Source organism: Massilia brevitalea (genome assembly GCF_030711405.1).
GTDB classification, from domain to species: domain Bacteria; phylum Pseudomonadota; class Gammaproteobacteria; order Burkholderiales; family Burkholderiaceae_D; genus Telluria; species Telluria brevitalea.
Window position 1 is genome coordinate 1 of the sequence record NZ_JAULSI010000044.1, and the last position, 40,881, is coordinate 40,881.

The window sequence follows — 40,881 nt, forward strand, 5'->3', positions numbered from 1 at the left end:
TCAGTTTAATCTCTGTTTGTTGACACTTGCGTGTCACCCGTTATTACTAACGGGGTCGCTCACTCAAAATACTGACCGTCATCTCATTGCTGAGACAACGTATTTCTTTTTTGTGAACATTTGATAATTTAAGTAATCAGCTGAACTAGTCAGCGGCACCTTCATCAAACGCCCACACTTATCGACTGTTAATTGTTAAAGAACTTATTCGGTACTGCATCTTGCTGTCAGCGACAAATCGTTTTGTTTGTCAGCAGCAGAGGAAGAAGAGTATGAAGCAATTTCTGATTCTCGTCAACTCCTTCTTTGCTTCAGCTCAGTTTCCTGAGTTTTCTGTTGCTAGATCAACTACTTGATTTCGTTGACCTTTTCATACAGCGCCGAAGCGGAGGCGAACTATAGCAAACGGCCGAGCAGTTGCGCAAGACCCTGTGGCGAACTATCTACAACAGCCAGTCGATCGGCAGGATCGACAGCACCCTGACGCCGGCGCGCTTCCAGACCGTGGTGCCCGGCTCCTGGTCGTAACGCAGGACCTTGCCATTGCTGCGCTCGATCCAGTACAGCTTGCCCTGCCCGTCGAGACGCACCTCATAAGCGGTTTCCGGAATACTCTCGTCCAGGGTCTGGCCCAGGCGTTGCGCCAAAGCCGGGCTGTCGATGACGAAGCCCATCTCCGTATTCAGGTCGATCGACCGCCGGTCCATGTTAAAGGAGCCGACAAACACGCTGCGGCCATCGACGCCGAAGGTCTTGGCATGCAAACTCGATGCCGAGCTGCCGAAGCGGCCACGCCCGGCATCCGGCAGCTCCGGCCCCCAGCGGCGGCGCAACTCATATAAAGACACGCCGGCACGCAGCAGTTCGTGGCGCCACTTTGCGTAACCCGCATGGACAGCGGCGACGTCGGTCGCCTCCAGCGAATTGGTCAGCACCCTCACCTTCACGCCGCGCCTGGCGATATCGACCAGGGCCTGCGCCGCCTTTTTACTCGGCACGAAATACGGCGACACCAGATCGACCTGCTGCTTCGGCTCGCCCAGCAGCTTGCCGAGGTCGGCCACCATGCGCGCATCCGGCGGCGGCTTGCCGAGTGCCTTGGCTGGGTCGTCGCTTACCAGCTCGGTCTTGCTCCACTCCAGCGGCAGGCGGCGCTGCGCCAGTTGCTCGACAAACGGAGAAATGCGGATCGCTTCCAGGTAGCGCTGCGCTTCCGGCCTGGTACGCAGTGCCGCCGCGCGTGCAGCCAGCGCCTCGCGCGGTTCGGCCACGCCCGCATCGACCAGCCTTGCAACCGGATAGGCCGAGGCGCTGTTCCAGTAGCGGTCGAAATCCTGCGACACCTCGTGCACCACCGGCCCCACCGCCATTACGTCGAGGTCGACGAACAGCATGTCGCCGGCCACGCCGAAGTATTCGTCGCCGATATTCCGGCCGCCGACGATCGTCGCCTGGTTATCGGCCGTGAAGGATTTGTTGTGCATGCGCCGGTTCAGCCGGCTGAAGTCGGTCAGGTAGCCCAGGCTGCGCCGGCCGCGCGAGCCGAAGGGATTGAACAGGCGCACCTCGACGTTAGCATCGCGGTCGAGCGCGGACAGCACCGGGTCGAGGCCGGCCGTATTGTTATCGTCGAGGAGAAGGCGAACCCGCACACCACGTGCCGCGGCGCTGCGCAAGGCATCGAGCATCAGGGTGCCGGTGAGATCGTCGCGCCATATATAGTACTGGACGTCGAGACTGCGCTCGGCGCCGCGCGCCAGCAGCACCCGGGCGGCAAAGGCGTCGCGCCCGTCCGATAGCGCGTGGATGCCGGAGCGGTTCGGATATTCCGCTGCCAGCGGCGCGATGGCCTGGCCGAGTCGGGTGCCGGCGGTATCAAGCAGCGCCGCGCTGGCGCTGCGCCCGCCCAGCGGCGGCAGCGATGTGCAGCCGTAGGTCGCCGCCGCAGCGGCGACCAGGACACCGGCTCCGATTCGCAGCGCCGCGCGCATGGCGGCTTACATGCCTTCGAAATTCGCCTTGCGCTTGCCGAGGAAGGCGGACATGCCTTCCTTCTGGGCCGGCGTGCCGAAGGCGGCGTGGAAAAAGCGGCGTTCATAGCGCACGCCTTCGGTCAGCGTGGTCTCGTAGGCGCGGTTCACCGAATCCTTGATCGCCATGGCCACCGACACCGGCATCTCGGCGATGGTGTTGGCCACCGCCAGCGCTTCTTCCATCAGCTTCTCGGCCGGGAAGATGCGCGACACCAGGCCGGTGCGCTCCGCTTCGGCGGCGTCGATCATGCGCGAGGTAAGCAGCATGTCCATGGCTTTCGACTTGCCGATCGCGCGCGGCAGGCGCTGGGTACCGCCGGCGCCCGGGGTCACGCCGACCTTGATTTCGGGCTGGCCGAATCTGGCGCTGTCGGCGGCGATGAGGAAGTCGCACATCATCGCCAGCTCGCAGCCGCCGCCCAGCGCATAGCCGGCGACGACGCCGATCACCGGTTTGCGCACATTCAGGATGTGCTCCCAGTTGCGGCCGATGTAGTTGCCGCCGTAGGTGTCGGCGTAGGTGTATTCGGCCATGGCCGCGATGTCGGCGCCGGCCGCGAAGACCTTTTCGCTGCCGGTGAGGACGATGACGTTCACCGCCGGGTCGGCGTCGAAGGCGTACAGCGCCTGGCCCAGCTCGTTCATCATGTTGTCGTTCAGCGCGTTCATCGCCTTGGGACGGTTGAGGCGAATGACAACCACCTTGCCGTGGTTTTCGATCAGCAGGTCTGCGTATTCCATGGACTCTCCTCCAGAATGTGACTGATGTATGTAACTTATCTATATGACTTCGCTGCCGCGATTGTAGCGCCTCCGCAGGCCAAAAAGGACGGTATCATTGCCGGCTCCGCCATGTCTTGCGCCAGTTCGTGACCCTCCACCCACGCCACATCCTCGAACGAATCGCCGGCGACGGCCTGTTGCAAAGCGCCGACTTCCGCCGCCTGTGGCTGACCAGCGCCCTGACCCAGTTCGGCGCCCAGATCACCCTGCTCGCCCTGCCGATCTGCGCGGTACTCATGCTGCATGCGACGCCGGCGCAGATGGGTACCCTTGGCGCGCTCGAATCCCTGCCCTTCCTGCTGTTCGGCCTGCCCTCGGGCGTGCTGCTGGAACGCTGCCGCCGCTTGCCGATCATGATGTGCAGCGACGCGATGGTGGCCACCGCCCTGGCCTGGTGGCTGGATGCCTTGACGATCCACTGGCTGTATGCGGTCGGCTTCGTGCTCGGCACCGGCCTCGTGATCGGCGGCAGCGCGGAACAGGTCTTCCTCACCTTCGTGGTCGGGCGCGAGCGCCTGGTCGACGCCCATGCCAGGTTCGCCGCCACCGAATCGGCCGCGCGCCTGATCGGCCCGGGCATGGCTGGCGCCATGGTGCAGCTGATGGGCGCGCCGCTGGCGATCCTGTGCAATGTGGCCGGCTTCGTGATCTCGCTGGCGAACCTGAAACGCATCCGCGCCCGCGAGCCGAAGCCGGCGCCGACGAATACACACCCGCTGCGCGACATCCGCGACGGCCTGGCCTTCGTGTGGCGCCACCACGTGCTGCGCACCCTGGCCTGGACGGCCGGCGCCTGGCACTTCCTGTTCTACGGCTACATTGCCCTGCATGTGCTGTTCGCCACCCGCGTGCTCGGCATGGCGCCGGGCGTGATGGGCACGGCGCAGATGCTGGGCGGCGCAGGCATCCTGGCCGGCTCGGTGCTGGTCAAGCCGCTGTCGCACCGCTATGGCACCGGGCGCGCGATCCTGGCCGGTCTGTGCTGCTGCGCGCTCGGGTTTGCGCTGATGCCGGCGATTCCCGCCACCCTGTTCGGCAGCACGCTCGCCAGCGCCATCGCTTACGCCATCGTCGTGTTCCTGCTCGATTGCGGCGCCACGCTGTTCTTCGTGCCCTACATCGCCCTGCGCCAGCGCGTGACGCCGGATGCGATGCTGGGGCGGATGGTGGCGACGATGCGCGCGCTGACGGTGGCGACGGCACCCTTGGGCGCACTGGCGGCCGGTGCGCTGGCGGAGCGCTTCAGCGTGCGCGCCGGGCTGATGTGCATCGCGGCGGGAGGCCTGCTGCTCGCTACCGGCGCGGTCTGCGCAACCCGGCTGGGACAGGTAAAAGACTGAGCGACCGACGCGGCCGTTACGTCGATGGCGGCAAGACGAGTCGCGTTTCCGGGCAGCCCGCCGCCTGGCAGGCATCCGGCAGGCTGCGCAGCCAGGCGATCACCGATTCGACCGTGACGACCTGGATGTGGCCTGCGCGCAGCAGGGCCGGCGGCAGGTCGTCGAACACGATCTGCGCGTTGACGAAGCGCGCGCCGAAGCGGGTCAGGATGTTGGCTTCGACCTGGGTCGGCACGTACGCGTGCGCCTTCAGCCACGCCTGGGCGCCCGGGCGGTCGGGCGCCTCGCCCTCCCCGGCATATGCAAAGGCCAGCATCTCGAGCACCCAGCCGTTCGAATTCTGGTAGCGCGTGTCGAAGGGATAGGCCACCACGTTGTAGTGCGGCTGGTGGTAGGTCCCGGCCTCCTCGCCGAGCAAAGCGGCCTTCAGGCGGCGCTGCGCCGCGGGCGCCAGGCGCCAGATGCCGGCCTGGTAGCGGTGCGGCGCATCGGCAAAAAAATTCACCAGGCCTTCGTCGTACAGTGCCGACTCGGTGCTGCCGCAGCGGTTCAGCTTGTGCACGACCGACCAGGCGCCCGCCGGATGCTCGCGCACGGCAAACCCCATGTGCGAATAGGTCAGCCCGTATTTTTCCAGGTCTTGCCCGACGCGCGCGATGAGCACGACGTCGTCGTCGATCGTGCCGAGCGCGGCGCGCGTGACGTCGCCGAGCTGCATGCTCAGGCGCGACTTCTCGGGTTCGATCTCGCGCAGTTCGCACTGCCGCCCCGCCAGCGCCATGCCTGCCGTGGAAACGAGCACCGCCGCCAGCAGCAGGCGGCGCAGGATCACGCGCGGGCCTTCGAATGCACGAGACCGGTGTCGGGACGGAGCATGACCCCTACCGTCGCGTCGGCCTTCTTGAGGGCGAAACCAGCCTGGCCGATGGTTTCAATGTCCAGGGTATCGTTCACCTGCACACCGTGGGCGCGGGCGGCAGCGCTGCTCACCATCGTATCGACGTCGGTCGTCCCATCCTGGCTGCGCAAGGTGAGCGCGGTCTTGTCGCCCTCCTGGTGCATTGCCGCGACTTGCCACTTCCTGTTCTTCTCGACGTCGCCTGAGGTTTTCTCGGACAAGCTCTTGGCGCCTTCGGAAGACATATAGAAGGGCATGATCGACAACACAAACGGGATAGCCCAGGACGGGATCACCGCATCGGCGGCCGCCGGCGCCGCGATGGAGACCGACAGCAGCAGGGCAAGGAGGGGAGCAAAGCGACGTGATGTGCGCATGGTCTATCCAATCGGATGGGCCGGCATGGAGCATGCCGCCAAATGTTGTTTAATAGTAACTACGCAACCTTAGCGGATACCGGCCATCGGTGCAACATGAACCTGCTATTTCGGCAAGAAAACCCACACTGCACCACGCGCTTTCATGCGCCCCGCATATTCCGCTGCATTTCCCCCGAAGCCGAAGAAGAAATCCGCCCGCACCGGCCCGCGGATGGCGCCGCCGGTATCCTGCGCCAGCATCAGGCGCTGCAGTGGCGCCTCGGTGGCCGGGTGCGTGGTCGCCAGGAACAGCGGCGCACCCAGCGGCACGATGGACGGATCGACCGCCACCGAGCGCTCCGCCGTAAGCGGCACGCCGAGCGCACCCTTCGGCCCCACCGACGCATCCGGAAGGCGCTCTTCCTTGAAGAAGATATAGCTGGGGTTCACGTTCAGCAGTTCCTGGCGCCGCGCCGGATTGGCGGCGATCCAGGCCTTGATGCTCTGCGCCGACACGCCATCGGCCGGCAGCTCGCCCTGCTCCACCAGCCAGCGCCCGATCACCTTGTACGGATGCCCGTTCTGGTCGGCGAAAGCGATACGCACCGTCTCGCCGGTCTCGGCGATCTGCACCCGGCCCGAGCCCTGCACTTCGAGGAAGAAGGCTTCGACCGGATCGTCGACCCAGACCAGCTCCTTGCCTTTCAAGGGTGCGCGCTCGATCTCGGCGCGGGTGGCGTAGGGCACCACGGTCTTGCCAAGCAGGCGGCCGCGCAGGCGCATGTTCTTCAGGTTCGGATACACGCTGCCCAGGTCGACCGTGACCAGGTCGTCCGGCACCCGGTACAGCGGGGTCTGGAAGGCGCCGCCGCGCTGGCGCGAGCCGCGCAGCATGGGCTCGTAGTAGCCGGTGACCAGGCCGGTGTCGGCGCCGTCCGGCGTGCGCATCTGCTGCGGCACGAAGTACGTTTCGAAGTAGCTGCGGATGGCGGCGTTGTCGCGCGCATCGACGCGCCCGGACGCGGCGCAGGCACCCTTCCACTCCGCCTTCTTCGCCAGCACGCGGCACGAGGACAGGAAGGCCGGCCAGGCCTGGCGCAGGTCGTCCTGGCGCCAGCCCGGCAATGCGTCGAAGGAGACCGGCGTCATGGCCGGCACCGGCGGCGGCTGGGTGGGCGCCGGCTCAGGTGCAGGAATCGCGACCGGCCCCACCGGCGGCGGCATCACGATGTCGGGCTGCTTCGAGGGTTCAGGCGACGACACAGGTGCGGGCGCCGGCTTCTGCGGCGCCGTGCCGCAGGCCGCCAGAAGAAGGGCGACGGCGGCGATTGAAGCAGGTACACTAAGGCGGCGTATCGATTGCATGGGATGAAAGTATGTGGATCTTGATGCTGGAAGCCGGCGTGGCCTTGTTCCTGCTGGTGTTTATCGTCTGGTGGACCATGTTCTCGGGCCGCTCCGAGGAACGCAAGCGCCCGCTGCGCGACGACAGCCAGGTGCCACCGAAGCGCGATCCCGACCAGCCGTAAGGATCAATGCAGGCTGCGCGGCAGCGACAGCACGAACTCGGGAATCGCCACCTCGAAGCGGTGGCCATCCTCGGCCACGCAGAAGTATTCGCCGCGCATCGAGCCCTGCGGCGTGGCCAGATGGGTGCCGCTGGTGTATTCGAACTGCTCGCCCGGTTTCAGCAGCGGCTGGTGTCCGACCACGCCCAGGCCAGACACTTCCTGGGTGCGGTTGCTGGCGTCGGTGATCACCCAGTGGCGCGAGATCAGCTGGGCCGGCACGCTGCCGGTATTGCGGATCGTGATCGTGTAGGAAAACGCATAGTTGTCGCGCTCTGGGCTGGATTGCTCGGGCAAGTGCTGGGTGCGGACGGTAACGGTGAAATCGTAGGCGGACATCGGCTTTCCTCTTATGGTTATTAGTTGCCTGCGCGAATGACGCGGCCCGGTGGCGGCGCGGATGTGCGCAAAACGGCAATGATACAGGGCCGGCAAAAACCCGGTTCGCGCGGTTAGATGCCGGCTCGGCGTAAAATAGCCGGATTCCCGATCACGACCAGTCACCGCAATGACCACCTACCGCATCGCTCCCAGCATCCTGTCCGCCGATTTCGCCCGCCTGGGCGAGGAAGTCCGCAACGTCGTCGAGGCCGGCGCCGACATCATCCACTTCGACGTGATGGACAACCATTACGTGCCGAACCTGACGATCGGCCCACTGGTCTGCCAGGCGATCCGCCCGCACGTGCAGGTGCCGATCGACGTGCACCTGATGGTGAAACCGGTCGACCGCATCATTCCGGACTTCGCGAAAGCCGGCGCCAACATCATCACCTTCCACCCGGAAGCCTCGGAGCACATCGACCGCACCCTGCAACTGATCCGCGACCACGGCTGCAAGGCCGGCCTGGTGTTCAACCCGGGCACGCCGATGCACTACCTGGAACACGTGATGGACAAGATCGACATGATCCTCATCATGTCGGTGAACCCGGGCTTCGGCGGCCAGTCCTTCATCCCGGAAGCGCTGAAGAAAATCGCCATCGCACGCCGCCTGATCGACGAATCCGGCCGCGACATCATGCTGGAAGTCGATGGCGGCATCAAGGCCGAGAACATCGCCGCTGCCGCCGCTGCCGGCGCCGACACCTTTGTCGCCGGCTCGGCCATCTTCGGCAAGCCCGACTACAAGGCCGTGATCGACGCCATGCGCGCCGAACTGGCAACCGTAGGCAAGTAATGCGGGCCGGCGCCGCGGCCATCAGGGCCGCCATCATCGACCTCGACGGCACCATGCTCGACACGGTGCCAGATTTCGAACTGGCCCTGAATGCCATGCGCGCCGAATTCTCGCTGGCGCCGATCGGGCAGGACACCATCAAGCCGATGGTCGGCAAGGGCTCGGAAAAGCTGATCCGCGACGTGCTCTCGCTCGACTTCGCCCCCGAGCGCGTCGAAGCCGTGTACGAGGACGCGATGGCCGCCTACCAGCGCCATTACCTCGCCATCAACGGCGAAAAGAGCGTCCTGTACGCAGGCGTGATCGAAGGCCTGCAAGCCCTGCGCGACATGGGCCTGCGCCTGGCCTGCGTGACCAACAAGCCGATCAGCTTCACCACGCCGCTGCTGGCGCAAAAGGGGCTGGCGCCGTATTTCGAGCTGGTCTACGGCGGCGATTCGCTGCCCCGGAAGAAGCCCGATCCGCTGCCGCTGCTGCAGGTCTGCAGCGACTTCGACCTGCCGCCGCAGCAGGTGGTGGCCATCGGCGATTCGTCGAACGATGCCGAAGCGGCACGCGCCGCGCGTTGCTTCGTGCTCACAGTGCCATATGGTTATAACCACGGAAGGCCTGTTCAAGAGATCGATTCCGATGGTATAGTTAATTCGCTACTCGATGCCGCGAAGCTGATTCGTGCGCACAACGGCGCTTAAATCTACTTATCTATACATGTTCTTCACCAAAAAACACACTGTCAACCAAACCGGCGCCCTTGAGGCCTGGCTGTGGCGACGCTGGCAATCCTGGGCTCACTAACCCGTATTGATTGCTGCCGGCTGCACGCGCATCCGGCAGGTTTTTTGAACTACCGCCGCCCCACCTCCCTCCAACAGGGGCGGCCCGGAGAAGAACATGACCGAACTCGAATTCCGCTCGCTAGCCAACCAGGGCTACAACCGCATTCCGCTCATCGCCGAAGCCTTTGCCGACCTGGAAACGCCGCTCTCGCTCTACCTGAAGCTGGCCCAGTCGCAGGACACCGGCAAGAACACCTTCCTGCTGGAGTCCGTCGTCGGCGGCGAGCGCTTCGGGCGCTACTCCTTCATCGGCCTGCCGGCCAAGACCCTGCTGCGCGCCACCGGCAACGTTGTCGAGATCGTGACGAACGGCGCGGTGGTCGAGACGCACGAAGGCAACCCGCTCGACTTCATCGAACAATTCCAGGCGCGCTTCAAGGTGGCGCTGCGCCCCGGCATGCCGCGCTTCTGCGGCGGCCTGGCCGGCTACTTCGGCTACGACACGGTGCGCCACATCGAGCGCAAACTCGCCGGCAGCGCACCAAAGGACGACCTTGGCCTGCCTGAGATCCAGCTCTTGGTGACGGAAGAACTGGCCGTCATCGACAACCTGTCGGGCAAGCTGTACCTGATCGTGTATGCCGACCCGTCGCAGCCGGAAGCGTTTGTGAAGGCACGCCAGCGCTTGAAAGACCTGCGCGTGATGCTGCGCCGTAGCGTCGACGTGCCCGTCACCACCGGCTCGGTGCGGACCGAAGCGGTGCGCGACTTCAGCAAGGAAGACTACCTGGCGGCGGTGGCCAAGGCCCACGAATACGTGATGGCCGGCGACCTGATGCAGGTGCAGATCGGCCAGCGCATCCGCAAGCCGTATGTGGATTCGCCGCTGTCGCTGTACCGCGCGCTGCGCTCGCTGAATCCCTCGCCCTACATGTACTACTACAACTTCGGCGACATGCAGATCGTCGGCGCCTCGCCGGAGATCCTGGTTCGCAATGAAACCTCGCCGGCCGGCGAACGCAAGGTCACGCTGCGCCCGATCGCCGGCACCCGCCCGCGCGGATCGACGCCGGAACGCGACGCCGAACTGGCGGTCGAACTGCTGGCCGACCCGAAGGAAATCGCCGAGCACGTGATGCTGATCGACCTGGCGCGCAACGACATCGGCCGCATCGCCGAAACCGGCAGCGTGAAGGTGACCGACCGCATGGTCATCGAAAAATACTCGCACGTGCAGCACATCGTCTCGAACGTCGAAGGCAGCCTGAAGGAAGGCCTGTCGAACCTGGACGTGCTGCGCGCCACCTTCCCGGCCGGCACCCTGACCGGTGCGCCGAAGGTGCGGGCAATGGAAATCATCGACGAACTCGAACCGGTGAAACGCGGCATCTACGGCGGCGCCTGCGGCTACCTGTCGTTTGGCGGCGAGATGGACGTGGCGATCGCGATCCGCACCGGCGTGATCAAGGACGGCAATCTGTACGTGCAGGCGGCGGCCGGCATCGTCGCCGACTCGGTCGCCGAGATGGAATGGCAGGAAACCGAAAACAAGGCGCGCGCCGTACTGCGCGCGGCCGAGCAGGTGCAAGACGGACTGGATGGGGAGCTCTGACATGCTGCTAATGATCGACAACTACGATTCCTTCACCTACAACATCGTGCAGTACTTCGGCGAACTGGGTGAAGACGTGCGCACCGTGCGCAACGACGAAGTCACGCTGGACGATATCGCGGCCATGGCGCCCGAGCGAATCTGCATTTCGCCGGGGCCGAAGGCGCCAGTCGACGCCGGTGTCTCGGTCGACGTGATCAAGGAATTCGGCGGCAAGCTGCCCGTGTTGGGCGTCTGCCTCGGCCACCAGGCCATCGGCGAAGCATTCGGCGGCAAGATCGTGCGCGCCAAGCAGGTCATGCACGGCAAGACCTCGCTGGTGGCGCATACCGGCGTTGGCGTGTTCAAGGGCATTCCGAGCCCGTTCACCGTGATCCGCTACCACTCGCTGGCCATCGAGCGCGCCTCGCTGCCCGACTGCCTGGAAGTGACGGCATGGACCGACGACGGCGAGATCATGGGCGTGCGCCACAAGGAACTCGACATCGAGGGCGTGCAGTTCCACCCCGAGTCGATCCTGTCCGAGCACGGCCACGCGCTGCTGAAGAACTTCCTCGCGCGCTCATAACCCTACTGGAACCTCCATGCCGATCACACCACAAGAAGCGCTGCTGCGCTGTATCGAACACCGCGAGATCTTCCACGACGAGATGCTGCACCTGTTCCGCCAGATCATGGCCGGCGAAATGTCGCCGACCATGGTCGCCGCCCTGACGATGGGCCTGCGCGTGAAAAAGGAAACCATCGGCGAGATCACCGCTGCCGCGCAAGTCATGCGCGAGTTCTCGACCAAGGTGCCGATGGCCGACACCAGCCGCCTGCTCGACATCGTCGGCACCGGCGGCGACGGCGCGAATACCTTCAATATCTCCAGCGCGTCGATGTTCGTGGCCGCCGCCGCCGGTGCGCGCGTGGCCAAGCACGGCGGGCGCAGCGTGTCGTCGTCGTCGGGCAGCGCCGACCTGATCGAAGCGCTCGGCGCGCAGATCGATTTGAAGCCGGAGCAGATCGCCCAGTCCATCGCCCAGACCGGCATTGGCTTCATGTTCGCGCCGAACCACCACGCGGCCATGAAGCACGTGGCGCCGGTGCGCCGCGAACTCGGTGTGCGCAGCATCTTCAACATCCTCGGGCCGCTGACCAATCCGGCCGGCGCACCGAACATCCTGATGGGCGTGTTCCACCCCGACCTGGTCGGCATCCAGGTGCGCGTACTGCAGCGTCTCGGCGCCCAGCATGCATTGGTGGTCTGGGGCCGCGACAACATGGACGAAGTCTCGCTCGGCGCCGGCACCGTGGTCGGTGAACTGGTGAACGGCGAAATCCGCGAGTACGAAATTCACCCCGAGGACTTCGGCCTGCAGATGGTCTCGAGCCGCAATTTAAAAGTGGCGAATACCGAGGAATCGAAGGTGCGCGTGCTGGAAGCGCTGCGCGGCGAGCCGGGCCCGGCGCACGACATCGTAGCGCTGAATGCCGGCACCGCGCTGTATGCGGCGGGCGTGTGCGCCTCGATCGAGGAAGGCCTGGCCAAGGCGCGCGAGACCATCGCCTCCGGCGCGGCGCTGGCCAAGCTGGAGCAGTTCGTGAACGTCACGCGCCAGCTGGGAGCACGCTGATCCATGTCCGACATCCTGAACAAGATCCTGGCCGTGAAGGCCGACGAAGTGGCGGCGGCGAAGAAGCACCGCGACCTGAACAGCCTGCGCCGCGAGGTCGAAGGCGATAGCGAACTGCGCGCCGGATTGCGCGGATTTGAAGCGAGCCTGCGCAATCAGATTGCTGCTGGCCGTGCCGGCGTCATCGCCGAAGTGAAAAAGGCCTCGCCGTCGAAGGGTATCTTGCGGCCGGATTTCCGCCCGGCGCAGATTGCCGAGAGCTATGCCGAGGGTGGCGCGGCTTGCCTGTCGGTGCTGACCGACGTGAACTTTTTCCAGGGCCACGCCGACTACCTGCGCCAGGCGCGCGCGGCGGTCGAGATTCCGGTGATCCGCAAGGACTTCATCGTCGACATGTACCAGGTGTATGAAGCGCGCGCGATGGGAGCAGACGCGATTCTCTTGATCGTGTCTGCGCTGGATCATGGCTTGATGGCCGAGTTGGAGGCATGTGCGCAGGAACTCGGCATGGACGTGCTGGTCGAAGTACATGACGGTGATGAGTTGACCGCGGCGCTGCGCCTGAAAACGCGCCTCGTGGGCATCAACAACCGCAACCTGCGCACGTTTGCCGTGTCGCTCGACACGACCATCGACCTGCTGCCGCGTATCCCGGCGGAGCGGCTGGTGGTCACCGAGTCCGGCATTGCCGTGCGCGACGATGTCGAGCGCATGCGCGCGGCCAACGTGCATGCTTTCCTGGTGGGCGAAGCCTTCATGCGGGCGCCCGATCCCGGCAACGAATTGCGACGATTATTCGACTGACATGAACACTTCCATCCGCATCAGGGCCGCCCTCCTTCTTCTACTGGCAGCCCTGGGCGGATGCAGCACGGTCCAGCCCGTCGCTTCCACGGCCCGACGACTTGTCGAGGCCATCCTTCCCGGTTCCCCTTCCACTCCCAGCCCTGTCGGCCCACTCGATGCCCCGGCGCCGGCGCCTTCGCGCACGCTCGATGCGTACAAGGCGGAAGTGGCGCAGCACGTGATGCGTCACAACACCGGGCAGACCTTCAGCGGGCGTTTGCCGCCGATGCTGCCGGCCATCGTGGTGCTGAACATCACGGTGCGCGACGATGGGGAATTGGAAGAGGTAAAGGTGCAGAGGTCGCGCGATGACGATGCCTCGCAGGTGGCCGTCGCGTCGATGCGGCGCAGCGGGCCGCTGCCCCGGCCCGTGCACCTGCTGGCGGGGAGTGTGCGCAAGCTGACGTTTTCCGAGACGTTCCTGTTCAACGACCAGTATCGGTTTCAGTTGCGGAGCCTCGCCGGGCCGCAGTGATGTGATGGGACTACCGCGGCCCACGGCCTCAACCGATATGACGGCGCTGGCTGGAGCATGAGGCCTCAGTCGATATGATGGTGCTGGCAGGGCCTATGGCCTAAACCGATATGATGCTGCTGGCCGGGGTCTGCGGCCGCAACCGTACGGTGGGGTGTTCAAGGCTGGCGGCCTTGAACACGAACGTGCCCACGCGGTACGCACGTCTCCTTGCACCCGCTGCGTCGAAACGTCGCTCGCTAACGCTTAACGAAACCCGAGATTGCAGCGTGCGTGTCCGTTTGCATGCTGCGCGGGCGATACCTCGCTGGTATCGACCAGGGTAACGTGCGTACAGCGTGGGCACGGAGTGCCCACCCTACGGTTGCCGTATCGACTCATACGAACGTCGCGTGTACGCAGGCACCGCGACGGTTGATTGATTACACCGCGCTCGGCCGCGCAATCGTCCCGGCCTTGCGCACGCCGGCAACCGGCGACAGCGTGATGCCGGGCACGCGGTCGCCTTGCAGCACCACGTCGAACGCCATCAACTCGTCGCGCCGGAACGCATGCACCGTTACTTTGTCGCCCACGCGATAACGCGACAGCAGCGCATCCACGTTCGGCGGATTGCCGTTCACGCGCAAGCCGTCGATCGCAATCACGATGTCCAGCGCCGACAACCCGGCCTGGTGCGCCGCCCCACCCTCGTGCACCTGGCTCAGCTTGGCGCCGAGCGGGTCGCGGCCGATGCCGGCGTCGAGCGAAGGCTTGCCGCTGTTGCGCTCATCCACCAGCTTGACGCCCAGCGGCGCGTACAGCTTGGCCAGCGGCAGGTCCTCGACCCCGCGGATGTACTTGTCGAACAAGCCCCGCAGCCTGACGCCGCTGACTTCGTCGAACAGCGCTTCCACTTCGCGCTCGGTCACGCCGCGGCCCGCGCCGGCGTAGAAGTCGCGCCCGTAGCGCTGCCACAGCGCGCGCATGATGTCGTCCAGCGAACGCGCGCCATTCGTCTTGGTGCGAATCGTCAGGTCGAATGCCAGCGCAATCAGCGAGCCTTTGGTGTAGTAGCTGATGATGGCGTTCGGCGAGTTCTCGTCCTGGCGGTAGTACTTGCTCCAGGCATCGAAGCTGGAATCGGCCACGCTCTGCTTGGTGCGGCCGCTGCCGCGCAGCACGCTGCCGACGGTCTTGCCCAGCAATTTGAAATAGGTCGGCTCGCCGATGATGCCGGCGCGTACCAGCAACAAGTCGTCGTAATAGCTGGTAAAGCCTTCGAACAGCCACAGCAGCGGCGTGTAGTTTTCCACCTGCAGGTCGTAAGGCGCGAACACGGCCGGCTTGATGCGCTTGACGTTCCAGGTATGGAAGTATTCGTGGCTGCACAGGCCCAGGAATTTCAGGTAGCCCTCGCCCGGCTCGCCCGACTTCGGTCCGCCTACGCAGGGCAGATCGGCGCGCGCGCAGATCAGCGCGGTCGAGGCGCGGTGCTCGAGGCCGCCGTAGCCATCGCCCACGGCCATGGTCATGAACACGTAGCGCTCGAGCGGCGCCTTTTTCGTCTCCGGCTCGAAGAAGGCGATCTGGGTTTCGCAGATGGCCTTCAGGTCGGCCTGCAGGCGCGCCATGTCCAGGTTCGGCACGCGGCCGGTGATGACGATGTCGTGCGGGATGCCGTGCGCCTTGAAGCTGGCCAGCGCGAAGTCGCCCATTTCCACCGGGTGGTCGATCAGCTCGTCGTAGTCGCCGGCCACGTAGGTGCCGAAGCCGTAGCGCTTGGCGCCGAGTTCCTTCATCGCAGTGGCCACGCGCCAGGTCTTGGCGGCCGGGTCGGCGGGACGCCCGATGTCGACCTGGTGCGCCTGCGCTTCCTGGCCGACCACGCGCAGGAACACGCTGGTGCCGTTGAAGAAGCCGTGGGTCTGGTCGAGGTGGGCGGCGCGCACCGACAGGTCCCAGGCATAGACTTCGTAGTGCAGGGTCAGCGGACCTTCGACCGGGGCGGCCTGCCAGGAGTGCTTGTCGAGCTTGGCTAGCGCGACGGCGGCGCCGTTTGCCTCGGCGCGGATGCGCACGATGTTGCGCGCGAATTCGCGGATCATGTAGCTGCCCGGGATCCAGGCCGGCAGGGCGAACACCTGGCCATCCGGCGCGGGCGTGGGCACCGTCACCGTCACGTTGAACAGGTGGCCGGCCAGGTCCTTGGGAACGATGCTGTACTGGATGGCGGTCTGGATGGGCTGCGATGATTTTTTCATGAGTTCAAAGGAAGGCTGCCGATATGTATAGTGTAAACGATTCGGCAGCGCCCGGACCCGCAAGCGCTAGAGGTCGGCCGGGGTGTCGATGTCGCGGAATATCCCGGGGTCGTCGACCTCGACTTCGCGCACCGGCATCGATTTGAGCAGCGCACGCGCGCCATGCTCGCCTTCCAGCGCCAGTAACGCCGGCAGGTGCGCTGCGCCAAAGGCCACCGGGTTGCCGCGCCGCCCGGCGTGCACTGGCGCCGCGATGTCCGCGCCATCGGCCAGGGCAGCGAGCAGCGCCCGCATCGTCGCGGGAGAAACGAAAGGCATGTCGCCCAGCGCCACCAGCCAGGCATCGGCGGCAGGCAGCGAGTGGCGGATGGCATGCACGAGGGACGCTGCCATGCCGCTGTCGGCGTCAGGACACAGCGTGACCTCGACGCCCAGCCCGCGCAGGAGATCGGCGACGCCGCCGTCCGAAGGCGGCACCACCGCGATCACGCGCGGCACGACGGACAACAGCGCACGCGCGCTGGCCACCACCACCGGCTCGCCATCGGGCAGCAACTGCAGCAGCTTGTTGTGTTCGCCCAGCGGATCGAAGCGCCGGCCCCGGCCCGCAGCCAGCAAAATCCCGGCGACATTCGCGGCTACATTCCCTGCGACATTCATGCCAGCGTCTGCGCGGCATCCTTGATGGCCGCGCGGATCCGCTGGTAGGTGCCGCAGCGGCAGATGTTCCCGCTCATGGCGTTGTCGATGTCGGCGTCGCTCGGCGCCTTGTTGGTGCGCAGCAGCGCGGTGGCGCTCATCACCTGCCCGCTCTGGCAATAGCCGCATTGCGGCACGTCGTGGCGTATCCAGGCGTCCTGCACGGCCTTGCCGACCGGGTCGCCGGCCATCGCTTCGATGGTGGTGATCTTCAAACCGGCGGCGGCCGAGACCGGCGTGATGCAGGAGCGGATCGGCGCGCCTTCCAGGTGCACGGTGCAGGCGCCGCACAAGGCGGCGCCGCAGCCGAACTTGGTACCGGTCAGGTCCAGATTGTCGCGCAGGGCCCAGAGGATGGGCGTAGACGGATCGGCATCGACCTGCAGGTCGCGCCCGTTGATGTTGAGTTGGACCATGCCGCCCTGCTCCCGATCATGGCTAAACAAATGTTTAGCCCGTATAACTAATGTTTATTTCAACGATTCCAGCTTCGCTTCCAGCGTCTTCAGGTCGACCGCGCCCGGGATGCGGCTGCCGTCGGTGAAGAAGATGGCCGGCGTGCCCTGGATGTTCAGCTTGTGGCCCAGCTCCACGACCTTGTCGTTCGGCGTGACGCAGCTGTCGGGGGTCGCCGCCGGCACCTTGCCGTTGATCATCCAATCGTCCCAGGCCTTGACCCGGTCCGACGCGCACCAGATGTTCTTCGATTTTTCGAAGGAATCCGGCGACAGGATGTTGTACATGAAGGTATAGATGGTGACGTTGTCCAGCTGGGCCAGCGTGGTCTGGCGCAGGCGCTTGCAGTAGCCGCAGTTCGGGTCTTCGAACACGGCGATCACGCGCTTGCCGTCGCCCTTCACCTGCTTGAGCGCCATGTCCAGCGGCAGGTCGGAGAACTTGACCTTGTTCAGCTGGTCGATGCGCTCGCGGGTCAGGTTCTTCGAGCTCTTGGCGTCGAACACCTGGCCGATGAACAGGTACTCGGCTTTCTTGTCGGTGTACAGGATGTCGCCGCCGACGCGCAGCTCGTACAGGCCGCTGTACGGCGTTTCCTTGATCGAATCGATCTTGGCGCCGCCCAGGCGCGGCTCGATATTCTTGCGGATCGCGGTTTCGGTGTTCTGGGCATCGACACAACCCGCAATCAGGCCCGTCGCCAGCAGTACGGCGACCTTGGTTTTTAACATCACGTTGAATTCCTTAGAAAATTACTTGCCGATGGCATGCGCCATCAGGCGCCTTTTCACGAAGGGCAGCTTGTCGAGCAAGTCCAGGCCCAGGTTGCGCACCACGCGCACGGGTTCGAGGTTCGCGCCGAACAGGCGCTCCAGGCCGTCGGTGGCCAGCTGCATCAAGAGCACGTCTTCCTTGCGCGCACGCGCATACCGCGCCAGCACGCGCTCGTCGCCGACCGCGCGGTGTTCCTCGCGCTCGCCGATCACGCGCAGTAAGTCGACCACGTCGCCGAAGCCCAGGTTCATGCCGTGCCCGGCCAGCGGATGTACGGCGTGCGCCGCGTCGCCGACCAGCGCCACGTGCGGCGCTACCAGCGCATGCGGACGCACCAGCGCCAGCGGCACTGTTTTCACGGCTTCCGGCTGCAGTGGCTTGAGGGCGCCGAGCGGCTCGTCGGCATATTCGCACAGGCGAATCGCCAGCTCGCCGAGCGATTCTTCCATCAGCGTCGCGGCCAGGGTCTCCGGCGCCGACCATACCAGCGACACCTTGTTGCCCGGCAGCGGCAGCAGCGCCACGATGCCGTCCTTGCAGGTGAACCACTGGTGGGCCACGCCGTGGTGCGGTTTTTCGCAGGCAAAATTGGTGACGATCGCGCGCTGGTGGTAGGAGCGGTAGTCGATGCCGATGTCGCACTGCCCGCGCACCCAGGAATCGCGGCCGTCGGCGCCGACCACCAACTTGGCGTCGAGCCTGCGGCCGTCTTCCAGCTCGACTTGCGCGCCTTCCGGGCCGCAGGTCAGCCGGCTGGCGCTGCCGCTGACGACCTGCACGTTGTGCGCGAACTTCAGCGCCGCATCCAGCGCCTGGTTGAGGTTGCTGTCCTCGACGATCCAGGCCAGGGCGCCGGTGTGGGCGCCAAAGGCGTCGAAGCCGAGCTTGCCGCCGGGGTTGCCGCCCGCGTCGCCACCTTCCTTGCCATCGCCATTCACCGCCATTGCATCCACCGGCGCAATGCGCGCCGCGTCCATTGCGCCCCACACCTTCAGCGCCGACAGCAAATCGTGGGCCGTGTGGTTCAGGGCGTAGACGCGCACGTCCCAGGGCCGTTCCGTGCCCGGCGCGAACGTCGGCGCCGCCTCTTCCGCCGCCAGGCGCGGCGCCGGCACCAGCAGGGTGACGCTATGCCCGGCCTGGGCAAAACCGAGGGCCGCGGTCTTGGCAATGGCGCCATTGCCGACGATGCAGACATCGCTGACGCGGGATTGTGCAGTGGAAGAATGTGGTGTCGTCATGCCAGGCATTATATAGCGGCATCCTTCCGGCACGCCGCGGGCCGCCACCAGGGCGTCAAAAGAAAGTTGCAAGTGGGACTTGCAGAGCCGCGAGGCGCTGGCTATAATCATGCCTCTCTTGGCCTGGTAGCTCAGTTGGTAGAGCAGAGGATTGAAAATCCTTGTGTCGGTGGTTCGATTCCGCCCCGGGCCACCAAGAATTCAGCATTGCGAAAGCAGTGCAAGCAAAAACGCCACCTTCGGGTGGCGTTTTTGTTTTCTATTGCTACTTGCTTCAATACATTCCGTCACACATGCATCCGGTGATTTCTGGTGCGCCGTAAAAAACAGCGTTCGTGATACTTTAAAACGCAAATACGGTCTATCGGACGAATGTTTATTGGAGCAAGCATGTCAAAACAAGCAGGCACCGGTGATGAGGATGCAGCCCAGCGCGAGACGGTCGCGGAGTTCAAGCAGGCGGTGAACATGACGCCAGCCCAACTGGAGAAGTGGCTTGATACTGAGGACTCCAAGCGTGTCGGCCAGAAGCACGGCAATGGCGAATCGACCGGACACCAGTCCGGACGCCGCATCGTCGAACTGTTGCACCGGCACGCCCAGGACTTGAGTGCAGAGGACATCGCGCACATGCGCAAGGTGATCGGGTACATCCACCGGCACCTGGCACAGGGGCCTACCAAAAGCGATCCGGCATCGAGCGATTGGCGCTATTCGCTGATGAACTGGGGCCACGATCCCGAGAAAAAGTAAGCCTGCTATCGAGGCCTTGCGCTGCTCTTCGCACTCAAGCGCCGCCTTGCGCCTGCGCCATCTCCAGCGCCGGCAAGGTCACCGTCAGGAACGATGACACCTGCGCGATCAGGTCGGCGGCCTGCTGGCGCACCTGCCCCATCTGCAAGATCGACAGCTCGGCCTGGCGCACCGCCTGCCCTATCAATGTGCGGCGCTGCGTGAGCGTATCGAGCAAGGCGGCATCCGGCGAATTGGCGGCAAGCGCCGCCACCACGGCCAGCACTGCCCCATGCAAGCCCAGGTTCTGCGCCGACGCTTCCAGATTGCGCATGGCGACCTCGCTGTCGGCCATCAGTTGCAGCAACTGGGCACGCGACGAGGTCAGCGTTTGCTTGTAGTGGGCCGGCGGCAGCGGGCGGCGGAACAGCTTGCCGAACATGCCGGTCGGCTCCCGCGTGCTTTCCAGCGCGGCATCGAGCAGCGCGGGCACGCCCATCCGGGTGAATTTCAGGACCAGCTCGGTGATGGGCTGGAGCAGCGCGGCCTGCTCCAGCAGGGGTTCTTCCGCCCAGTCCGTGACCAGCGCCAGCTTGACCGGCAGGATGCGCCGGAACAGGATGGCGAAGCGCCCTTCCGCGTGCGCGAACAGGGTTGGATAGTCGGCGCGGGCGGTGGCCAGGGCGTCGCGCACTGCCGGGTGATCTTCGCTGTCGAACAGCGCCGCGGGTACAACTTTCGCGGTCATGCCTGAACTTGCCGGCGCCACAGGAACGTCATCAAAGGACAATGCCCTGGGCGGACCACTGGCGGGCGGCGCGGCTTCCTGGGCTTCGCCAAAGTCCAAGGCGCGCGGCGCCACCGGCGGGATGGCAGCCTCGACAGCAGGCTGGGCATCGGCGCCGAAATCGAAGGCCTTGGGCTTCTGGTCGGTCATCGGTCTTCAGCGTATGCCATGCGCGCTTCGAACGAGCCGGCAGCGCATCCTCAGACGGTACCGCCCAGTTTGCGGATAAAAGTCGCCAGGTTCAGCTTGAAGCCGGCGCCGACGGCGTGGAAGCGCCATTCGCCATCGCGGCGGTACAGCGAGCCGAACTGCAGCGCGGTCTTGTCCGAGTAGTCTTCGCTCAGGTCGTACTGCGCGATCGCCTCGCCCGTCTCGTCGTTGTACACCTTCACGTAGGCGCCGGAGACGCGGCCGAAGTTCTGCTTGCGCACCTCGGCGTCGTGGATGGTGACCACGATCGGCATCTCCATTACCGCCGGGTCGACCCGGGCCAGGTCGACGGTGATGACTTCGTCGTCGCCGTCCTTGTCGCCGGTGCGGTTGTCGCCCGAGTGCACTACCGCGCCATCCGGCGAGGTCGTGTGGTTGTAGTAGACGAAGTGGGCGTTGCTGATCATGACCGGGTTGTCGTCGGCGTCCTTGCGGCACAGGAATACCGACGAATCGAGGTCGAAGGCCTGGCCGTCGGCCGCATTGACTTTCCAGCCCAGGCCGATGCGCACGCGCTTCAGGCCCGGTGCGGTTTTTTCGAGGTTGATGCGATGGCCGGTTTCGAGCATCGTCGACATGGATTCTTCCTTTTTATCGTGAAATGGGTGGTGTTGCCAAGGAGCCGGGGATCAGCCCACGGCCGGCGAGAAGCGGGCGATCAGATCGCGTTCCAGCTCCTGCAGTTTCGGCAGCTCGTCCTTGCGGCGCTGCTGGCCCTCGTTCGAAATCTGTTCGAGCTTGTCGAAGGCGGTGATTAGCTGGGCCTGCACGTGCTGGGCGGTTTCCAGGCTGACCAGCGAACGCTGCTTGGCGCGCGCCACGGTCTCGGTATTTTCCAGAAGCATGTCGGCCTGGGCGCGGAAGGCGGCGTCGGTGGCGTCATACGCCGCATTCGCCACGGCCGCGCTCTGCTTGGCTTCCAGCTGCAGCAGATACAGCGAGAACACGTTGCGCCAGGCCGGGATCGAAACGTTGACGATGTCGGTAAAGGTGTCGGTCAGCGCGCGCGCATTGTCCTGCGACAGGCGGATCTGCGGCACCATCTGCGTGGCCATCAGCATGGCGCGGCGCAGGTCGTCGATGCGCTTTTCCAGGCGCTCCAGACGGCGCTTGAGTTCGGTGGCCTGCTGGGCCTCGAAGGCGTTCACGGGCGCGGCCTGCTGCGCCACCGCCAGGCGCAGGCGCTCGGCCCAGGCTTCGCCCTTCTTCACGTCGGCGTCCAGGCCCTGGTAATAGGTTTCCAGGCCCTTGTACATCTCGTCGAAATCCTGGATGCGCTTGCGGTGCAGGTTGGCATGGCGGCTCATCTCCCCAACCAGGGTGTCCATGCGCGATTCGACCATCTGGTACTGCGACAGCATCTTTTCCTTGACCGAGCCGAACATGCCCGTCACGCGCGACAGCAGGCCGCCCGAGCGCAGCTTGGCCGGGTCCAGGCCCTTCGAGGTGGCGATCAGCTCGTTCAGCTGGGTGCCGAACACGTCCGCATCCGAGGCACGCACCGTGCCGAGCAGCTTGGCCGATACCTTGGCCACGCCGGCGCCGGTGGAACCGCCCAGGGCCTCGATGGCCTTGTCGTCGATGCCGGAGATGTCGACCCGGACCTGCGGCGCCGGCGCCGGGGCCGTCTCGGGGCGCAAGGCCGGCAGCGCATCCATGCCGACCGGCGCCGACAGCGGCGGCAGCAAGGGCGCCGGCGCAGGTGCTGGCGCGGCGGAGGCGGCGTTCGCTTCGTCGTCGGAGGAGAACAGCGGTTTCATAACATTCCTTCAGGTTGAAATGACAAGAATAGCTTACCACTGGACAACCCCGACAGGCGAGTTCCCGCCAGGGTGCTTACCACATCAGATCGTCGGGAATCTGGTAAGCCGCGTACGGGTCGTCCGGATCGACCTCGGCCGCCCGCTTCACCTGCACCACCAGCGCTGCGTCGCGCTGGGCGATCTTCTCGCCGATGATGCGCGGCACCAGCTCGGTGGCGTCGCCGATGCGCACGATCACGAGCCGCCCCGCCATCAGGTGCTCCTGCACCTTGTTCGACACGTGGATGCGTTCGATCTTGCTGTTGTGCGTGAAGTTATAGGCGATGTCGCCATTGCCCTTGGACTGGCGGTTCTTCTGCACCAGGTCGAGGATCTGCGCCATGATTGCCTTTTGCTGGGCGGCCGCGTCGCGCTGGGCATTCAGCTCGCGCGCGCGCTCGGCGTTCTTGCGCTGCAGCTCGGCCGCGGCCAGCTTGGCTTCGTCCACGCTTTGCGTGCCGTGCCGGCGGTCGATCTTTTGCTGCTTGCTCTTGTCCTGTTGGACCTGCTTGGCCTTGCCCTTGTTGACCAGGCCGGCCTTTAAAAATTGTTCCTGCAACGATGCCATCTGTGGCGCTCCATCAATAAACGTCCGGCCGTCCGGCACGGATCATCCATAAGCATAGCAAATTGCCAGCCTCTTGCCGCCCCTCCTTCCATAGCACCGGCATGCTCTGTTAAACGCGCCCGGGCAGCCGGACACAGAGCGCATCATCGGCGCAACACCTGGCGCCGCCACGGGTGACAAGCGGTAAAAAACTGCGCTACCATGTTGCGTTGCAGCAAAGTAAAGTGCTTTAAATCAACTCGCACTTGCTTGCATATGAAAGCAACAAGTGACGCCCATCACCGACATTGCGCACTGGCGCACCCACATCTTTTCCCGTCTGCTCACGATCGTCCTCGTGCTCGGCATTGTCACGGCCGTACCCAGCATCGTGGTGGCCGCGCGCGAAGGCCTGTGGCCGGTGATCGCAGTCGATTTGCTGGCCATCGCCTGGCTGGCCTGCATCTGGCGCCTGCGCCGCCTGCCCTACCACACGCGGGTCTGGCACTTCATCGCCATCGTGTTTTTCGTCGCCACCGGCATGATGGTCAACATCGGCCAGGTAGCCCAGCTCTACCTGGTCGCGCCGCCCGTCTTCGCCGCCGTGCTGCTGGGCATGCGGCCGGCACTGGCCGCCCTCGGCCTGAGCGCCGCCATCATCCTGGGGCTGGGCCTGGCGGGCATCGTGCAGGCCGACGTTGCCGGCCTGCCGCCGCACGAGGCCACCTCCTCGCTGCTGGTGGCGCTGAACTTCATGTTCGTCGGCTCGCTGATCACGGTGTCCTGCGGCAGCCTGCTGCAAAAGCTGGAAGCCTCGCTGGGCGACCTGCGCCTGTTCGCCGACACGCTGGAAGAAGGCCAGAACGCCGTGCAGCAGCTGAACGCGGAGCTGCGCCTGGCCGCGGCCGCCGTGTCGCAACTGAACGACAAGGTCATCATCATCCGCGCCGCCGCCGCGGGCCAGCCGCAGCCGATCATCTTCGCCAACGATGCCTTCCTGCGCGCCGCCGGCTATGCGCGCCACGAACTGCTGGGACGCAGCATGACGCTGCTGATCGGCCCTCGCACCGACCGCGATGAAGCGGCGCGCATCGCTGCCGCCATGGCGCGCGGCCGCGGCGTGTCGGCCGAACTGATGGTCCATGCCAAGGACGGCACGCCTTACTGGCTCGAGCTCGAAGTCAATCCTTTCCTCGACGAGCAAGGGGCGCACACGCACTGGGTGGTGGTCGGGCGCGACATCGGCGAGCGCAAAAAGGCCGCCGGCGCCATCCACCGCCTGGCCTTCTACGACGTGCTGACCGGCCTGCCGAACCGGCGCCTGCTGGGCGAGCGCCTGGAAGCCGAGCTGGCGCAGGCGCATGCGGGCGATGCTATCGATGCGGGCGGCGCCCTGCTCTTCATCGACCTCGACAACTTCAAGTATGTGAACGACGCGCGCGGCCATGCCACCGGCGACGCCCTGCTGCGCCAGACGGCGGCGCGCCTGTCCGCCCTGGTCGGCGAGGCCGGCATGGTGGCGCGCATCGGCGGCGACGAATTCGTGGTCCTGCTCACCGGGCTGGGCCGGGGCGAAGCCGCGGTGTCCAGCGCCGCGCTGGCGCGCGCCCAGGAAATCCGCGCGGCGCTGGCCGAAGACATCGAGATCGACGGCCACCGCTACAACTCCTCGGCCAGCATCGGCGTGGCGCCGCTGCCGCGCCCGGGCCAGAGCGCCGACGATTTACTCCGCGAAGCCGACACCGCCATGTACCGCGCCAAGGCCGGCGGGCGCAACGGCGTGGCGCTGTTCGAGGCCACCATGCGCGCCGAGGTCGAGGGGCGCCTGACGCTGGAGCGCGAGCTCGGCCTGGCGCTGGCGCGCGAGGAACTGGCGATGCACCTGCAATTGCAGTTCGATGCCGCCGGCAGCCCGGTCGGCGCCGAACTCCTGATGCGCTGGCGGCGCCAGGACGGCAGCAATGTCGCACCCGACGTCTTCATCCCGGTGGCGGAAGCGACCGGCCTGATCGTGCCGCTGGGCGCATGGGCGCTGCGCCAGGCCTGCCTGGCCTGGCGCCGGCTCGATGCGGCCGGCCACGCGCTGCCGCTGTCGGTGAACGTCAGTCCCTCGCAGTTCCGCCAGCACGACTTCGTCGATGCGGTGCGGCGCCTGCTGCAGGAGACCGGCGTGCCGGCCAGCCAGCTGATCTTCGAGCTCACCGAGGGGCTGGTGGTGGACCAGCGCGACGGCATCATCGCGCGCATGGGCGAACTGGCCGCGCTCGGCATCCGCTTCTCGATCGACGACTTCGGCACCGGCTACTCGAACCTGGCCTACCTGAGGCGCATGCCGCTCTACGAGCTGAAAATCGACAAGAGCTTTATCCGCGACACACCGCACGACGCCGACGGCACCGCCATCGTGCGCACCATCCTGGGCATGGCCGCCCACCTGCGCCTGCGCGTGGTGGCCGAAGGCGTGGAGACGCCGGAGCAGGCGCAGTTCCTGGCCGAGCACGGCGCGCCGCACATGCAGGGTTACCTGTTTGCGCGGCCCATGCCGCTGGGCGAGGTGCTGGCGCGGCTGGCGGACGAGGACAGGCGCCACGCTGCCTGAAGGCGCCCTGCCGTTCATACGCCTTGCCGTTCGTCGGCCGTTCTTCCTTCGCCGTTCGTCACTATCCACGACCGTTCATCACGGCGCCCGCGCGCCCATCCATCGGCACTCGATCCGGTTTTTGACCACGGCTATCGTGCAGCTTCCACCACGAACGCCGAGGAAGCCGCACCATGCTGTCCATCCAACACCTGAGCAAGACCTACGCCAACGGCGTGCGCGCCAGCGACGACATCAGCCTGTCCATCCCCGCCGGCCTGTTCGGCCTGCTCGGCCCGAACGGCGCCGGCAAGTCGACCCTGATGCGCACCCTTGCCACCCTGCAGGCGCCCGACAGCGGCAGCATCCATTTCGATGGCGTCGACGTGCTGCGCGAACCGCAGGTACTGCGCCGCCAGCTCGGCTACCTGCCCCAGGACTTCGGGGTCTACCCGAAGACCAGCGCGCTCGAACTGCTCAATCACTTCGCCATCCTGAAAGGCATCATCGCGCGCGGCGAGCGCAAGGAAGCGGTAGAGGCGCTGCTGCACCAGACCAACCTGTGGGAGGCACGCAAGCGCGCCGTGGCTGGCTATTCGGGCGGCATGCGCCAGCGCTTCGGCATTGCCCAGGCCCTGCTCGGATCGCCGCGCCTGGTGATGGTCGACGAACCGACCGCCGGCCTCGACCCGGACGAACGCAACCGCTTCCTGAACCTGCTGGCACGCATCGGCGAGAACGTGGTCGTGATCCTCTCGACCCACATCGTGCAGGACGTGACCGACCTGTGCCAGCGCATGGCAATGATCGCCAAGGGGCGGGTGCTGGTGCAGGGCGAGCCGCGCGCCGCCATCGCCAGCCTCGGTGACCGCGTCTGGAGCCGCAGCGTGAGCGAGGCCGCGCTGCCCGACTACCAACGCCAGTTCCAGGTGCTGTCTACGCGGCTGGTCGGCGGCCAGCCGCAGATCAAGGTGTACGCCGTTAGCCAGCCCGAAGCCGGCTTCGAGCGCATCGCGCCCGACCTCGAGGACCTGTACTTCCTGCAACTGCGCAGCGCCGCCTGAGGAGCCGCCATGTTCACCGAATTTTTCCGCTTCGACCTGCGCTACCAGTTGCGCCAGCCGCTGCTCTGGATCGTCGCATCGGTCCTGGCCTTGCTCGCCTTCCTTTCGGCCGGCACCGACATCCGCCTGGGCGGCGCCATCGGCAACACCTTCATGAACGCCCCGGTCGTGGTCGCCAACCAGCTCGGCATCCTGAGCATGGCGGCGCTGTTCCTGGTCACCGCCCTGGTCGCCGGCGCAGTCCTGCGCGACAACGACAGCGGCATCGCCGACCTGCTGTACGCCACGCCGATGCGCAAGCGCGACTACCTGGGCGGCCGCTTCCTGGCCGGCTTCGCCGCCTGCGTGCTGGTCTTCGTGCTGGCCACGCTCGCGATGGCGGCCGGCGCGGCCATGCCCTGGGTCGATCCGGCGCGCGTGGGCCCGTTCTCGGCCGCCACCTATGCCTGGAGCCTGCTGGTGCTGGTGCTGCCCAACCTGCTGTTCGTGGCCGCCTTCCTGATGCTGCTGGCGGCCACCACGCGCTCGCTGGTCGCCGTCTACGTGGGCGTGCTGGCCTTTGTCACGCTGTGGGCAGGCGCCGGCCTGGCCGGCGGCAGCGACGCCAGCCTGGCGCTGCTGCTCGACCCCTTTGCGCTGCGCGCCCTGGCCCAGGCCACGCGCTACTACACGGGCGCCGAACGCAATACCCAGCTGCCGGCGCTGACCGGCATGCTGCTGGCGAACCGCGTGCTGTGGAGCGTGCTGGCGCTGGCCATGCTGGGCGCCACCGTGGCCATGTTCAAGCCGCAGCGCGCGGGCAGCGGCAATGCGCGTTTCAAGATATGGGCAAGGTCCGGGATGCGGGCCGGGGCGGACACCCCGTCCGCAACGCCGGCGCCAGCGTTCACGCTCTCGGCGGCCCCGCGTCGCAGCCCGGTGCACACCGGCCTGGCCGCCGACCTGACGCGCTGCTGGAGCCTGCTGTGCGTGGATGCGCGCGCGGTGCTGCGCAGCGTGCCCTTCCTGATCATGCTGTTGCTGGGCATGGCCAACTTCGTGATCAACGTGTTCGCCGGCGGCGTGCGCTTCGACAGCCGTCCCTACCCGCTCACTTACCTGATGCTCGAGGAACTGGCCGGCGGCCTGAACGTGGTGCTGCCGCTCGTGCTGCTGTTCTTCAGCGGCGAACTGGTGCACCGCGCACGCCAGCACCGCATGGATGGCCTGGTCGAGGCGCTGCCGCTACCAGGCTGGGCGCCGCTGCTGGCGCGCACCGGCGCCCTGTTCGCGGTGGTGGCGGCCTTCCTGCTGGCCGGCGTGCCGGTGGCGATCGCGCTCCAGCTGGCCAAGGGCGGCGTCGCGATCGAGCCCCTGCTCTACCTGCAGGGCACTCTGGTCGGCGCCGTACCCTACCTGCTGATCGCAATGGGACTGCTGGCCGTGCACACGGCGGTCCGCAACAAGTACCTGGGCCACGCGTTCGGCCTGGCGCTGATCTGTTCCGGCCCGCTGCTGTGGGTGCTGGGCGTGGAGGACCGCCTGCTGCGCTTCGCGACTCTGCCGACCCTGCAATACTCCGACATCAACGGCTATGGCCACTACCTGGCCGGCTGGCGCTGGTTCGCCGTCTACTGGGGCGCGTTCGCCGCTGCCCTGCTGGTGCTGGCGCAGATGCTGCGCACGCGCCGCCCGGTGCCTGCTTCGGTCCCCGCGCCGCGCCGCCTGCCGCTGGCCTTGGGCACCGCGCTGGCCGCCTGGCTGGCGAGCGGCGCCTGGATCGTCTACAACACCCATGTGCTGAACCGTTTCGAACCGCGCGCCGCGCAGCTGGACTTGCGAGCGGACTACGAAAAGCGCTACGGCCCCTTGCGCAACGAGGCGCGCCCGCGCATTGCCGGCATCGCGGCCGACGTCGACATCTATCCGGAGGAGCGCGCGCTCGACATCCGCGGCCGCTACACGCTGACCAACAGCGGCACGGCGCCGATCGCCACCCTGCGCATGCACAACGATCCGCAGGCCGACACCCGCATCACCCGGTTGCCGGCGCACCGCGTGCTGCGCGACGACGCCCGCCTCGGCGTGCGCGAGATCGCCTTGGCGCAGCCGCTGGCGCCGGGAGCCAGCGTCGACTTCGGCTTCACGGTGCGGGTGCGCCATCCAGGCTTTACCAACGACGGCGCACCACTGGCCGTGAACGGCAACGGCACCCTGTTCTCGATCGAGGATGTGTTCCCGCGCTTCGGCTACAACGCCTCGCTGGAAATCGCGGACGGCGCCGAGCGCCGCAAGCGCGGCCTGGGCGACCGGCAGCGCATGGCCGCCGCCGGCGACCAGGCAGCCCAGCGCCAGAATTACCTTGCCATGTACGGCTTCGACGGCGGCCTGGCCAGCTTCGAGACCACGGTATCGACCGCCGCCGGCCAGGTGGCGATGGCGCCGGGCGACCTGGTCGGCAGCTGGGAGCGCGGCGGTCGCCGCTACTTCCACTACCGCCTGGCGCAACCGGCCCTGCCCTTCTTCGCCTGGCAGTCGGCGCGCTGGGACGTGCGCCAGGTGGACTGGCATGGCGTGGCGGTGAAGGTCTACCACGACCCGAAACACGCCTGGAACGTGGGCAGCATGCTGGCCGGCGCCACCGCCGCGCTGGACTACCACGCGCGCCACTTCGGCCCCTATCCGCACAAGGAGCTGCGCATCCTGGAGACCCCGCTGTACCAGGGCCATGCGCGCAGCTACCCGATGACGATTCCGTTCTCGGAGTCGCTCGGCTTCATCAACGACCTGCGCGGCGGCGAAGGCGTGGACCACGTGTTCTACGTGACCGCCCACGAAGTGGCGCACCAGTGGTGGGGCGACCAGGTGATTGCCGCCAACGTGCGCGGCGCCGGCCTGGTCACCGAGACCCTGGCCGAGTACACCGCGCTGATGGCGCTGCGCGAACGGTATGGCGACGACAAGCTGGCGCGCATCCTGCGTTTCGACCTCGACGAATACCTGCGCGGGCGCGGCGCCGCCGCCGCCCCGGAAGTGCCGCTTGTCGACGTGGAAAACCAGGTCTGGCTGCAGTACCGCAAGGGCAGCCTGGCGCTGGCGCGCCTCGCGCACGAGATCGGCGAAGCGCAGGTGAACGCCGCCCTGCGCAGCCTGCTGGCCGATACGCGCTACCGTACCGACCCGTACGTGACCAGCGCCGAACTGCTGGCGCGGCTGCGCGCCGTGACGCCGCCGGCGCAGCAGGGCCTGCTGGCCGACCTGCTGGAAAAGGTGGTGGTCTACGACAACCGCATCCTCGACGCTGCCGCCAGCCGGCGCGCCGACGGCCGCTGGGACCTGAAGCTGACGCTGCAGTTGGTCAAGAGCGAACGCGATGCCAAGGGCCAGGAGGTGGCGCGCCGCGACGACGAGCCGGTGGAGATCATGGTGGAGGGCGAAGTGGAGAACAAGACGGACGGCGCGCCGCTGTACCGCGGCCGCCAGCGCATGGCCGGCGGACGGCCGGTGCTGGCCCTGGTGTTCGACCGGCGCCCGGCGTCGGTAACCCTCGATCCAGCGGGCCTGCTCATCGACCGCAACCCGCAGGACAACCGGCGCGCGGTGAGCGTGGATTAAAGCCCGGCGCTCTGGCGGAACAGGACGCTGCGGCGGCGTGACATCGGCACCGTGACGCCATCGCGCAGCGTCAGGCGCAAGCCGCCGGACGGCGCGGCATCGACCGCGCCGACGAAGCGCAGGTTGACGATGCGGCTGCGGCTCACGCGCAGGAAGCGCGCCGGATCCAGGCGCGCTTCGAGCTGCACCAGGGAGCGCAGCAGCAGCGGGCGCTGGCCGTCGAAGTAGACGCGCGTGTAGTTCCCTTCCGATTCGAACAGCATGATGTTGTCCAACTCGACGAACCAGCAACGCCCGCCATCCTGGATGAAAACCTTGCCGTCGACCGGCGCCCTGCCGGCCGCCGGCGCCGGCGTGGCCTGCGCCGCCGCGCGCTGCTTGCCGAGCGCCTGCGCCAATCGTTCCGGCTCGATCGGTTTCAGCAGGTAGTCGAGCGCGCTGACCTGGAAGGCGCGCACCGCGTGGCTGTCGTAGGCGGTGGTGAAGACGACCGCAGGCGGCTTGTCCAGCGCCGCCAGCAGGTCGAAGCCGGTCCCGTCGGGCATCTGGATGTCGAGCAGCACCAGGTCCGGTTCCATGCGCTCGACGGCGCGGATGCCGTCGGCGACGCAGGCGGCCTCGCCCACTACGCAAATATCCTCGTGCGCATCGAGCAGGCGGCGCAATTCGTTGCGCGCCAGGCGCTCGTCGTCGACGATCACAATGTTCATGGGGTCTCCAGGGGATGGTGTTCCAGCGGCAGGCGGACCAGCGCGTGCACCCAGCCGCCGGCCTCGCGCAGGCTAATGCCGGCCTGCGCGCCGCATTGCAGCAGCAGCCGGTCGCGCGCATTCGCCAGCCCGAGCCGGGTAGAATCGCTGTGCGCGGCGATGCGGCCTTCGTTGGCCACCGCGACTTCGAGCATGCCGTCCAGGCGGCGCGCGCGGATCGCGATCCGGCATGGTCCGCTGCTGCGCTCGACGCCATGGCGCACCGCGTTCTCGGCCAGGGTCTGCAGCACCATCGGCGGCAGGCGCACGGCGCCAAGGCCGGGCGCCACGTCGATGTCGAGCTGCAGGCGCTCGTCGAAGCGCAGCTTTTCCATGTCGAGGTAGGCGCGCACCGCCGCCAGTTCATCGCCGAGCGCCACCAGCGGCGCCTGGCCGGCCTGCAGGCTGTAGCGCATCATGCCGGCCAGCTGGCCGATCGCGCGCGCGGCGGCGTCGGCGTCTTCGTAGGTGAGTGCGCGGATGCTGTTCAGACTATTGAAGAAAAAGTGCGGGTTGACCTGGGCCTGCAGCGCGCGCAGCTCGGCGTCCTTGACGCTCACTTCCAGGCGCAGCTTTTCCAGCTCGAAGCGGCCGGCCCGGCGCCGCGCCAGCGCCATCGCGTAGCACAGGGTCCAGACCGCGAACACCACCGCCCAGATGAACACCAGCAGGCCGATATTAAATGCCAGCATGGCGGGTTCGTCGTCGAACAAGGCGCCGCCCCGGAACAGCTGGTCCGTCCACACCAGGCAGGCGGTCTGGGCCAGCGCCAGCAGCAGCACGCCGGCGGCCAGGCGCGCATACGGAAAGCCGCGCGGGCGCTCGAGCCAACCCTGGCGGCGCAGGCGCGCGCGCCACAGGTGCGACAGGCCGAGGCCAGTCGCCATCAGGAACAGCTTGGCCAGCGCAAACTGGAGGGCGGCATGCCAGCTGCCGAAAGAAGAGCTGATGATGCTGAAGCCGGTGAGCGCACCCCAGCCAGCCAACTGGCAGAACCAGTAATCACGAGCGGACTCCCCTCTTGTCGACGCCACCGCCATGCCCCTCCAGAAAAGATGAAAAATAGTAACATCCGATGGGACGAAGAGCCATCCCGACCTCCACTTGCATCGCGGCCGGGTTCGCCGGCAAGCGCGCTCTGGCTGCGCGGACGAACGCCTATACTGGGTTCAACGTCATCCTGCGAGAAACCTATGCCTCCTCACCTCGGACTGGTATGCATTACCGTATCGAAAGAGGTCCGCTACCGGACCGTCACCCGCAAGCGCTTGCTCGAACAATCGCTCGATGGGCAGCGCAAGATATTGGAAGATATTTTCCGCGATAACATCCAGACCTTCGACGGCGCCATGCGCTATTGCCAGCAAAACGGCATTTCCCTGTACCGCCTGCCGTCCTCGATCTTTCCGTTTTCCGACGAGCCGATCGGGCGCGATATCCTGGAAACCCTGGCCCCGATCCTGGCGCGCTCGGGCGAACGGGCCACAAGCGCCGGCATCCGCCTGGTGATGCACCCGGACCAGTTCGTGGTGCTGAGTTCGGATTCGCCAGCGGTGGTGGAAAACAGCGTCAAGATCCTGCAGATGCATGCCGACATCATGGACTTGCTGAAGCAGCCGCGCTCGCCTTGGGCGATCCTGGAAATCCACGGCGGCAAGTCCGACCGGGCCGACGCCCTGGTGGCCTCGATTGGCCGCCTGCCTGAAGCCATCCGCTCGCGCCTGGCGCTGGAAAACGACGAGTATTCGTACAGCGCCGAAGAAATCCATGCGATCTGCAAGCGCGCCGGCGTGCCGATGGTGTTCGACGCCCACCACCACATCGTGCACGAAAAGCTCGACAGCTACGAGCACCCGAGCGTGGCCGAGATGCTGGCCAAGGCGCGCGACACCTGGCCCGACCCGGCGCAGCAGCTGGTGCACATCTCGAACGGCCGCGAAGGCTTCAACGACCGCCAGCATGCCGACCTGATCGCCACCATGCCCTCGTCCTACGCCGGGGCGCCGTGGATCGAGATCGAGGCGAAGTCGAAGGAAGAAGCGATTGCGGGGCTGCGGCCCTGGCTCGGCACGCTTGCCACCCAGGCCGGCTGATCGGCATGAAGCGGACGGCGCCGCCGCCGCCCGCTTCCGGATGCCCCCTCCCCCCTTATTCGCTGCGCTTGACGATCACCGCTTCCAGGTACTCGGACGGCACCACCAGCGAGGCGCCGCCGGCGGTATTCGCGCCTTGCAGCATGCCGGTGATGTCGGCTTCCAGCGCCGCCTGGCCGGGGCCGTCGAGCGCGGCAAACGCTTTCTGCACCGGGCCGTAGTAATCCTTGAATACCTGCAGCCAGTGCCCGGTCGAGGCATAGCGGAACAGGAAGGTGCGGCGCGTGACGCGGATGCCGGCCGCCTGGGCGCCGAACAGTTCGTGCAGGTAATCCTCGTTGCCCCACATCGAGGGCGAGCGCAGCCCGGCCGGGGGCGGCACGTACTTGCCGATCGTCTTGAACAACTGGCCGACCAGGCCTCGAGGCGTCCAGCTCGCCAGGCCGATACGCCCGCCGGGACGCACCACGCGCAACAGCTCGCTTGAAGAGCGGACATGGTCGGGCGCGAACATCACGCCGAACGTGGATAGCGCCACGTCGAACGCGCTGTCTGCGAACGGCAGGTCCTCGGCATCGGCGACGCGGAAATCGATTTTCAGGCCTTCGGCCTCGGCCCGCGCCCGGCCCTTGTCCAGCAGCGCCGGCACATAGTCGGTCGAGGTTACGCGCGCGAAACGGTGGGCCGCGGCCAGGCTGGCATTGCCGTTGCCGGCGGCCACATCGAGCACGGTTTCGCCGGCCCGGATGTCGGCGGCTTCGGCCAGTGTCTCGCCGACGATTTGCAGGGTCACGCCGATGACGGCGAAGTCGCCGCTGGCCCAGGTGGCCTGCTGGCGGCGCTTGATGACGGCGAAGTCCGGCTGTGCGGCCCCACGGCCCTGGGTCAAGGTAGAAGTCGATTGCGTTGGCTTGTCCATGGTGGCATCCTCCCATCTCCTGGTTTGAAGATGACGAGTATCGCGCGCATGCGCAGCGGCGGCTTGCTCCAGCGTCGCTCCGGTTTGCCCGCGCATCCTGAAATGATGGGTGTCGACACCTTGTCCGATGTGCTGCGCTCGGTACGCCTGCGCGGCGCGGTTTTTTACCAGCTCAGTTTGCCGACAAACTGGGCGGTGGAAGCCCCGCCCCTGCGCGACCTGGCCGGCCTGCTCTTCCCCGACGCCGAGCACGTCATGGAATACCACGTGCTCACACGCGGCAGCGGCTGGGTCACGGTGGCCGGCCTGGCCCCGGTGCGCCTGCAACCGGGCGACACCATCATCCTGCCGCACGGCGACGGCCACGTGCTTTCCAGCGACCCGGCCCAGCAGCCCACGCGCATCGACCCGGCCTGGGTGGCCAAGACCCGCGACGCGCCCAAGCCGATCCCGATCGTGTTCCACTCGCAATACGAGATCACCTGGGGCGAGCCGGCCCAGGAAGCCGAGAACGGGGTCACCTGCGGCTTCCTCAGCTGCGACCGCCACCCCTTCAACCCGCTGCTCGGCGCCCTGCCGCGCCTGCTGCACCTGCCGGCCAGCGGCGCCAGCGCGCGCACCGACCTGGCCGCGCTGGCCGTGCGCGTGGAACAGAACCAGCCGGGCGCTGCGGCGCTGCTGGAACGCGCCAGCGAAACCATGTTCATCGACGCCCTGCGCCGCTATCTGGAACACCTGCCGCTGGGGAGCACCGGTTGGCTGGCGGGATTGCGCGACCCGCAGCTGGGCCGCGCACTGGCGCTGATCCACCGCGCCCCGGCGCGGCCCTGGACCATCGACGACCTGGCGCGCGCCGCCAGCCTGTCGCGCTCGGTCTTCTGCGCGCGCTTCCTGCGCCTGCTGGGCCTGCCGCCGATGCAATACCTGGCGCGCTGGCGCATGGAGGCGGCGGCCGGCCTGCTGCGCGACAGCCGGGCGCCGGTGGCGTCGGTGGCGCTGGAAGTCGGCTACGAGTCGGAGGCGGCGTTTGCGCGGGCGTTCAAGCGCGAAGTGGGAACATCGCCGGCGAAGTGGCGGCGCGAGCACGTAGCGTTGGGATGATGCCGTGCTTTAAGAAATTATGGACTTGCGGCTGGTTCATGCTAAAATTCGCCGCCTTGGCCTGGTAGCTCAGTTGGTAGAGCAGAGGATTGAAAATCCTTGTGTCGGTGGTTCGATTCCGCCCCGGGCCACCAAGAACATCGTTCACGCAACGCCCACTCATGCAAGTGGGCGTTGCTGTTTCTGGCTCCACAGTCCTTGCGTCCGGCCCATTTCCCGACTTTCATCCCTCGATCAGAGAGAACGCACACCGACCATGCAGCGAGGTGGCGTTATTGTTTNCATCGTTCACGCAACGCCCACTCATGCAAGTGGGCGTTGCTGTTTCTGGCTCCACAGTCCTTGCGTCCGGCCCATTTCCCGACTTTCATCCCTCGATCAGAGAGAACGCACACCGACCATGCAGCGAGGTGGCGTTATTGTTTCGCATAAACATCCCTAACGGGCGCAGCCATTGTGCCCGCTAGGGTAGGCTTCCAGAATACGCACGCCCGTGCGATGGGAGGCTCGATCATGCATTACATTCGTCAAGGCACCGGCAAACCTTTGCTATTGATTCATGGCCTTGGCGGTCATTGGCAAAGCTGGAATCCGATTCTGGCTGATCTCGCGACCAGGCGCGAAGTCATCGCCGTGGACCTGCCCGGCTTTGGCCAGACGCCCAAGCTGGCCGGTGAAACCTCGATCCGCACCCTGGCGGACGAGACCGCCGCCTTCCTCCATGCCCATGGCTTGAGCGGCATCGATGCAGTCGGCAGTTCGATGGGCGCACGACTCGTGCTGGAGCTGGCGCGACGCGGTGGGATCGTCGGCGGCGTAGTAGCGCTCAATCCAGGTGGGTTCTGGCAAGGATGGGAGCGTCACGCGTTCTTCAGCTCGATCTACCTGTCGATCCGGCTGCTACGGCTGCTGTGCCCGGTACTGCCAGCGGTGTGCGCCAACCCACTTGGCCGCGCCTTGTTGCTGGCGCAATTTTCTGCCCGGCCGACAAAGCTGTCGCCGGACACCGTGAGCGATGAATTGTGCAGCTATGTGGCCTCGCCGGCCTTCGATGAACTGCTGGCCCAGCTCGCCTATGGTGAGGGACAACAAGGGGCCCCGCGCAACAGCATCTCGCATCCACTCGTCATTGGCTGGGGGCGGCGCGACCGGGTCTGCTTTCCGCGTCAAGCCAGGCGCGCGCTGGCCTTGTTCCCGGATGCTCAACTGCACTGGTTCGACCGGTGCGGCCACTTTCCGCACTGGGATGCGCCGGCAGAGACTGTACGGCTGATTCTGAACGCACTTGCCGAGAACCGCGCCAATGCCGCAGCCGGGATGTCGCACGCGGGCCAGGAGGCCATCCGCAACGATCTTCGAGCCTGCAGCCTGTCGTTCAACGATGCTAATGTGACGATGTGACCTGCCGATGCGCGACAGGCGCGGCGACGAACGGACTCACGTGGAAAGATGTATTCTCTTGGTCCACCACCTGTTCAAGCAAAGGGAATGAATGACACCGCAAACTGAAACCGCCATTCTGGCCGGCGGCTGCTTCTGGGGCATGGAAGAATTGCTGCGCCGTATACCTGGCGTGCTGTCGACGCGCGTCGGCTACACTGGCGGAGACGTACCCAACGCCACCTACCGCAACCATGGCACGCACGCAGAAGCGCTCGAACTGGTGTTCGATCCAGGGCAGATCAGCTATCGCCAGATCCTCGAATTTTTCTTCCAGATTCACGATCCGACCACGGCGAACCGCCAGGGCAATGATCGGGGGATGAGCTATCGCTCCGGCATCTACTATCTCAGCGATGCACAACAGCGCATGGCCGAGCAGACCATCGCCGACGTTGACGCGTCCGGCCTCTGGCCCGGCAAGGCCGTCACCGAGGTTGTCGCGGCTGGACCTTTCTGGGAGGCCGAGCCAGAACACCAGGACTATCTGGAACGCAATCCAAACGGGTATACCTGCCATTTCATCCGGCCGGGCTGGAAGCTGCCCACCCGCCAGGAATCGGCGTAAGACGAGGCCTGGTCGCTCGTTGCCAGCGCAGAGGATTGAAAATCCTTGTGTCGGTGGTGTGATTCCGCCCCGGGCCACCAAGAACATCGTTCACGCAACGCCAACCCTCACCGGTTGGCGTTTTTGTTTGTGGAATTCTTAGTCCTTGTGTCCGGTCAATTTCTGGCCTGTAGTCCAAGCGGAGCTCGCAGAGATTTATACTCCCCACTGTGCAACGAAGCAGAGCTCCAGATTAGTTTGGACCAGCTGCTGGCCTGCGTCGAGCATACTTTCTTAGGCTAAGACAAGCATCAACTCTGGCTGGGCCAATGGTCCGCGCCACCCAATCGAACTGATACTCCCGGACTTGCATCCTTGATAGTCGAATTGCGTCAAAGGTCGCTTCTGCAAGTCGATCTACCCCCAATGATGAACGCACGGCCTCATGTGCGAGTATGTCAACGGTTGTCGCCAACTTCAGCGCCCCGAAGCGCTCAGCGGCGATTCTCGTTGCCTTCTTTTCATCGATCGCAGCGATGAAGCCATACCCGTGTGCTAGCGCGAGAGTGGCCGCCTCACCGTCACCCAACGTTTCCGCAGTATTACCGGATACCAAATCAAAGAAGTCTTCCAGGATTCTACCGTTGAGTTTTTCCATCCGAAGGATCTGTTCGCTTAACGCTATCCTGAGCAAGTCAAAGTGCGAATGCCCAGCCGCCGCCCCTTCTTCGATCTCGCGCACGACGTTATCAGTAACTACGATCGGCGCATTCAGGGATCGAAGAATTGCGCTCGAATGCCCCGTTGCTAGCAGATTGATGACCACGCTGGCATCGAGAACAAGAGTGGCGTTTTGGTCAGTGAGAGAGCTTAAAAAGGTCATTAACCTCATCCTCCTCAGCTTCTTCCAGAAGTTCGCGCACTTTTTCTCGATCGATTTTCAACATCTCGGACATTTGACCTTCACTGATCAGGTCCTTTTTCCAAGCCTCAATAGCAAGAAGGAAGAGCCGCGAAGACTGCGCAACCTCAGGCTGAAATGAATCCGATACTGCTGAGCCCAAGACTTGCTGAGCTTGCTCGTCAGTGATTCCGCCGTTGTCCATGAACCAGTCCCAAGTTCCTTTTTTGGTAAGCGCAAGCTCTTCAAGCCGCATCACCATAGCTTGACGAGATACTCCAAAAAAATTGGACAGCAAAATGATGTGCCGACGAGTGAGATGAGTGCTCCCCGTGGTCACTTCCTTGAATTTCTCCATCACTGCACGGGCTGGGGTTAGGAATGCCCCTCCAAACGCAATCGCATAGCGCTCTTCACGTGAATTCTCAAATTTTGCGTCCTGATATACCTCGGGCTGTCTTCGAGTCGCGATGAAATGGCCGAGCTCGTGGCCACCGGTTTGAGTCCGACGATCCTTCCGATGGCTCGAATTTATAAGGATGCAGGCTCCGACAGCGTCATCGTAGGCGAATAGCCCAGAGACTTTTGGTGCGAGTTTCCTACTATACACTCGCACGCCCAACTGAAGCTCAAGGAGGGAAAATAAGTTATGCACTGGTCCTTCCCCGAGGCCCAACCAGTTCCGCAAGTTTTGAGCATCATGCTCCGCCTGTTTACGTACATCTCCAGGGAGTATCGTTTTCTCTGCCGGATAGTTGAACGTTTTTTGGATACCGAGAATGTTCTCCAGCTCTACTTCTGCCCTAACAAGATCGTTCAGCATTCGAGCAGCTTGTTCGATACCGCTATCGGCGGTTTCCGGGAGTGACCGAAAACGAGGAACAAGATCGACGAAGACTGACTCGCGCCGCATGAGGGCGTTGGCAGACAAGCCATAAACCTGGCTAAGCGTTTGGATTTCCTCAAGCCTTGCGCTACGTTGTCCCTTCTCGATTGAAACAAGCGTGGTACGAGCAAGACCTGCTGCCTTGGCAGCAGCGTCCTGAGTCATGTTCGCCGTTTCCCTCGCCACCTTTAATCGATCGCCCAATTGACTGGGGCTTAACTCATAGTTTGCTTTGTTCATGATGAATCACCTATCCATTTCCGCACGAACGATCCTTGCCCAAGATCATCGGTAAATGCAGCCCATTCTGAGGCATGCTGTTGCAGGAACCGATCAATGCGCTGCTCAACAACTTGCGGCTGCAGCGCCAGACAGCGGGCCAGCTCAGTCGTATTGCGTCGTTTAAGCAGTTCGTATTCGATCGAATTCCTGACTAGGGCAAGATGTTCGAAATGAAGCACCCCTGCAATAGCATATTCCCGTAGGGCCGTCGTTAAATACGTAAAGTCGTTCGATGCCCCGGCCTCCCAAGTGGGCGTCCGAAGCGATTCCCACACATACGTTTCCTTTGTCTCATCAAGGCCGGCAGCATGGACGCTTAGGCGACGCAGTACGCAAGCAGCGCAAACTCCGCATTGTCGCTTTGTGCCCGACACCGCCGCCTGTCGAGCTTGCTGCCAACATGAGCGAGTTTTCGCCCAATTTTCGCCATCAGGGCAGTTAGCAACGAACTCACGCAGAGTCTCGGCTTTGGTCATCCATAGCCGAGGAAAACTGTAGTGAATATGATGTCCAAGCAGTGCGAAGACAAATCGCTCCATCAACACAGTGAAGACTGGGTGACTGCGGTAGTCCTCGTACCCCTGCCCGACAGGCAGGAGCGCCGGCGCCAGTGCCCCTTGCCCGCTTTCAGGGACTATTGCCGTCGGTGCATCGATCAAGTAGGCCGCGATCGCTGAAACCACACTAAACTTAAATCCCCGGCTTCGGGCGCTGCTTTCCGCATTCCTGCCGTTATCAAGCGAAACGGCGTAAGGTATTGCTGCAAAAGGAGCTTGACGACGCTCTTTCAGAGAAATGTCATGCTGCTTGGTGCCTACTCTCAGGCGGATGAGTCGCGACCCAAGCCGAATCCGTTCGAGTCCATCAACTGCACGCGAATCCATACCATCGCTAAACGCAATGACCGCTTCAGCATTTGAGGGAAACTCCATACGACTCTGCGCAGGCGGCTGCGCCGGTACCTTACGCGCGCGAAACTCGAAATGCCAGTCGTCACCGGTTAAAAGATTTAAGGCCTCGACCAACGCCCGCTTCACCGTCTTCCCCGCCCATAGGCAGGGGTCATGAACTGGAATAGACACGAAAAATCGCCTGCCCCAGTTCATCGCACTTCGCGCCAAACTGCGGTCACAGAATTCAACGGCGGCAGCCACAACAAGTATGTCGTACACAACTGGCTGCCACCTTAGCGTCGAGAAGGAGTCAAGTGCGGCGAGATCAAATTTGATGTTTTTGCCAAGCCTGCAGGGAGTTGCCCCTTTGCGTCTGCGCACCCCTTGTTCGACTACATCTACAGTTAATTCCCTGAGGGATAATCGACTCATAAAGGCACTCCTGCGTCCAGGCTGCTACTCTTATTCAAACGCCCTTGGCCTGCGTCTTGTCGGTTCATAAGTATTGAACCGAGACTACTTTCTGACAACCCGCCGATCGCGCTCTTCAATCTGGCGGTGACGCCATCCGCCCTGTTTTGATTAGTTTCGCGAAGTACGTGCTCGTGGATTTGCCGAGTATTCGCGAAACCCCGAGCTTTTGCAGCTAGTCCGATTGCAACATAGACCGCATCAGGTTCTAATCGCCCTTCGTTCACAAGCTGGATACTCCATTCGATCGCATTTCTCGCGAACACAGATCCTGCGGCTGCGCCCTTTAGATCCTGAAGTTGCTGGACGGCGATCTCCGGAATCCGCAATGAATTGTCTAGGTGTTTAGTATCGTGCGATCATATTCCTCGCCGTAGCTGGCC

The 40,881-nt window shown here is 65.0% G+C and carries 38 protein-coding genes and 3 tRNA genes; 20 read left to right on the forward strand and 21 right to left on the reverse strand.

The window, feature by feature from the left end; all coding sequences use genetic code 11:
* Positions 1-443: 443 nt before the first annotated feature.
* Both QWL29_RS22080 and QWL29_RS22085 read right to left on the reverse strand, forming a co-directional pair.
* The gene (locus tag QWL29_RS22080; protein WP_305825011.1) at positions 444-1,991 is read right to left on the reverse strand and encodes a phospholipase D family protein; all 1,548 of its coding nucleotides are present in this window, start codon (positions 1,989-1,991) and stop codon (positions 444-446) included.
* 6 nt (positions 1,992-1,997) lie between these two features.
* Positions 1,998-2,774, reverse strand: coding sequence for an enoyl-CoA hydratase (locus QWL29_RS22085; protein WP_305825012.1), 777 nt, complete (start codon positions 2,772-2,774; stop codon positions 1,998-2,000).
* 128 nt (positions 2,775-2,902) lie between these two features.
* Here QWL29_RS22085 and QWL29_RS22090 point away from each other — a divergent pair, with 128 nt between their 5' ends.
* Positions 2,903-4,156 (forward strand): MFS transporter, encoded by a 1,254-nt coding sequence (locus tag QWL29_RS22090; protein ID WP_305825013.1) that lies wholly within the window; start codon positions 2,903-2,905, stop codon positions 4,154-4,156.
* 16 nt (positions 4,157-4,172) lie between these two features.
* On the opposite strand, the gene QWL29_RS22095 is transcribed toward QWL29_RS22090, so the two are convergent.
* The 3 genes from QWL29_RS22095 to mltA form a co-directional block, all read right to left on the reverse strand.
* On the reverse strand, positions 4,173-4,988 hold the full coding sequence (locus QWL29_RS22095; RefSeq protein WP_305825014.1) for a DUF2145 domain-containing protein: 816 nt from the start codon (positions 4,986-4,988) through the stop codon (positions 4,173-4,175).
* Complete coding sequence (locus QWL29_RS22100) at positions 4,985-5,431, reverse strand: hypothetical protein (RefSeq protein ID WP_305825015.1); 447 nt, start codon at positions 5,429-5,431, stop codon at positions 4,985-4,987. The genes QWL29_RS22095 and QWL29_RS22100 overlap by 4 nt, the downstream gene beginning before the upstream one ends.
* 105 nt (positions 5,432-5,536) lie before the next feature.
* Positions 5,537-6,778: a murein transglycosylase A gene (mltA, locus tag QWL29_RS22105; protein ID WP_305825016.1), complete on the reverse strand. Its 1,242-nt coding sequence runs from the start codon at positions 6,776-6,778 to the stop codon at positions 5,537-5,539.
* An 11-nt stretch (positions 6,779-6,789) separates the two neighbouring features.
* Between mltA and QWL29_RS22110 the strand changes: the two genes are divergently transcribed.
* A complete protein-coding gene (locus tag QWL29_RS22110; protein ID WP_305825017.1) occupies positions 6,790-6,942 on the forward strand; it encodes a hypothetical protein in 153 nt (50 codons plus the stop codon).
* Positions 6,943-6,945: 3 nt separating this feature from the next.
* Here QWL29_RS22110 and apaG read toward each other — a convergent pair whose 3' ends face one another.
* On the reverse strand, positions 6,946-7,320 hold the full coding sequence (gene apaG, locus QWL29_RS22115) for a Co2+/Mg2+ efflux facilitator ApaG/CorD (RefSeq protein WP_305825018.1): 375 nt from the start codon (positions 7,318-7,320) through the stop codon (positions 6,946-6,948).
* 169 nt (positions 7,321-7,489) lie between these two features.
* Between apaG and rpe the strand changes: the two genes are divergently transcribed.
* From rpe to QWL29_RS22150, 7 genes are all read left to right on the forward strand, one after another.
* Entirely contained in the window at positions 7,490-8,161 is a 672-nt protein-coding gene (gene rpe, locus QWL29_RS22120; RefSeq protein ID WP_192051504.1) for a ribulose-phosphate 3-epimerase, read from the forward strand.
* Entirely contained in the window at positions 8,161-8,853 is a 693-nt protein-coding gene (locus QWL29_RS22125) for a phosphoglycolate phosphatase (RefSeq protein WP_305825019.1), read from the forward strand. The genes rpe and QWL29_RS22125 overlap by 1 nt, the downstream gene beginning before the upstream one ends.
* A 199-nt stretch (positions 8,854-9,052) precedes the next feature.
* The gene (trpE, locus tag QWL29_RS22130; protein WP_305825020.1) at positions 9,053-10,549 is read left to right on the forward strand and encodes an anthranilate synthase component I; all 1,497 of its coding nucleotides are present in this window, start codon (positions 9,053-9,055) and stop codon (positions 10,547-10,549) included.
* 1 nt (position 10,550) lies between these two features.
* The gene (locus QWL29_RS22135; protein WP_305825021.1) at positions 10,551-11,117 is read left to right on the forward strand and encodes an aminodeoxychorismate/anthranilate synthase component II; all 567 of its coding nucleotides are present in this window, start codon (positions 10,551-10,553) and stop codon (positions 11,115-11,117) included.
* A gap of 16 nt (positions 11,118-11,133) precedes the next feature.
* Complete coding sequence (trpD, locus tag QWL29_RS22140; protein WP_305825022.1) at positions 11,134-12,168, forward strand: anthranilate phosphoribosyltransferase; 1,035 nt, start codon at positions 11,134-11,136, stop codon at positions 12,166-12,168.
* A gap of 3 nt (positions 12,169-12,171) precedes the next feature.
* Entirely contained in the window at positions 12,172-12,972 is an 801-nt protein-coding gene (gene trpC / locus QWL29_RS22145) for an indole-3-glycerol phosphate synthase TrpC (RefSeq protein ID WP_305825023.1), read from the forward strand.
* 1 nt (position 12,973) lies between these two features.
* On the forward strand, positions 12,974-13,489 hold the full coding sequence (locus tag QWL29_RS22150; RefSeq protein ID WP_305825024.1) for a hypothetical protein: 516 nt from the start codon (positions 12,974-12,976) through the stop codon (positions 13,487-13,489).
* Positions 13,490-13,911: 422 nt separating this feature from the next.
* Here QWL29_RS22150 and QWL29_RS22155 read toward each other — a convergent pair whose 3' ends face one another.
* The 5 genes from QWL29_RS22155 to QWL29_RS22175 form a co-directional block, all read right to left on the reverse strand.
* The gene (locus QWL29_RS22155; protein WP_305825025.1) at positions 13,912-15,732 is read right to left on the reverse strand and encodes a M61 family metallopeptidase; all 1,821 of its coding nucleotides are present in this window, start codon (positions 15,730-15,732) and stop codon (positions 13,912-13,914) included.
* Positions 15,733-15,798: 66 nt separating this feature from the next.
* Positions 15,799-16,392: a nucleotidyltransferase family protein gene (locus tag QWL29_RS22160; protein WP_305825026.1), complete on the reverse strand. Its 594-nt coding sequence runs from the start codon at positions 16,390-16,392 to the stop codon at positions 15,799-15,801.
* Positions 16,389-16,847 carry a (2Fe-2S)-binding protein gene (locus tag QWL29_RS22165; protein ID WP_305825027.1) on the reverse strand — a complete coding sequence of 153 codons (459 nt, stop codon included), beginning with the start codon at positions 16,845-16,847 and terminating at the stop codon, positions 16,389-16,391. Before QWL29_RS22165 ends, QWL29_RS22160 begins: the two co-directional genes overlap by 4 nt.
* A gap of 54 nt (positions 16,848-16,901) precedes the next feature.
* Complete coding sequence (locus QWL29_RS22170; protein WP_305825047.1) at positions 16,902-17,618, reverse strand: DsbC family protein; 717 nt, start codon at positions 17,616-17,618, stop codon at positions 16,902-16,904.
* A 21-nt stretch (positions 17,619-17,639) separates the two neighbouring features.
* A complete protein-coding gene (locus QWL29_RS22175) occupies positions 17,640-18,902 on the reverse strand; it encodes an FAD-dependent monooxygenase (RefSeq protein ID WP_305825028.1) in 1,263 nt (420 codons plus the stop codon).
* A gap of 120 nt (positions 18,903-19,022) precedes the next feature.
* On the opposite strand from QWL29_RS22175, the gene QWL29_RS22180 reads away from it, so the two are divergent.
* Together QWL29_RS22180 and QWL29_RS22185 are read left to right on the forward strand one after the other, a co-directional pair.
* Positions 19,023-19,098: transfer RNA gene (locus QWL29_RS22180), tRNA-Phe, on the forward strand.
* A gap of 194 nt (positions 19,099-19,292) precedes the next feature.
* Positions 19,293-19,655 carry a DUF3140 domain-containing protein gene (locus QWL29_RS22185; protein WP_305825029.1) on the forward strand — a complete coding sequence of 121 codons (363 nt, stop codon included), beginning with the start codon at positions 19,293-19,295 and terminating at the stop codon, positions 19,653-19,655.
* Positions 19,656-19,689: 34 nt separating this feature from the next.
* On the opposite strand, the gene QWL29_RS22190 is transcribed toward QWL29_RS22185, so the two are convergent.
* The 4 genes from QWL29_RS22190 to QWL29_RS22205 form a co-directional block, all read right to left on the reverse strand.
* Positions 19,690-20,571, reverse strand: coding sequence for a hypothetical protein (locus tag QWL29_RS22190; RefSeq protein WP_305825030.1), 882 nt, complete (start codon positions 20,569-20,571; stop codon positions 19,690-19,692).
* Between the two features lie 50 nt (positions 20,572-20,621).
* Positions 20,622-21,209 carry a TerD family protein gene (locus QWL29_RS22195; RefSeq protein WP_305825031.1) on the reverse strand — a complete coding sequence of 196 codons (588 nt, stop codon included), beginning with the start codon at positions 21,207-21,209 and terminating at the stop codon, positions 20,622-20,624.
* A 51-nt stretch (positions 21,210-21,260) separates the two neighbouring features.
* The gene (locus tag QWL29_RS22200; protein ID WP_305825032.1) at positions 21,261-22,391 is read right to left on the reverse strand and encodes a toxic anion resistance protein; all 1,131 of its coding nucleotides are present in this window, start codon (positions 22,389-22,391) and stop codon (positions 21,261-21,263) included.
* 76 nt (positions 22,392-22,467) lie between these two features.
* The gene (locus tag QWL29_RS22205) at positions 22,468-23,001 is read right to left on the reverse strand and encodes a DUF2058 domain-containing protein (protein WP_305825033.1); all 534 of its coding nucleotides are present in this window, start codon (positions 22,999-23,001) and stop codon (positions 22,468-22,470) included.
* A gap of 268 nt (positions 23,002-23,269) precedes the next feature.
* Here QWL29_RS22205 and QWL29_RS22210 point away from each other — a divergent pair, with 268 nt between their 5' ends.
* The 3 genes from QWL29_RS22210 (at position 23,270) to QWL29_RS22220 (ending at position 30,216) form a co-directional block, all read left to right on the forward strand.
* Positions 23,270-25,579: a putative bifunctional diguanylate cyclase/phosphodiesterase gene (locus QWL29_RS22210; protein WP_305825034.1), complete on the forward strand. Its 2,310-nt coding sequence runs from the start codon at positions 23,270-23,272 to the stop codon at positions 25,577-25,579.
* 173 nt (positions 25,580-25,752) lie between these two features.
* Complete coding sequence (locus QWL29_RS22215) at positions 25,753-26,622, forward strand: ABC transporter ATP-binding protein (RefSeq protein WP_305825035.1); 870 nt, start codon at positions 25,753-25,755, stop codon at positions 26,620-26,622.
* 9 nt (positions 26,623-26,631) lie between these two features.
* Entirely contained in the window at positions 26,632-30,216 is a 3,585-nt protein-coding gene (locus QWL29_RS22220; RefSeq protein ID WP_305825036.1) for an ABC transporter permease/M1 family aminopeptidase, read from the forward strand.
* Here QWL29_RS22220 and QWL29_RS22225 read toward each other — a convergent pair.
* Both QWL29_RS22225 and QWL29_RS22230 read right to left on the reverse strand, forming a co-directional pair.
* Positions 30,213-30,926, reverse strand: a complete 714-nt coding sequence (locus QWL29_RS22225; RefSeq protein ID WP_305825037.1) for a LytR/AlgR family response regulator transcription factor — start codon at positions 30,924-30,926, stop codon at positions 30,213-30,215. The two genes, QWL29_RS22220 and QWL29_RS22225, sit on opposite strands and share 4 nt — an antisense overlap.
* Complete coding sequence (locus QWL29_RS22230; RefSeq protein ID WP_305825038.1) at positions 30,923-31,999, reverse strand: sensor histidine kinase; 1,077 nt, start codon at positions 31,997-31,999, stop codon at positions 30,923-30,925. The genes QWL29_RS22225 and QWL29_RS22230 overlap by 4 nt, the downstream gene beginning before the upstream one ends.
* Before the next feature lie 159 nt (positions 32,000-32,158).
* On the opposite strand from QWL29_RS22230, the gene uvsE reads away from it, so the two are divergent.
* Positions 32,159-33,058 carry a UV DNA damage repair endonuclease UvsE gene (gene uvsE / locus QWL29_RS22235; protein ID WP_305825039.1) on the forward strand — a complete coding sequence of 300 codons (900 nt, stop codon included), beginning with the start codon at positions 32,159-32,161 and terminating at the stop codon, positions 33,056-33,058.
* 55 nt (positions 33,059-33,113) lie between these two features.
* Here uvsE and QWL29_RS22240 read toward each other — a convergent pair whose 3' ends face one another.
* Complete coding sequence (locus QWL29_RS22240) at positions 33,114-33,977, reverse strand: class I SAM-dependent methyltransferase (RefSeq protein ID WP_305825040.1); 864 nt, start codon at positions 33,975-33,977, stop codon at positions 33,114-33,116.
* A gap of 30 nt (positions 33,978-34,007) precedes the next feature.
* Between QWL29_RS22240 and QWL29_RS22245 the strand changes: the two genes are divergently transcribed.
* The 5 genes from QWL29_RS22245 to QWL29_RS22265 all read left to right on the forward strand — a co-directional run bounded on the left by QWL29_RS22245 (position 34,008) and on the right by QWL29_RS22265 (position 37,166).
* Positions 34,008-35,078: an AraC family transcriptional regulator gene (locus QWL29_RS22245; RefSeq protein WP_305825041.1), complete on the forward strand. Its 1,071-nt coding sequence runs from the start codon at positions 34,008-34,010 to the stop codon at positions 35,076-35,078.
* A 58-nt stretch (positions 35,079-35,136) separates the two neighbouring features.
* A tRNA-Phe gene (locus QWL29_RS22250) sits at positions 35,137-35,212 on the forward strand.
* Between the two features lie 379 nt (positions 35,213-35,591).
* Positions 35,592-36,479, forward strand: a complete 888-nt coding sequence (locus QWL29_RS22255; protein ID WP_305825042.1) for an alpha/beta fold hydrolase — start codon at positions 35,592-35,594, stop codon at positions 36,477-36,479.
* 91 nt (positions 36,480-36,570) lie between these two features.
* The gene (gene msrA, locus QWL29_RS22260) at positions 36,571-37,086 is read left to right on the forward strand and encodes a peptide-methionine (S)-S-oxide reductase MsrA (RefSeq protein WP_305825043.1); all 516 of its coding nucleotides are present in this window, start codon (positions 36,571-36,573) and stop codon (positions 37,084-37,086) included.
* Between the two features lie 5 nt (positions 37,087-37,091).
* Positions 37,092-37,166, forward strand: a tRNA-Phe gene (locus QWL29_RS22265).
* A 152-nt stretch (positions 37,167-37,318) separates the two neighbouring features.
* Here the strand turns inward: QWL29_RS22265 and QWL29_RS22270 are convergent.
* The 3 genes from QWL29_RS22270 to QWL29_RS22280 are packed head-to-tail and all read right to left on the reverse strand — an operon-like array spanning position 37,319 to position 40,459.
* The gene (locus QWL29_RS22270) at positions 37,319-37,948 is read right to left on the reverse strand and encodes a PIN domain-containing protein (RefSeq protein ID WP_305825044.1); all 630 of its coding nucleotides are present in this window, start codon (positions 37,946-37,948) and stop codon (positions 37,319-37,321) included.
* A complete protein-coding gene (locus tag QWL29_RS22275) occupies positions 37,923-39,092 on the reverse strand; it encodes a helix-turn-helix domain-containing protein (protein WP_305825045.1) in 1,170 nt (389 codons plus the stop codon). The genes QWL29_RS22270 and QWL29_RS22275 overlap by 26 nt, the downstream gene beginning before the upstream one ends.
* Positions 39,089-40,459 carry an adenine nucleotide alpha hydrolase family protein gene (locus QWL29_RS22280; RefSeq protein WP_305825046.1) on the reverse strand — a complete coding sequence of 457 codons (1,371 nt, stop codon included), beginning with the start codon at positions 40,457-40,459 and terminating at the stop codon, positions 39,089-39,091. Before QWL29_RS22280 ends, QWL29_RS22275 begins: the two co-directional genes overlap by 4 nt.
* Positions 40,460-40,881 lie beyond the last annotated feature (422 nt).

Coding starts and splice junctions, on each gene's coding strand:
- QWL29_RS22080 (WP_305825011.1), bottom strand. CDS start 1,991: ATGCGCGCGGCGCTGCGAATCGGAGCCGGTGTCCTGGTCGCCGCTGCG.
- QWL29_RS22085 (WP_305825012.1), bottom strand. CDS start 2,774: ATGGAATACGCAGACCTGCTGATCGAAAACCACGGCAAGGTGGTTGTC.
- QWL29_RS22100 (WP_305825015.1), bottom strand. CDS start 5,431: ATGCGCACATCACGTCGCTTTGCTCCCCTCCTTGCCCTGCTGCTGTCG.
- mltA (WP_305825016.1), bottom strand. CDS start 6,778: ATGCAATCGATACGCCGCCTTAGTGTACCTGCTTCAATCGCCGCCGTC.
- QWL29_RS22110 (WP_305825017.1), top strand. CDS start 6,790: ATGTGGATCTTGATGCTGGAAGCCGGCGTGGCCTTGTTCCTGCTGGTG.
- apaG (WP_305825018.1), bottom strand. CDS start 7,320: ATGTCCGCCTACGATTTCACCGTTACCGTCCGCACCCAGCACTTGCCC.
- rpe (WP_192051504.1), top strand. CDS start 7,490: ATGACCACCTACCGCATCGCTCCCAGCATCCTGTCCGCCGATTTCGCC.
- QWL29_RS22125 (WP_305825019.1), top strand. CDS start 8,161: ATGCGGGCCGGCGCCGCGGCCATCAGGGCCGCCATCATCGACCTCGAC.
- trpE (WP_305825020.1), top strand. CDS start 9,053: ATGACCGAACTCGAATTCCGCTCGCTAGCCAACCAGGGCTACAACCGC.
- QWL29_RS22135 (WP_305825021.1), top strand. CDS start 10,551: ATGCTGCTAATGATCGACAACTACGATTCCTTCACCTACAACATCGTG.
- trpD (WP_305825022.1), top strand. CDS start 11,134: ATGCCGATCACACCACAAGAAGCGCTGCTGCGCTGTATCGAACACCGC.
- trpC (WP_305825023.1), top strand. CDS start 12,172: ATGTCCGACATCCTGAACAAGATCCTGGCCGTGAAGGCCGACGAAGTG.
- QWL29_RS22150 (WP_305825024.1), top strand. CDS start 12,974: ATGAACACTTCCATCCGCATCAGGGCCGCCCTCCTTCTTCTACTGGCA.
- QWL29_RS22155 (WP_305825025.1), bottom strand. CDS start 15,732: ATGAAAAAATCATCGCAGCCCATCCAGACCGCCATCCAGTACAGCATC.
- QWL29_RS22160 (WP_305825026.1), bottom strand. CDS start 16,392: ATGAATGTCGCAGGGAATGTAGCCGCGAATGTCGCCGGGATTTTGCTG.
- QWL29_RS22165 (WP_305825027.1), bottom strand. CDS start 16,847: ATGGTCCAACTCAACATCAACGGGCGCGACCTGCAGGTCGATGCCGAT.
- QWL29_RS22170 (WP_305825047.1), bottom strand. CDS start 17,618: ATGTTAAAAACCAAGGTCGCCGTACTGCTGGCGACGGGCCTGATTGCG.
- QWL29_RS22175 (WP_305825028.1), bottom strand. CDS start 18,902: ATGACGACACCACATTCTTCCACTGCACAATCCCGCGTCAGCGATGTC.
- QWL29_RS22185 (WP_305825029.1), top strand. CDS start 19,293: ATGTCAAAACAAGCAGGCACCGGTGATGAGGATGCAGCCCAGCGCGAG.
- QWL29_RS22190 (WP_305825030.1), bottom strand. CDS start 20,571: ATGACCGACCAGAAGCCCAAGGCCTTCGATTTCGGCGCCGATGCCCAG.
- QWL29_RS22195 (WP_305825031.1), bottom strand. CDS start 21,209: ATGTCGACGATGCTCGAAACCGGCCATCGCATCAACCTCGAAAAAACC.
- QWL29_RS22200 (WP_305825032.1), bottom strand. CDS start 22,391: ATGAAACCGCTGTTCTCCTCCGACGACGAAGCGAACGCCGCCTCCGCC.
- QWL29_RS22205 (WP_305825033.1), bottom strand. CDS start 23,001: ATGGCATCGTTGCAGGAACAATTTTTAAAGGCCGGCCTGGTCAACAAG.
- QWL29_RS22215 (WP_305825035.1), top strand. CDS start 25,753: ATGCTGTCCATCCAACACCTGAGCAAGACCTACGCCAACGGCGTGCGC.
- QWL29_RS22220 (WP_305825036.1), top strand. CDS start 26,632: ATGTTCACCGAATTTTTCCGCTTCGACCTGCGCTACCAGTTGCGCCAG.
- QWL29_RS22225 (WP_305825037.1), bottom strand. CDS start 30,926: ATGAACATTGTGATCGTCGACGACGAGCGCCTGGCGCGCAACGAATTG.
- uvsE (WP_305825039.1), top strand. CDS start 32,159: ATGCCTCCTCACCTCGGACTGGTATGCATTACCGTATCGAAAGAGGTC.
- QWL29_RS22240 (WP_305825040.1), bottom strand. CDS start 33,977: ATGGACAAGCCAACGCAATCGACTTCTACCTTGACCCAGGGCCGTGGG.
- QWL29_RS22245 (WP_305825041.1), top strand. CDS start 34,008: ATGACGAGTATCGCGCGCATGCGCAGCGGCGGCTTGCTCCAGCGTCGC.
- QWL29_RS22255 (WP_305825042.1), top strand. CDS start 35,592: ATGCATTACATTCGTCAAGGCACCGGCAAACCTTTGCTATTGATTCAT.
- msrA (WP_305825043.1), top strand. CDS start 36,571: ATGACACCGCAAACTGAAACCGCCATTCTGGCCGGCGGCTGCTTCTGG.
- QWL29_RS22270 (WP_305825044.1), bottom strand. CDS start 37,948: ATGACCTTTTTAAGCTCTCTCACTGACCAAAACGCCACTCTTGTTCTC.
- QWL29_RS22275 (WP_305825045.1), bottom strand. CDS start 39,092: ATGAACAAAGCAAACTATGAGTTAAGCCCCAGTCAATTGGGCGATCGA.
- QWL29_RS22280 (WP_305825046.1), bottom strand. CDS start 40,459: ATGAGTCGATTATCCCTCAGGGAATTAACTGTAGATGTAGTCGAACAA.